We start from the raw sequence: 57,671 nt of genomic DNA, 5'->3' as shown, positions 1-57,671 counted from the left end.
CCCCGACGATCCCGAGCACGCCCGCCTCCACGACGACCATCCGCCACACCTGTCGCCGGGTCATCCCCGTCGCTCGAAGGACGCCGATCTCGCGGACGCGTTCCACCACGTTCATCGTGAGGGTATTGACGATGCCGAGACCCGCCACGATCACCGCGATCGCCGACAGCCCGTCGAACAGGCCGAACACCTGGCCCAGCGCGTCGCCGATGGCACCCCGGATCGTTTCGAGGGTGTTCGGTTCGAGGGCAAGCTGTCGGGCCGCGGCCTCGAGCGCCGGGCGGGTCGTCGCGGCCGTCCCCGGCGCGAACCGGACGGCGAACGAATCTGCGCCGAGCACCCCGAACCGCCCGATCGCATCGCTCCACCCGATGAGGATCGACTCGCCGGCCCGTCCCGGGATGGTCCGCTCCACGATGCCCGTCACCCGCAGATCCACGACGGGCTCCGCACCACCCACGGTGAACGCCATGCGGTCACCGACCCGGAGCCCGAACCGATCGGCCACGCTTCGTGGCAGGATCACCGTTCCGCCGCCGTCGAGACCGGTCAGGGCCGCCCTCCGGTCGCCGGCGACGAACGTGAGCCGCCCGTCGGCGAGCAGATCCGCGCCGGCCATCGCGGTCGCGTCGAGGCGAAGCCCTTCGTACGCCGAGGCGAAGGTCGCGATCGGCGTGACTTGCACGACTCCCGGGACAGCGCCGAGCGTCGCGCCGGGTCCGGTCGCATCGATGGCGGCCGGGACGATCGACGTGACGACTTCGTCGCCGGGCACGACATCCGTGAGCCACGACTCGGCGGCCGACCGCGCATTGAGCGCGACCGCGCCGACGGCGACGATCATCGCGACGCCGACGAGGAGCGCGCCCACGGTGAGCGCCGTGCGGCTCCGATCGCGGACCGCGGCGCCGCGGGCGAGACGCTCCTCGGTGCGCAGGACGAGCGCGAACGGCAGGCCGGCGATCCGTCCGAGCGGCGCGAGGAGGAACGGCGAGGCGATGGTCACCGCGAGGAGGATCGCGTAGACGACGAGCGCGCGGAGCGGTGAGCCCACCGCCCCGCCCGTCGGCCAGACCAGCAGGCCCGCGACGGCGACGACGATGAACACCACGACGAGCCAGCGCAGCCGGGCCCCACCGCCGGTCCGAGCATCCACGGACCGCGCCCGGAGCGCCTCGATCGGGGAGATGCGGCCGGCCCGGATCGCCGGCTCGATCGCCGCAGCGATCGTGACCGCCAGGCCGACGCCGACGGCGAGTGCGACCCCGGAAGGGGGGACGGACAGGCCGTCGAGCGGGACGTTCGCGATGCTCGCGACGTAGCGCGCCATGATCGCCGCGAGGACGAGGCCGACGCCGACACCCACGATCGACCCGCCGATCCCGAGGGCGAGCGCCTGGACGAGGACGAACCGGGCGACCTGCCCGCGCCCCGCGCCCGCCGCACGGAGCAACCCGACCTCACGCGTCCGCTCGGCGACCGTCATCGAGAGGGTGTTGAAGATGAGGAACGCGCTGACGAACAGGGCGACGGCGGCGAGCAGTGCCGTCGTCGCCTGGAAGTCCGACGTCGACGCGCGGATGGACGCCGCGATATCCGCCGGCCGGCTGACGACGTACGGCTCGTTGACGAGGCGCTGGCCGAGGGCCGCCGTGACCCCGTCGACCGTCGCGCCAGGCGCGAGGCGCAGATCCACCTCCGTCGTGCCGAGGGGTCCGAAGACGATCCGGGCCTCGTCGATGGTGATGACCGCCGTTCGGCCGGACGAGCCGAGGACCGGACCACTGCCGGACAGGATGCCGGTCACGGTCACGGTCGAGACGGAGGGATCGGCGATGCCCTGGAGGGTGAACGTGGAGCCGATGTGCAATCCGGCCTCGGCCGCGAGCCGCGCCGAGACGAGCGCCCGTGGCGGCCCTGCCGCGGCCGCGCCCAGGGCGGCGGAACCCGCAAGGTCGTGGATCTGCGGGTCGCTGGCCGGATCGATGGCGAGGACCGTGATCGGCGGCGCCACCGCCGGGCCGGCGCCGAGCGCCGTGGCGATGAAGGTACGACGCTCGATCCGCGGGGCGGCGACGGCGACGCCGGGTGTGGCCCGGATCGCGGCGACCGTCGCGTCGGACAGGCCGCGCTCGGTGAAGGCGGTGACCCGGAGGTCCGCCCGGCCCACGAGCGCGGCCGCCGTCCGGTCCGCGGAGCGTTCGATGCCGTCGTTCGTGGCGAGGGCGGCGAACAGGACTCCCACCCCGAGGGCGATCCCCACGATCGTGAGGACCGCCCGGCCACGCCTCGCCGACAGGCTTCGCCAGGCGAGCCCGGTCAGCCCACGCATCGCCGGCCTCGCATCAGGCCGCTGCCACGCTACAGGCCGAGCTGGGCGAGTCGGGCGATGAGCGGCGTCGCGTCATGGGTCGCCCGCCGCCCGAGGCGGATCTCCTCGAGGATCCGCCCATCCCGCACGACGCACACGCGATCCGCGTAGGCGGCCGCCTTGGAGTCATGCGTGACGAGGACGATCGTCTGTCGCCGCTCGGTGCAGCTGCGCCAGAGTGCATCGAGGATCTCCGAGCCCGTCGTGTAGTCGAGGTTGCCGGTCGGCTCGTCGGCGAAGAGGAGGGCCGGCCTCGTGACGAGCGCCCGGGCGACGGCCACTCGCTGCTGCTCACCCGCCGAGAGCTGATCGGGCCGATGGTGCTCCTTGCCCTGCAGGTCGACGAGCTCGATGGCGTCGCGGACACGGACGGCGAGATCGCCGCTGCGGGGGTCCTGGCCGGCGATCGTGAACGGCAGACCCACGTTCTCGGCCACGTCGAGCAGCGGGATGAGGTTGAAGAACTGAAAGACGAAGCCGGTCCGATCGCGACGGAGACGGGTGGCATCTTCGTCGCGGAGGCGACTGATCGTCTCGCCCTGGAGGATGACGTCGCCGCTCGTCGGCCGGTCGAGACCGCCGAGCAGCTGGAGGAGCGTGCTCTTGCCGGATCCGGAAGGGCCCATCAGAGCGACGAATTCACCCTCGTCCACCGCCAACGAGACACCGCGGAGCGCTTCGACCGTGGTCTCGCCCAGGCGGTACGCCTTCGTGAGGTCGCGAGCCTCGAGGATGGGCGGCATCAGCGGGCAGTGTACCGGTCGGGGTGGCGGCGGGTACCGCTCACCGCGGGACCGTGGCGCTCAGCCGCCGAAGAAGAACCCGGCGACGCCACCGACGATCGTGCCGAAGAGCCCCGCCGGCCCCGGCGCGTCGCGGACCCGGAGCGTCCCGGTCGGCGGCGGGCCAGCGGTGGTCGGGCTTGGCGCGGCCGCCGTCGGGGACGGCGAGGTGGTCGGGCTCGGCGTCGGGGAGAGGCTGGTGGTCGGGCTCGGGGTGGGGGTCGGGGTGGGCGTCGCGGGTATCACGGTCGCGGGCGGCGCAGCCGGGGTCGATACAGGAGTCGGCGTCGGCGGGGAGGTCGGTCGCGTCGTCGCCGCGGGCGCGGGCGTGGCGGCGGGTGTCGGCCTGGGCGTCGGCCTGGGAGTCGGCCTTGGAGTGGGTTTCGGCGCCACCGAGCAGGCATCCGCGAAGAGGACCGTCCAGAGCTTCTTGCCGCTCGCGTCCTCGTACGCACCGACGCCGATGCGGTTCCACGACGCACCCATGATGTTCGCCCGGTGGCCGGGCGAGGCGAGGAACATCGACTCGATCTGCTGGGTCGCGACGTCGTCCGGGTACGTGTTCCAGCCGATGTTCTCTCCGGCGACCGAGTAGCAGTATCCGCGCCGATCCATCTCACCGAAGACCATCCCGCCCGGAGGGCTCGGGATGTCGTGGCCGAAGTAGCCCCGGACCGCCATGTCCTGGCTCCGCCAGCGGGCGATCGAGGTGAGCGCGCCGTCGACCACGAGGGCGGGCAGTCCGGTGCCGACCCGCGCCTGGTTCGTCAGGGCGATGAGCTCCGCCTCGTCCGAGCTGCTGAACGAACTGGGGCCCCAGCCGAGGACGCTCATCGGGGTGAGGAACAGGCCGAGCGTCGCTACGGCGAAGGTGGCGGCCATGAACGCGCCGAATCGCGGCCGCCGACGAAGGCGTCGGGCGGGACGGATCGGCGACAGGGATGGCATAGTGGCGGCGGTTCCTCAGTCGTGCTCGCTCCGGGCCGGCGGTCGGGGTCTGTCACGCGTTCCGGTGCAGTCCTCACCCTACGGGGGGAGTGCGGCATGGTCAGCCGGCGCGATGGTCCCGCGCGGCCGAGCCGGGAGTACTGGCGGGCACGATGTCCCGCGTCGCGCTGATGAGCCGGTGGCGCGACCCGTTCCGCCTGGGCCCCGTTCCCCTTGGGCCCGCTGGAACCGCGGGTATACTGCCGAGGCTCCCGGCGGTGCTCGTCTGCTCCGGGCTTGCACGGTGGCCTTAGCTCAACGGCAGAGCAGCGGATTGTGGATCCGCAGGTTATGGGTTCGAAACCCATAGGCCACCCCAATCCCCCCCTCGCGGAGCGAGTTCCCCGCGAGGCACCGTCGCTCCTTCGTCGGGTTCGCTCTGGCCGCAGGGTTGGACCGCACCCCGGCGCTCGCGACGATCACCGTCCTCGTCACCGGTCGATCGGGTCGAGTGGGCTGACCACGCCCGCGCGGTCCTTCGCTGGACCCCGCGGTTCGTGCGGTTCGTGCGGCTCGTGCGGCTCGTGCGGTTTGCGCGGTTTCTGCCAGATGACCCTGAGGCGCGCACTGGTCACCTGGTCGTTGACAGATGCCCGCCAGGCGACCCCCTGTCACTGCTGGACGAGGGCCTCCTGCACGCGAGCCTGCTCTGGATCGTCGGGGGCGCGGACCAGTGCGCGCCTGAGGATCACGTGACAGCAATGGCCCATCGCGAGTGGCCCATCGCGAGTGGCCCATCGCACCGCCGCCGCCGAGCCGCCGCCGCCCCACGATCCGCCGCCGACGATCCGCCGCCCCGCCGCCACCGCCCCGAGGCGGGGGTCGCATCGGTCGCGGTTTCGTCGCGATACGGCCTCGAGCCGGTGCTAGGATGCCGCCAGCCGAAACCGGCACCTCGTACGGGGACCGTCCGCGCCGCTCCGACGGCCGGATGCAGGGTCCCGCGATGACCCGGACGGCAGGGAGCGTACGTTGGCCACCGTGACGTTCGACCACGTCGTGAAGAAGTACGGCGAGGTCCTTGCCGTCAACGACCTCAGCCTCGAGATCCGCGACGGGGAGTTCATGGTCCTCGTGGGACCGTCCGGCTGCGGCAAGACGACGAGCCTGCGGATGATCGCGGGCCTCGAGGAGATCACGGCCGGCGAGCTCCGGATCGGCGATCGTGTCGTCAACGACGTCGCGCCGAAGGATCGCGACATCGCGATGGTCTTCCAGAGCTACGCTCTCTATCCACACATGACGGTCCGCGACAACCTCGCCTTCGGCCTCAAGCTGCGGAAAGTCCCCAAGGCGGACATCGAGCGGCGGGTGAAGGAGGCCGCGGACATCCTCGACATCGGCCGCTACCTCGACCGCAAGCCGAAGGAGCTCTCCGGCGGCCAGCGCCAGCGGGTCGCGCTCGGTCGGGCGATCGTCCGCGAGCCGGCGGTCTTCCTCATGGACGAGCCGCTGTCCAACCTCGATGCGAAGCTCCGCGTCCAGACGCGGGCCGAGCTCGCCCGACTCCACCAGCGCCTTCGCACGACCACCGTGTACGTCACGCACGACCAGGTCGAGGCGATGACGATGGGCAGCCGCATCGCCGTCATGAGCGAGGGGCTCCTCCAGCAGGTCGGAACCCCGCAGGAGCTGTACGACCACCCGACGAACCGGTTCGTCGCCGGCTTCATCGGGAGCCCCTCGATGAACTTCGTCGACGTGACCGTCTCGGGAAGCGGCGACTCCACGACGCTCGAGGCGCCGGATACGACGATCCCGGTCCCCGACCGCCTCCGCCAGGCCGTGGGTCAGATGGCCGGCCGGAAACTCGTCGCGGGCTTCCGCCCGGATCACCTCGACCTCGGCGGTCCGAGCTCGGGGGTCGCGACGATCCACGGTCGCGCCGATGTCGTCGAGTATCTCGGCGCCCAGGAACTCCTCCACGTGTCGGCGGCCGGAAAGGACCTCGTCGCGATCGTCAACGCGAGCCATCGGGTCATGCCGGGCGACGACCTGACACTCGCCCTGCCGCTCGACAAGCTCCACCTCTTCGACGGCGACACGGGGATGTCCGTCACCCAGCTCAAGGCCGCAGCGGCGGCCGCGGCGGTGTCCGCCTGAGCGCCGATCGAACGACGAACGACCCGCTCGAGGAACGGGTGGTCGGCTCCCGGATCCTCCACCGCGGCCACTATCTGACCTTCCGGATCGACACGATCGAACGGCTGGACGGCACGCGCGCCGAGCGCGACGTGTGCGGCCATCCGGGAGCGGTGGCGATCCTCGCCCTCGACCCGGAGGACCGCGTCCTCATGGTCCGCCAGTGGCGCTCCGCGGCCGGACGGGCGATGCTCGAGATCCCGGCCGGGACGCTCGACATCGTGGACCCGGCGACCGGCGAGGTCGAGGACCATGCACTCGCCGCCCCGCGCGAGCTCGAGGAGGAGACCGGCTATCGGGCCGGCGTGTGGCGCCACCTCGGCAGCTTCTGGACGGCCCCTGGATTCGCCTCCGAGCTCATGCACCTGTACCTCGCCACGGATCTGCGACCCGCGAGCGGAGACCGGCGCGGTCCGGACGAGGACGAGCGGCTCGAGCTCGCGCGGCTCTCCCGCCACGACGCGATGGCGGCCGCGACGGACGGCCGGCTCGCCGACGCGAAGTCCATCCTCGGCCTGCTCTGGCTCGATCGCCTCACCCGCGACGGCGCAGCTGACGAGATCTGACCCGACCGCCGATCAGTCGGCTGGCGCATCGGCCGGCCCGATCCGCTCGAGCGCCCCGAGGTACAGGCGAGACTCGGGGCTGAGGGCGACAGCGAGCCGGAGATGCGTTCGCGCCTCGCGCTCCCTGCCCAGTCCCTTGAGGCTCTGGCCAAGCCCGTAGTGGGCGTAGTGGGCGGACGGGTCGAACTCGAGCAGCGTCGCGAACGTCTCCGCCGCGCGCGCCCGCTGGCCGCTGTTGTAGAAGGCCCGACCGAGCGCCTCGAGGATGGACGCCTTGCCGGGTTCCAGTCGCGCAGCCCGCTCGAGCACGATCGCCGCCTGGGCATGATGGCGATCCGCGAGGAGTCGCTCGCCGCGCCGGAGCAGCTCATAGGCGCTCTCGGCCGGCGGACCGTCCGCCGAGTCCCCCCGATCCTCGCTCGGCGCAGGCAGCGGTTCGCTCATCGGCGGATGGTCGCATGAAACCGCCGGCGTGGCGGGCTCAGCCGCCGGACCGGGCGAGGTTCAGCCGCCGGAGCGCCAGGCCTCGAGGTCCACCGTCCGCAGGCGTGGACTCGGCGTCCGGCCGGGGATCCGGCCGCGCTTGGCGATCGGCCGCCCGTCGATCTCCTTGATGTCGCCGGTGAAGTCGATCGGCGCAGCGCCGCTGATGTACGAGCCCACTGCGTACGAATCGACCGGGGCCTCGGCCTCGCGGAAGTACGTGATCCGATCGGGCGAGAGGCCGCCGGAGACGACGATCTTCACGTGGCCGAATGCCTCGAGGTCGAGCCTCGCCCGGACCTCCTTGACGAGGTCGGCGGTCACCCTGCCTCGCTCCGCGGGTGTGTCGAGGCGGACGCCATAGAGCCGGTCGCCGAGGGCGTGGGCGACGCGGAGCGCCTCTTCGGCCTCGTCCTTGAACGTGTCGATGAGGACGATCCGGGGCACGTCGTCCTCGAGGTCGCGATCGAACGCCTCCGCGGCGCGGACCGTGTCGCCGAAGATGAGGACGAGCGAGTGGGGCATCGTGCCCGTGGGTGCGAGGCCGGCCAGGCGCGCGCCCGCCGGCGTCGAAGCCCCGACGCAGCCGCCGACGATCGCCGCGTAGTCGAGGACGTCCGTGACATCGGGATGGACGTGCCGGGCGCCGAAACTGATGATCGGCGCCGGCGCAGCCGCCTCGACGCATTCCCGGGCCGCGGTCGCCCATCCCGTGGACTGCGCGAGCATGCCGAGGATCGCCGTCTCGTAGAGGCCGAACTGGCGGTACCGGCCGGTGATCCTGAGGACGATCTCCTTCGCCTCGAACGGGTCGCCGTCGTCGAGCGCCTCGACCGTGAGCGAACCCGCCGGGCCGTCGCCGAGGACATGGGCGAGGAGGTTCTTCGCCTCGTCGATGCCGCAGAGGATGCCGGCCTCGCGGCTGAACACCTCCATCGACACGAGCGGGTCGAGCCCTTCACGCTCGAGCACCCGCTCGGCACGCGCGAAGTAGACGTCCGCCGACTCGCCGGACAGGATCTCCCGCGATGGGCTCGTGTGGAGGATGCCTATCGGTCGTCTCCCGGTTCGCGTCCGGAATGCGAGCCCGGGCGCGGATCGTCGGCGAGTGTACCGTACCGGGGGGTCCTCCCCCGATGACGATCGCGTCGTCGTGAGACGAGCAGGACGGCGATCCCGAACGCCGCGAGGAGCAGGCCGAGGACCGCGAGGCGCGTCCGGCCGACATCGACGGCACCCGCCCACGTGGCCCGGGCCGCCTCGCCGCGCTCGACGGCCGTCATGAGATCGCCGGCGGTGAAGGCGCTCCGCGCGGCGGCAATCGCCGCGTCCGGGTCCGAACCGAGGAGTCCGACCCAGCCGATCGGGTCGGACGCGGTCGGCCTGGCGGCGGCATCGGCGGCGAGCGCCGCGATCGCGGCGCGCTCGGCGGTCGCGATCGCGGCCGCCTGACTCGGATCGGGCATCGTCTCGAAGGCGGTCCGCACGGAGGACGGCTCGACGAGTCCCGCCGCAGCCGCCGCGGCCGTCAGGGCCGGCCGGAGCGCGAGGACGGCGCGCGCCGCGGCGATGAGACGCTCCGCGACCGGGAACTGCCAGGCGTCGAGCGCCTCGCGGATCGAGGCGGGGAGTTCCCACGCACCAGCCTCCGCGACGGCAGCCGCGTAGTCGGTTCGCGCGGTCGCCCGGGCATCGAGGAGGGCGACCTCGTCCGGGCGGACGACCCACGCCTTCCACAGGTCCGTGTACGAGCGACCCGTCCGAGTCTCGAGGAGATCGAGGAGCCCTCGCCAGTCGGGCGCGACCGGACCCCCGGCGGTGGACCCGTTCGACCCGCCGTGGACCGGCACGTCGGCGGGCTCGCCGGCGGCCGCTGCCCGCCATACGGCCGCGAGCCCGGCCTGGCCGGCGCGGGCCGCGATGAGCGTTGCGAGCCGGAGCGCGGCCGCTCTCGCGTAGGCGTCCGTCGTCGGCTGCGCGCGGCCGGGCGACCAGCCGTTGAGGGGGATCCGGGCGGCGAGGAGCGCCTTGCTGAGCGTCATCGGCGGGACGGCGATCCTGAGCGGGCCCGCCGCCAGTCCGGCGTAGTACGCCGCGAACCCCTCGGCGGCCCAGCCGTCCGCGACGAGGGAGCCGTTGAACCACGCATGGGCGGCCTCGTGGAGCACGACCCCGGGCGTCGCGTCGTAGGCGATGGCGATCCGGTGGGCCGCCGGATCGAATAGTCCGGCATACCCGCCGGCCGCGCGCGTCACCGCTTCGTCCACGGTGAGCGGGGTCGCGCCGCTGTCCGGGATCGGGATGCCGATGAGTCGGCCGAGCGCCGGCAGGCCGCCGCGCAGGACGGTCGCGACCCTCGTCCCGAACGGCGCATCGTCCAGCCAGGCACGGACGACCACCGAGAGCGGCGCGCCCGCGACCGTGAGCGTGAGCGACGTGTCGCGATACGCTCCGGGAGCCGTGCCGACGACGTACGCCGCGTACGTCATCGGCTGCGCGAGCGGGCCGCTGGCGTACCGCTGGAGCCCGCCGGGATCCGTCGTCGGGCCGGTCAGCGGTCCGCCCACCACCTCGACGGCATATCCCGCCGGCACGGTCACCGCCACCGTCGAGCCCGGTGTGGTCGCGGTCCCGAAGGCCCAGACGGGAAAGGTCACGAGCGACTGTCCCACCCGCAGGGTGCGCGTGGCCTCGCCGCCCCGATCCACGAGGTCGAACGTCAGCCGCAGGGCGATCGTCCGACCGCTCCCGAGCTGCGTCCCGAAGGCGATCGAGACGAGCGTCTGGCTCGCGGTGCGTGAGGTCGTCCGGACGGTCGGATGGACCGTCGAGCCCACGGCCGCGACGGCGAACCCGGACGTGCCCGGTTGGAGCGACAGGATCGCGTGGTCGACGAAGTAGCGACGGATGACCGTATCGGCGTGGCGGTTCGTCGCGCGCAGGGCGACGGTCACATGGACGAGATGTCGATCCGGCCGGACGTCGTACGTCGTCACGGAGACGATCGTGAGGTCGGGCGTCGCCGCGGAGGCGACCGGGACGACCGCGAGGAGCATCCCGGCCGCGCCGACGATCGCCCCGACGAGTGTGGCGATGATGGCGGCCATGAGAACCGGGCGACGACGATCCCGGCGCGACGCCGACGGTCCAGCCTCCCCCGCGGCGGTGCCCCTCACGCCCCGCCGAGCTCGCCGAGCCGCGGCGCGTAGCGATCGAGGAGCGCGGCGCCACGACTTCGTCGCTCGCCCGCCGGCGGGACCTTCCCGTCGAGCCAGATCCAGGCGGCGGATTCGTCGGCGAGCGCGTCGCACACGGCGAGCAGGCGGGCGATCGCGAGCCCGAGCTCGTCGCGATCGAGTCGCTCGATCGGGATTTCGGCGCTGAGGACCGGCCGTTCGTCCGTCGCAACGGCGAACTTCACCATGGGGAACTCGTCATTCCAGCGGAGCAGCTTCCGATACGACCGCCGGAAGCCGTCCGTGATCGGCGGCGCGTAGTGGACCCAGACGATGCCGGCAAGCGAGAGGTCGAGGATCACCGTGATCCGGATGTCGAACCGCCGCCGGCCGTCGAGCGTCACGTCCCAGGCGGCGATCGCGTCCCGCGCGATGCGAGGCTCAGGGGCGACCCCGAGTTCGGCGAACCACCGCTCGACGTCGGCCGCGGTGGCCGCGGACGTGATCAGGACGGTGCGCGACGGGACCGTCCCGACGCCGGCTCGGCGGTCTGCCGCACGAGCCCCGAGACGGCCGCTCCGCCGGTACCGGCGCCGGCGACGCCTGCCGAGCCGATCGCCTGAGGAGCGCGCGCCGCTCCGCCGCGTTCGCGATGCGGGGCGGCCTCCTCGCGCCGTTCGACGGTCGATCCGCTCTTGACGACGCGGGTCGGATAGTCCGTGGAGCGGACGTTGCCCCCGATCTTCACGTTCCGACCGATCCGTACCCCGCGCGGCACGACCGACTGCTTCCCGACCACCGTGATCCCGGTGAACAGGCGGGCGGGCTCCTGGCGGTTCGGGGTCGAGAGATCCGTGCCCTCGCCGACGATCGCTCCCGGCCCCACGACGACCTCCTTGTCGAGGATGGCCCGGTCGACCACGGCACCGGAGCGGATCACCGAGTCGAACATGACGATCGAGTCGCGGACCACCGCCCCGACCTCCACCCGGACGCCGGGCGAGAGCACCGAGTTGACGACCGTCCCGTTGATGACGCAGCCGTGGCTGATGAGGCTCCGGTGGACCTGGCTCGTGGGCCCCACGATGGCCGGCGCGCGCTCCTCGGAGCGGGTGTGGATGAGCCAGCCCTTGTCATAGAGATCGAGCTCCGGCGCATCCTCGAGGAGGGCCATGTTCGCCTCCCAGTAGGACTGGATCGTTCCGACATCCTGCCAGTAGCCGTTGAAGTGATAGCCGAAGACCCGGGCACCGCCGTCGATCATCGCCGGGATGACGTTGCCGCCGAAGTCGGTCCGGGATTCGGACAGCCAGCGGCGAAGGGCGCGCTTGGTGAAGACGTAGACGCCCATGCTCGCGAGGTCGCTCTTCGGCTGCTTCGGCTTCTCCTGCCACTCGGTGACCCGGTTCGTCTCGTCCATCGCGAGGATCCCCATCCGCGTCGCGTCGGCGAGCGGGACCCGCCTGACGGCGATCGTCACGTCCGCGCGGCGCGCCCGATGGGCGGCGATGAACGGCTGGTAGTCCATCTTGTAGATGTGGTCTCCGGCGAGGACGACGACCGTGTCCGCCGGATCGTGCTCGATGACGTTGATGTTCTGGAGGACGGCATCGGCGGTGCCGCGGTACCACTCGGCGAGCCGACCACGGGCGATGTACGGCTGGAGCATCTTCACGCCGCCCTTGTTCCGATCGAGATCCCACGGCCGGCCGAGACCGATGTGATCGTTGAGCGAGCGCGGGTTGTACTGCGTCAGGACCACAACGTTGTCGATCTCCGAGTTCACGCAGTTCGACAGCGAGAAGTCGATGATCCGGTACTTGCCGCCGAACGGCACCGCCGGCTTCGCCCGGACGGACGACAGGATGGAGAGCCGCTCGCCTTCGCCGCCGGCGAGGATGACGGCCATCGTCCGCTTCATCGGGCCCTCCCTGCGCTGTCCTCGGCGCGGCGTCCGGGCCGGCGTTCGGTCTCCCCTGCCCTGGCCCGCCGCTCCGTCGATGCTAGCATCCGGCGCATTCCCGTCGGTGATCGCCGGGTCAACGGACGGTCACAGGAACAGCCGCGGGTTCACCCATGTCCCGTTGAGCTCCACCGCCCAGTGCAGATGCGGTCCCGTGGTGTTCCCGGTCATCCCGACGTAGGCGATGATCTGGCCCTGGGCGACGAGGTCGCCGGCCCGCACGACGGGCGGGGCTCGGCGGTTGTCGACGTGGCCGTACAGCGTCACGAGCGACTGGCTGTGGGCGATGATGACGACCCACGCCCCGTCCGAGAGCGGCCCCTCGTAGACGACCCGACCCGCGCCGGCGGCCCGGATCGGCGTGTACATCGGCGCCGCGATGTCGATCCCGATGTGGAAGTGCGAGCAGTTCCCGAGCGGTGGCTCCTGCGGCACCCCGGTGCAGCCGAACTCCTGGGTGATGATCCCCGCGAGCGGCCACTGGAGCGATCCGTTGTAGACGGACGGGATGTTGCCGTTGGCGAACTGTTGCGCGATGAGGTCGGCGATCTTCTTCCTGACCTCAGCCTGCGCCCTCGCCTCCCGGGCGAGCGCGGCCGCCGCCGCGGCGCGGCTCAGGTGGAGCTTCTGATAGGCCGTCGCCTGGAGGGCGAGCTGCCGCTGCGTCTCGGCCTGCAGCACGGCGAGCTGCTGTTTCGCCTGCTTGAGGTCCCCGAGCTTGGCGTCGAGTTGCAGTTTCTGGGCGGCGGTCTGCGCCTGCAGATCCGCGGTCTGGTTCAGGGTGTCCGTCACGACCTGCTGCAGGCTCACGAGATCGGCCTCATCTGACGCGATCTGAACCGCAAGGGCCTTGTCCTGGCTCCCGATATCGAGGTAGTAGCCCACGTCGGCGAGCGCGTCCGAGAACGACCGTGCCGAGAGGATCGTCTCGAGGAGCGACGTCTGGCCGGCCGTGTACGCGGCCCGCAGCCGTTCGGCGAGGATCCCCTTCCGCTCGGCGAGCTGCTCGTTCTTCACGACGCCCGCCATCGCGATCCGGCTGATCTGGGCGTTGAGATCCGCGATCTGGATGACGAGGCCGTTGTAGGTCTGTTGCACGAGCCCGATCTGGAGGCTGAGATTCGCGACCTGGGCCTTAACCGCCGCGAGATCGGCATTGACGCCCGACAGCGTGCTCTTCGTCTGGGTGATGTCGACCGAGAGGCCGGCCTGGAGGGCCGCGAGCCTGGCGAGCTGCGCCTTCTCGGCGGCGATCTTCGCGGCGAGCGCCTTCTCCCGGGCCTGAGCGTCCGAGAGCTCGTCGCCACGGGTGGCCGGCGGTGTGCCGTACGTCCCGACGCCGCCGACGACGAGTGGGACGGTGAGGATGAGCAGGGCGAGGAGTCGACGGCCGCGGCCCCGCGCAGGAGGCCTCGGGACGCGGATCTGGCGGCTCAGGCGGCTGAACAAGATGGCGTCGTCACTGCGCGAGCAAACTCCGTTGGCGCGCCCCGACGGCGCGGCTGGCGGATACGCCCGCCGGTGATGCGCCGCCCCGACGCGGGCACTGCCCCAGGACGACTCCGGCTGGCGGGCATCGTACCACCGGGACAGCCGCCGGACCGACGGGCGGTTCGGTCGATCCGGCTCAGTACCGCACGAGGACGGCCCAGAACGCACCGACGATGAGGAATGGCCCGAATGGGACGTACGATCGGAGGGTGATCCGACGGGTGACGAGGAGCGCGCCGAGGACGATCCCGGCGAGGAACGCGCCCGCGACGATGCCGCTGATCGTGCGGATCAGCCCGCACAGGAGGCCGACGCTCACGAGGAGCTTGAGGTCGCCCATCCCGATCGCTCCCGGGCCGAACGGGATGGACAGGAGGTAGAACAGGGCGGGGACGGCGATCGCGACCGCGACGGCGGCGGCCATCCCCAGCGGACCCCGGACGAGCGGGTCGACCCCGGCGAGGACGACGACCGCGACCAGCGGGACGAGCGGCAGGGTGATGACGTCCGGGAGGAGGCGCTGGTCGAGATCGGTGGCCAGGAGCAGCGTGAGGACGAGGAACCAGGCGGCGAAGAGGGTGAGCTGGGACGGGTCCGGATAACGGTCGGGCAGCGCCCCGAGCGCCAGACCGCCGAGGACGGCGACGACGAGCGTTCTCCAGCCGATCGGGCGGCCGGCGTGGGATCCCTCGGCCTCGTCGTGCTCCGGCCAGCGCGTCGCGATGCGGTCGGCGGCGAACCCCCACAGGGCCCCGATGAATGCGAAGCCGAGGGCGAGCGAGCTCAGTTCCGACGCGCTCCGGCGAGCGCGAGTTCGACGAGCGTGGCGTGGGTCACGCCGTTCGAACCCCGCGGAGCGTACGGCTTCTCCTTCCGGAAGTAGCCTGTCCCGCCGATGTCGAGGTGGACCCACGGCACGGTGGCGAACTCACGAAGGAAGAGACCGCTCTTGACGAGCCCGCCCTCCCCGGTCGGCGACGAGTTGACGAAATCCGCGTACCAGCTGTCCATGTCCGTCATGTACTCATCGACGAGCGGGATCTGCCAGGAGCGTTCGCCCGCCCGGGCCGCCGCCGCCTGCACCTCCGCGACCCACGTCTGCGGGGTCCCGAAGAGCCCGGTGACGAGCTCGCCGAGTGCCCGGCCCACCGCCCCGGTGAGAGTGGCTACGTCGACGAGATGAGTCGCCCCGAGCCGCTCCGCGTAGGTCATCGCGTCGCCGAGGATGAGCCGGCCCTCGGCGTCCGTGTTGTTGATCTCGACCACCTTGCCGTTGAGCGCCCGGACGACGTCGCCGGGCCGGGTCGAATGCGGTCCCGGCATGTTCTCCACGGCCGGCGCGACGGCCAGGAGCGGCGTCCCCGGCGCGAGACGGGCGACCGTCTCGATCGCCGCGATCACGGTCGCGGCACCGGTCTTGTCCATCTTCATCTCTTCCATCCGGTCGGCGGACTTGATGCTGATGCCACCCGAATCGAAGCAGACGCCCTTGCCGACGATCGCCAGGTGCCGGCCAAGGACATCCTTCTCGCCCTCGCCGCCGGAGCGCATGACGATCATCCGCGGCGGGTTGTCGCTGCCCCGGCCCACCGCGAGGAACATCCCCATCCCGAGCTCGCGCGCCCGGTCCGGCTCGATGACGTCGATCCACAGGCCGTTCCGCTCCGCGATGGCGCGGGCCTTCTCGGCGAGACCGACGGGATCGAGGTCGTTGCTCGCCTGGTTCGCGAGCGTCCGTGCCGTGTTCGCACCCTCGGCCACGATCCGGCCGCGTTCCGCCGCGCGCGCGAGCGCCGATCGATCCGCGCCGGGCGCCACGAGGATGAGCTCCTCGAGGACCGGCGGGGCGGTGTCGACGTGGTCGCGGTAGATCGCCGCCGGTTCGTAGGATCCTTCCACGACGCCGCGGGCGAGGGCCTCCGCGACCGCCGCAGCGCCGCCGTCGACGTGGGCCGGGAGATCGCCGAGCCAGATCGCGAGGCTGCGGACCGTCCGCCCACCGAGCCGGCGCTCGATCGAGGCGCCGACCCGAACGGCGACCTCGAGGTCGATCCCGGCCGCGGGCCCGGCCGCGATCGCGAGGAGCCGCGCGACGGGAAGATCGCCCGGGTTGGCGAGCGTCGAGTCATAGCGCTTCGCGCGGAGCTCGCCGAAGGCAGCGAGTGACCGGAGTTCGCCCCGACTCCGCCGATCGAGTTCGTCGAGCGGTCCGACGAACGCCGGATCCCCGATGAACGGGATCGCGAGCACGTCCGCGGCGACCTCCCACGGCTGGTCCGTGATGACGCGCAGCTTCATCGAGCGGTGATCCTCCGTGTGTTGGCCGATCATCCGATCGATCAGCGGCGACGAACCGGGAGAGTGTATCGTCTCGCCGGCCACGCTCGCGACGGCGGGTGAAGGGTCGGCGGCGCGCGGCGGCGGCGGCGCGGACGGAGCGCGGCGTCGCGGATCGCTCGGTCCGGAGCGGATCGCTCGGTCCGGAGCGGATCGCTCGGTCCGGATCGTTGTCGGCAGCCACATGGCCAGATGCACGTGCGACGAGCCTTCGGTCGGCTGGCCGGTCCGCGGCGGGACGTGCGCGTCGGCAGCCAGCCGACATTCGTGCGTGGCGGATGACATTTTGGGCCGCCACATGCCCCATCCGGCGTCCAGACCGAGCACCGATCCGACCTACCGTTCGCGGGAGGTGCATCTGGCCAGTTCGCGGGCGGATTTGGCGCCACGCTCGCGACGGCGGGCGAAGGGTCGGCGGCGCGCGGCGGCGGCGCGGACGGACCGGGGACCGATCAGGGCGCGGACCCGCCGCCACTCCCACTCCCCGGCGCCCCACCTCCTGGCGCCGCGATCCCGGCCAGGATGAACGCATCGAGCGCATCGATCAGCCGACCCTTGGCCTGCTCGATCGAGACGACGGCCTGGTTGAGTCCGCCCTGGGCGACGTCGGCCATGATCACGATGAGCGCTCGGGTGTCGCCCGGCAGCTGTCGCTTTGCCGCCTCCTCCGCCGCGAACGCGGCCCGGACCGACGTCGTGACCCGGCCCTTCGACGAGGCGAGGAGCTCGTAGAGCCGCTTGAGCGCCGCATCGTACGCGGCGTTCCGATCGATCCATTGGCTGAGCACCGTCGTGTCCACCGACGCCGCCATCGCGTCGCGCTGCGTGCGTGCCGCGGCCAGCGCCGCATCGGAGGCGGCGAACGCCGCGACCGCGTCCGTGTAGCGACCGGCCGAGCCCAGGCGAGCCGCGGCGAGGGTGGCCATGTCGTGGTCGGCGAGGGTCGTCTGGAGCTGGACGGCGGCCAGACTTCCCGCGGTGAGGCGGTCCCACGAGGCGCCGATGACGCCGGTCGCATCCAGCGCGCCGGCCAGCGTCCGATAGCGGGTCAACGCGATCTTCCCGAGTCGCACCTCCATCCCCGGGCCGACGCCGGGCAGTGCCGCGAGGCGGGCCTGGAGCGCCGCGGTCTCGGCGACGATGCGATCGATGAGCGATCGTCCGTCCGCGATCGCCTGCTGGATCGCCGCGGTGTCACCGCCGGCGACCGAGGCGAGGGTGTTCGTCCCGATCGTCCCGAGCGCATCCACATCCGCGGTGAGGGCCCGCAGCTGGCTGGCCGCAGCGTCGAGCCCGGGCGAGATCCGCTGGTCGGCGGCCCAGGTGAGCTCGGCGCGGGCCAGCGTCCCCGGCTGATGCTCCATCCCCGCGGCGATGCCCGCCGCCCCGAGGGCGATGAGGATCGCGCAACCGAGCCACGCGAGCCGGATCGCCATCGAACGGGCCATCCAACGGGCGCTCGAACGGGTCGCGTGCTCCACCGTCGGCATCGTAGCATCGGGCGATGACACTCCCACCCGGGGCCCGGGAACGCCCCTCCATGGACCGATCGCGGTTCGCCGACTGGCCGAAGACGGAGCTGCACCTCCATCTCGACGGGTCGCTCCTCGTCGCCACCGCCCTCGACCTCGCGAGGACGCGTGCCATCGACGCGCCGACGGACCTCGCGGGCATGCGGGCCGTCCTCGTCGCACCCGAGCGATGCGGCTCGCAGGCCGAGCTCCTGCGAGCGTTCGAGCTCCCGATCGCCCTCCTCCAGGATGCCGAGGCCCTCGAGCGGGTGACGCGCGAGCTCGTCGTGGCGAAGGCGCTCGACGGCGTCCGCTATGTCGAGATCCGCTGGGGGCCGCTCCTCCACGAGCGACGCGGCCTCGCGCTCGCCGCCGGGATCGCGGCGGTGTGCGACGGCGCGACGGCCGGTGCCGGGGTGGCGACCGCGGCCGGCCATCCGATCGTCGTGCGGCTCATCGCCACAGCCCTCCGGTCGCACGACCCGGCAGCGAACGTCCGCCTCGCCGAGACCGCCGCGGCGTTCCGCGACCGCGGGCTCGTCGGCTGGGACCTCGCCGGGCCGGAAGCGTCGTTCCCCGATCCCACGATCCATCGCCGCGCCTTCGAAGCCGCTCGCTCGGGCGGCCTCCGGATCACCTGCCACGCCGGCGAGTGGGGCGGCGCGGCGCAGGTCCGGCGAGCCCTCGCGCTCGACCCGGAACGGATCGCCCACGGGCCGGCTGCGATCGATGACCCGGACCTCTGCGCGGAGCTCATCGCGCGCGCGGTGAGCCTCGACCTCTGCCCGACCTCCAACGTGCAGGCGGGGATCGTCCCCTCCCTCGAGGCGCATCCGCTCGCGCACCTCCAGCGGGCCGGGGTGCCCGTGACGCTCTCGACGGACGACCTCACCGTGAGCGATGTCAGCCTGGCCGCGGAGTACGCCCGGGCGGTCGACCGGATCGGACTCGCGCCCTCCGAGCTCTGGGCGATCGATCGGCGCGGGCTGGACGTCGCCTTTGCCGAACCGGCCGCGATCGCGCCGCTCACGGTGGAATTCGACGCCTGGGCGGCCGAACGGCCGGAGCTCCTCGGAAGGTCGGCCGCGCCCGGTCAGTGAGCAGCGAGGCGGTCGAGGGCGGTCGCGAGGCCCGCGGCGTCCTCGGCCACCTCCGTCGGCCGCCCATCCGGCGGCAGTGCATCGAGGGCGGCTCGCGTCGTCACGCCAGTCAGCATGAGGACGGACCGTGCCCCGACCGCGCGCGCCGCGGCGAGATCGGTGAGCAGGCCGTCGCCGATCATGACGCCGTCCCTCGCCCGGGCTCCCACGGCCCGTGCCGCCTCCTCGAGGAGGAGCGCTGCCGGCTTGCCGATCGAAACGTCCGGTTCCCGGCCCGCGGCCGTCGCGATCGCCGCCACGATCGAGCCGGCGCCCGGTCTGAGACGACGCTCGATCGGATAGACGGGATCGCGGTTCGTCGCGATGAATCGGGCTCCCGCCCGGATGCAGTCGGCCGCACAGCCGATGCGGAGCCAGTCGATCTTCGGGTCCACCCCGACCGTCACGGCGTCCGGTCGTCCGGCGGCGATGAAGCCGTCCTCATCGGCCTCCTCCGCCCGCGCCGCCGCGACCGCGGCGGGGACCACCTCGAATCCGAGGTCCTCGAGCTCCCGTTCGAGTCCGCGGGCCCCGACGGTGAGGATCCGCCGGACGGGCGGGTCGAGCTCGCTGAGGTAGAGCGCCGTGGCCCGCGACGAGCTGACGACCCGGTCCGCACCCACCGGCGCGCCCATCGCCGAGAGACGAGCGACGTAGTCGGCCCGGTAGTGCATCGAGTTGTTCGTCACGTAGACGACGTCGTCACCCAGCGCCGCGCGGGCGGCGAGGACCGCGGCGACTCCCGGGACGGCGTCGGCGCCGCGATACACGACGCCGTCGAGGTCGACGAGGAGGAGCATCGAGGCAAGCGTATCCGCTCCGGGCCGCCGGCTGCTCCGGCGAGGGCGGTCGCCCCTGCCAGGCCGGTCGCTCCGGTCGCGGCGGTCGCATATGCGACGATGGACCGATGGTGCGACCACCGTTCGACCCGCTGGTGGGCATCGAGCGCGTCATCGTCGACGGCAACAACCTCCTCCACGCCCTCCGCGAGGGGCCCGGGGCGGCGCCGCCGGCGGCGCTCGTCGGACGACTCCGCGCCATCGTCCCCGGCTCGATCCGGATCGAGATCCTGTTCGACGGTCCCCCGGAACCGGGCCTCGGCGGAACGCGGATCGCCCATGGCGTGACCGTGCGTCATTCGGGGCGCCTCAGTGCCGACGCGCTCGCGGTCCGGCTCGTGACCGAGGCGACCGGCGGCCATCCGGATCCGAGCGGCCGGCCGGCCATCCTCGTCGTCACGGACGACGGGAATCTCGCCCGGGAGCTGCGCGTCCGGGGGGCCGCGACGATCGGTGCATCGTGGCTCATCCGCCGCCTCGCCCGTCCCACGCTCGCCTCGGTGAGCGCCGGGCGACCTCGACCACCGGCGCCGCCGATGCCCGGCCCGGAGGAGCGCGACCACGATGCGGACCGGCCCGGCTGGAAGCCCGGGCGCGGCGCGACGGCGAAGCGCGGCAACCCGAAGCGCGGTCGACCCTGAGCGGCGCCCGCCTGCGCCGGCCGGCGCTAGAATGCCGCCGTGACCGTCATCGACACCCTGAACCAGGCGTGGACCGGGCTCCTCGATCTCCTCTCGAAGATCATCATCCCGGACTGGGGCTCGCTCATCCTGCTCCTCCCGCTCCTGCTCCTCGTCGGGGTCATCGGGCCGCTCATCAGCCTGCTGCTCCTCGGCCAGCTGATCTACCTCATCCGCAAGCCACGGATCGGCGTCCGCTACGCTGAGGGCCCGCGCAAGGCCGGGCTCGACGGCGACGGTCGCCCGATCTTCCCGCCGGGCCACCCACACTGCCTCCGCGACGGACTCATCTATGCGACCGGCACGACGCGCTGCGCATCGGATGGCGACGAGCTGTGGGTTATCTGCCCGATGTGCGGGCTCGGACGCAGCGCCGGCGTCACGACGTGCGGCAACTGCGGGCTCGTCCTGAAGATCCAGGAGCGCGCGCTCATCCTCGGTCCGGTCGCCGGACCTCCCCCCGGCGGCGCGGCCGCCGCCTGAGCATCGAGGCGTCCCCATGGCCAGCGGCTCTCTCATCCTCTACACCACGGGCGGCATCCTCCTCGCCTTCGCCTTCGCTGCGCACGTCGTCCATGCCGTGCTCCTCGCGAACGGCCGGCGGTCGCTGTCGCTCGCCCTGCCGCGGCGCCAGCCGGCCTATGCGGGCGTCGTGACCGGCTCGTTCGTCGACGGGCGGGCGCGAGTCGAGCGGCTCGGCGAACGCCCGACCAGCGCGGCGGCTCCATACGCGTGGGGGCTGAGCCTCGTCGCCTGGCTGTCGATCGGGTTGTCCATGCTCCTGCGGGCGATCATCGTGGGCCGCGGCCCGTGGGGCAACATGTTCGAGTTCACCGTCGCCTTCACGTTCACGATCACCGGCGGCTACCTGTTCCTCGAGCGGCGCTATCCCATCCGTTCGATCGGCTTCCTGCCGATCGGCGTCGCGCTCATGCTGTTCGCCTATTCGGCGACGCTCCCGAAGCAGATCGAACCGCTCGTCCCGGCGCTCCAGAACGCGCCGCTCCTGACGATCCACGTCGGGATGGCCACGATCGCCTATGGCATCTTCGCGACGTCGTTCGCTGCCGGCGTCGGCTACCTCATCCAGGGGACCGGCGACCGCTTCGCATGGCTGCCGTCGCACAAGGTCCTCGACGAGGTCGCCTATCGAGCGGTCATCATCGGCTTCCCGATCTTCGCCACGATGATCATCCTCGGCTCGTGGTGGGCGTCGATCGCCTGGTCGCGCTACTGGGGCTGGGATCCGAAGGAGACGTCGGCGCTCGCCACCTGGCTCACCTACGCGGTCTACCTCCACGCCCGCAACCGCCGGTCGTGGGCCGGCCGACCGGCAGCCCTGCTCCTCGTGGTCGGGTTCGGGATGGTCCTCGTCACGTACTCGGGCTCGCTCTGGTTCAACGGCCTCCACGCGTACTCCGGCCTGAACTGATCGGGGCGCGCAGCGCAGCGCGATCGCGGCGGGTGGCCGGCGGCGGCGGGCGGCGGGCCCCATCGAACGCATCCGGCCAGATGCACGCACCACGAACGTTCGGTCCACCGCTCCGACGGATCCGCGGCGGATCGGGCCGACGCTCGCCCGCCGCTGGCCTCGCAAGCGGCCGGACGCACACGACGCGAGGCGTCAGATCGACGTCGACGGCCTGATCGCCTCCCGGGCGCTCTGCCGCACCCGCCGCGACCCGCCACCGACCGACCGTACGCTCGCCAGGCGTGAACGTGGCCACATGGCGAGGATGCCGATCGACGTTCGCGGATCGTTGAGCCACACCGACAGGCTCCGACCGTCCGACGGGAACGCGGCACGGAGGACGGTCCGATGCTCGGCCACGCGCCTCCGGTTCGTCCGGCTGCCCGTGAGGACGACGAGACTCGACACCGACGCGGCGTTCCATCCGAGATCGGCGGCGATGCGGACCGCCAGGCGTCGGCGCCGGTCCATCGTGGACATCAGGTCCATGACGTCCACGAGCTCGGTCTTGAGCTCGACGACGAGCACGGACCGGCTCGTCTCGTGCCAGGCGAGGACGTCGATGATCCCGCGTTCGCCATACACGGCGAAGGACACCTCCGGCCGCATCGTCCAGCCGGGTCGTGCCGCGAGGAACGTCGCGAATGCCTCGTGGAGCTCGGCGTGCCCGCGCGCGACGAGCCGGTCAAGCTCGCCACCCTGCCAGCGCGGAACCAGGTCGAGCCGCGTCTCGAGGGCGTCCGACACGCGTCGAAGCATCCCGAGCACGACGTCGTCGAGATGGCCTCGCTCGATCCTGGAGATCGTGCCGCGTGAGCACCGGGCAGCGACGGCAAGGTCCACCTGGCGCCAGCCCCGGCGGCGGCGCAGGGCCCGATAGATCGAACCGAGGCGGGTGTCGTCCACGGCCCCATGGTCCGCCCCGGCCCTCTCCCCGGACTCACCGGGGACTCACCGCGGACTCACCGCCGCTGACGAGTCGCAGAACCGCTCATCTGTTCTATTGTGGCGCTCGCCGGGAGCCTCCCGCGGTCCCCTGTGGACGGTGTGGTGGACAACCGAGCGGCCGGTGTGGACGATCAACCCGGGCCCGTGGACGGTCCGACGCGGACTCTCCAACGACGGTGGACCTCCGGCCAAGCGCGATCACTCCCGCGCCGCAGGGAGTGGCCGCATCGCAACATGTAGCGGTCCAGCGAGTCACCGCACCACTACATGTTGTGTTTTGCATCTTGACTCCTCGGCCGGCCCGGCGTATCGTTCGGAGTCTCGCTCGCCCGATCCGCACCCGCTCCCGCGGTCGGCCGCCGGTCCCACCGGAGGCGCCTCTCGACCTCGGGGACCGCGCATCGATCGAGCGAGCCGGTCGAGACCTCGCAGCTACAGAACGAGCCACGTGGTCCCGCCGGCGAGGGTAGGAGGAGCAGGTCACCCGCCGTCCCCCAGGACGGATCGGCCCCCTGCAGCGGATCCCCGGCCCGCGGTCGCGGACGGGAGAAGGCGAAACGAGGAGAGCACGACGATGGCACGAGCCGCTGGCGACGCAGTCCCGGTCATGGCTGGCGAAACGCGGGTGGAGGGTCACCCGGCGAAGTCGCCCGGGCGGACCGCCGCGAGGAGCGGACACCGCCACGCCGGCCCGTACGGAGCGAGCTTCGACGGGACGGACGAGCAGGGTCGACCGGCCAGGGGCCTGACGATCGAGCGGCGCTGGACCCGGCCGGGCGTCCATCCCTACGACGAGATCGCCTGGGAGACGCGGACCGCGAACATCGGCAACGAGAGCGGCAAGACCGTCTTCGAGCAGAAGGACGTCGAGGTCCCGGCGTTCTGGAGCCAGCTTGCGACGAACGTCGTCGTCAGCAAGTACTTCCGCGGCCACGTCGGCACTCCGGAGCGCGAGACGAGCGTCCGCCAGCTCATCGACCGCGTCGTCAACACGATCGCCGCCTGGGCGGAGACCCAGCGCTACTTCGCGACGCCCGCGGACCTCGAGGCCTTCCAGGCCGAGCTCACCCATCTCCTCGTCCACCAGAAGATGGCCTTCAACTCGCCGGTCTGGTTCAACGTCGGCATCGAGCCGAAGCCGCAGTGCTCGGCCTGCTTCATCAACTCCGTCCAGGACACGATGTCCTCGATCATGGACCTCGCCAAGACGGAGGCGATGCTCTTCAAGTTCGGCAGCGGCGCGGGGAGCAACCTCTCCTCCATCCGCTCCTCACGCGAGAAGATGACCGGCGGTGGCACCGCCTCCGGGCCGGTGAGCTTCATGAAGGGCTATGACGCCTTCGCCGGTGTCGTGAAGTCGGGCGGCAAGACCCGACGCGCGGCGAAGATGGTCATCCTCGACGCCGATCATCCGGACGTCCTCGACTTCATCGACTCCAAGCTCAACGAGGAGAAGAAGGCGTGGGCCCTCATCGAGGCCGGCTACGACCCGAGCTTCACCGGTGAGGCCTACGGCAGCGTCGCCTTCCAGAATGCGAACCACAGCGTCCGCGTCACGGACGACTTCATGCGCGCCGTCGTGGACGATCGGGAGTGGACCACCCACGCCGTCGTGGACGGCACGCCGATGGGCACGTACCGGGCGCGCGACATCTTCCGCCGCATGGCGGACGCCGCCCACGTCTGCGGCGACCCGGGCATCCAGTACGACACGACGATCAACGACTGGCACACGAGCGCCAACACGGACAGGATCTACGCGAGCAATCCTTGCTCGGAGTACATGTTCCTGAATGACACGGCCTGCAACCTCGCGAGCCTGAATCTCATGAAGTTCGTCCGCGAGGACGGCGAGTTCGACGTCGAGTCGTTCAACTACGCGGCGCGCCTCACGATCACCGCCCAGGAGATCCTCGTCGACAACGCGAGCTACCCCACGCCAAGGATCGAGGAGAACTCGCACAAGTTCCGTCCGCTCGGCCTCGGCTACGCGAACCTCGGCGCCCTGCTCATGAACCGTGGCCTCGCCTACGACTCGGACGAAGGGCGCGACTACGCGGCGGCGATCACCGCCCTCATGCACGGCCAGGCGTATTCCCAGAGCGCGATCATCGCTCGCGATCACGGCGGCCCGTTCGTCGAGTACCACAGGAACGAGCAGCCGTTCCTTCGGGTCATCGGCAAGCATCGCGACGCGGCCTACGGGATCCCGGATCGCGGGGTCCCGGCGGAGATGCTCCAGGCGGCGAAGGATACCTGGGACGAGACACTCGCCCTCGGCGCGGAGCACGGCTACCGCAACGCCCAGGTGACGGTCCTCGCGCCCACCGGATGCGTGGTCGGTGACAGCCTCGTCCTGACGGACCGCGGCCTCGTCCGGCTCAAGGGCCTCGGCAATCCGGACGGCGAGCAGTGGCAGGAGCTCGACCTCCACGTCGCCACGGATGATGGGCCTCGGCCGGCTACGAAGTTCTACGTCAACGGCGCTGAGCCCGTCGTGTCGGTCGAGACGTCACGCGGTTACCGGATCCAGGGCACGACGACGCACCGGGTCCGCGTCCTCGACGCCGACGGTGACTGGCAGTGGCGCCGCTTCGCCGACGTGCGCGCCGGCGACCGGGTGCCGCTCATGCTCGGCGGGATGGTTGGCGAGCCCCGTGAGGTCCAGCTCCCGCCGCTGCCCGAGGCCTACTGGACGTCCGATCATCGGACCACCGTGCCGCGCACGATGACCGCCGACCTCGCGGAGCTTATCGGCTACTTCATGGGCGACGGTTCCCTCCACGCCCGCGGTCTTCGGTTCTGCGTTGCCGCCGCCGATACGGATGTCGTGGACCGGATCGCCGACCTTGGCCGGCGCCTCTTCCGCCTGGACGCGGCGATCGCCGCGAAGCAGGGCTACACGGAAGTCGCCCTCCATTCCGTCCCGCTCGTGCTCTGGTGGGAGGCATGCGGCTTCGCCAAGCACGTCCCCAGCGGCGACCACCGCGGCAAGGGCTACGAGCCCCACGTGCCGGACGCCGTCCTCTACTCCAACGATCCGGCCGCCTATCGGGCGTTCGTCCGCGGCCTCTTCGAGGCGGACGGCAACGTCAACAATGGGTACGCATCGTTCTCCACGGTTTCGGAGCGGTTCAGCCGCGAGGTCCAGACGCTCCTCCTCACCCTCGGCTTCGTCACGACTCGCAAGACGGATCGGCCGGCCCGCGGCCACTTCGGCGCCAATCCCATCCACGTCCTGCGGCTCCTCAACGCGAGCTCCGGCGGTCGCTTCCTCGCCGAGGTCTCGTTCATCTCGGAGCGCAAGCGGGAAGCCCTCGCCCTCGCGGAGCACCCCCAGGCCGCCCGCTACGATCTGGTGCCGGTGAGCCGCGTGGCCGTCGATCGGCTCGCGCCGCACAACGACCCTCTGCGCAGGACGATGCTCCTCTCCCTCTCGCGAACCGGCCTCGTCTCGCGGCGCTCCGCGACGGTGCTCCTCGAGCGGACCGCCGATCCCGAGGTGGCCGAGAGCCTCGGCTACTTCTACGACGAGATCGCCAGCGCGAAGCTCGGCGAGGAGCAGCTGACCTACGACATCTCCGTGCCGTCGAACGTGACGTACGTGGCGAACGGGTTCGTCAGCCACAACACGATCGCGTTCATGATGGATTGCGACACGACCGGCATCGAGCCGGACATCGCCCTCATCAAGTACAAGAAGCTCGTCGGTGAGGGATTCCTCAAGATCGTCAACCAGACGGTCCCGGCCGCCCTCCGCAAGCTCGGCTACAACCCCGACCAGGTGGAGGAGATCCTCGCCTACGTCAACGAGCGCGAGACGATCGAGGGCGCCCCCGGCCTCAAGCCGGAGCACCTGTCCGTCTTCGACTGCGCGTTCAAGCCGCTCAACGGCGATCGATCCATCCACTACATGGGCCACGTCAGGATGATGGCCGCGGTCCAGCCGTTCCTGTCCGGTGCCATCAGCAAGACCGTCAACATGCCGGAGGCCGCCACCCCGGAGGAGATCGAGCAGGTCTACCTCGAGGGCTGGAAGCGAGGCCTCAAGGCGATCGCGATCTACCGCGACAACAGCAAGCGGAGCCAGCCGCTCAGCACCGGCAAGAAGAAGGACGGCGACGTCGTCGACACCGCGGTCGTCACGGACCTCAAGCGCCAGCTCGCCGCCGCGCAGGCTGAAGCGGGAAGGCCCCACCGCCGCCGGCTGCCGACCGAGCGCGCAGCGATCACCCACAAGTTCGACATCTCGGGCCACGAGGGCTACATCACCGTCGGCCTCTATCCGGACGGCCAGCCGGGCGAGATCTTCCTCAAGATGGCGAAGGAGGGCTCCACCGTCAGCGGCCTCATGGACACCTTCGCGACGACCGTGTCCGTGGCGCTCCAGTACGGCGTGCCGCTGCGCGACCTCGTCAACAAGTTCGCCCACGTGCGCTTCGAACCGAGCGGCTTCACCGGCAACCAGGAGATCCCGATCGCCAAGTCGATCGTCGACTACATCTTCCGCTGGCTCGGATCGCGGTTCCTCTCACCGGATGACCGGGCGATGCTCGGCCTCATCGATCGCTCCGCGGTCGTGTCGGACGCGCCGGCGTTCGGTGGCGCTTCCTCGCTCGGTGCCGTGGCCCACGCCCCGGCTGCCGAGGAGGGCCCGTCCGCCGTGGACGAGGCGATCGGCGGCCACTCGACGGCGTCCACCGCGAAGGTCCATCCGCCTGAGGACGCCCCCACCGAGGCCCCCCGGGCACAGACCACCGTCGCGACCGAGCCGGCGCCCGTCGCCGCGCGGCCGACCGCCGAGCCGCTCAGCGTCATCGCCTCCAACGGTCACGCGACCGGCCATGCGACCAACGGGAACGGGAGCGGCAAGCCTGCGGCGATCACGCTGTCGCTCGGGGCGACGAACGTCGCCTTCAAGATCCAGGAGGACGCGCCCAGCTGCGCCGAATGCGGCTCGATCATGGTCCGCAACGGCAGTTGCTACAAGTGCCTCAACTGCGGCAGCACGAGCGGATGCAGCTGAGCCTACGGTGCGGAGCCCTAAACTCCAGTCGAGGCGGCGGTCTTGGTATCCCTACTACGCCGGGTTCTCCGAGGGGTTCGTCGAAGACGCGCTCAAGACTCTAGCCCTCACCGAAGGCGCGGTAATCCTGGATCCATGGAATGGTTCAGGGACGACAACATCGGTGGCCCATTCGACGGGCTATCGGACGATCGGCTATGACACAAATCCGGCCCTTGTCCTCGTTGCCAAGGGTCGCCTCCTCGGCGAGGACACAACTCCCAGCATCGCCTCGGTCGCCAAGGAGATCCTGCACCGAGCCGCCAGTCGGCGGAGTTCGCCGCTTGGTGACGAGCCATACACGCGCTGGTTCGATACGACGTCCGCACGGCGCCTCAGGTCGATCGAGTGGGCAATCCAGCACATTCTGATCGACCACGAGTCATACGCTCCGATGTCCTCGAGGATCTCCTTGGCCGGCGTGTCGTCGCTCGCCGCGTTCTTTTATGTCTGCCTCTTCTCGGTCGTCCGGGAGCTGACGGAGCCCTTACGGGCCAGCAACCCAACGTGGATTCCTGACCACTCCTCGGCGCCGCTGACGGCGTCTTGGACTTTCCTTAAGCAGGCCTTTGAGTGCGCAACAGCAAGACTGACCCCTGGGCGTGCCGAGCATGATCAAGGGTCCACGATCGACATCGCCAGTTCCAGGCGTCTCCCGTTGGGCGTTGGGACGGTAGATGCTGTGATTACATCGCCGCCGTACCTGACGAGGATCGACTACGTTGTGTCGACTCTTCCCGAACTCGCCACACTCGGTTTCTCGGCCACACAGATTCGGTCTCTGCGCGACGCAATGCTCGGAACACCAACCATCACGACGGACGCCACGTTGTCTGTTGCAGAATCCTCTGGAGCGGCCGCGAACCTTCTCGAGCGAGTCGCCAGCCATCCCTCAAAGGCATCGAGCACCTACTACCTTCGCTACTACGGTCAGTACGTGACTGGGATGCACGATTCGTTCGTTGAACTTGGCCGGGTGGCCTCTGCCTCGGCACCATTGGTCATCGTGGTCCAGGATTCCTATTACAAGGATGTTCATGTCGACCTAGCGAGCGTCGTCAGCGAGTTTGCCGCGCAAAACGGATGGGGCCTGATGGGTCACTACAAGTTCGACTCGCGCACGTTCGCCGCGATCAATCGAGGAAGTCGAGCGTACAAACGCACGTTTCGGGCGACAGAATCGGTGCTCGTGTTTGAGAGATCACTCGCACATCAGGTCAACAGCAAGCCTCAGATCGGAAATCCACTGCCTTACTAGCGACGGTCCGGATCCGTACGGCAGTTCCAACAATGCTTCTGCTGGTGTGAGGAGGGCCGAGACACCGTTTCGCGGGGCAGCAGCCCGGGCGACGCGGATCGAGTTCTCGTTTCGGTGAGCGAAGAAGTTCCTCATCTGTGGGAGGTCTGCGAAGACGTTCGACGTCAGGTCGAGACCGAGTTCGATTGCATCGAGATTCGTGGCTCGCACCTTTTTGGCAAGCCGTCGAATGGTCGCCGGATCGTGCCAAGCCGGCTCTTCGCGTCGTTTCCAGCTCCGATTTGCAGGGATCTTCAGGCGTGGCGGCTTGCGGATCAGCACGATTGCGAGATGGATCGCATCCGACTGCGGACGTCCGTGCACACCCCGGCGCACGGACACGGCGCGTCCACTCGTCGTCTTGGCTCCCGCAACAGACGACAACCACAGCGAGCGATTGAAGTTCGCCCACGTGTTCAGCGATTCCATGACAACGGTCGCGACAACTACGTCGCGGTCAGTCCTGCGTGTGCTCGCTTGGAGCGACGCAATGCGACGATCGAGGCGCCCGAGATATCGATCGGTCGCGCGCTCCAGACGAAAGAGCGACTTGGCCGGTCTCACGGCAAGACAGGCGGCTCCAAGGCCCGCGAGAGCCATCTGAACCGGATCACCCGGTTCCGTTCTGTGTTCGTCCCAGTCGCCTGGGCGTCGATGAACTCCCTGAGCCAGTCGTTCTCCAACGGACTCTCCACACCTTCCACGATCGCAGTGAGGTTGGTCAGGGCGACGTCCTCGGCAATCGCGCCAGCCTCGGGTCGCTCCACCACGCCCTGGAGCACAGCGATCGGCCTGAGCTCATGCGCAACAGCGAGGAAGAGTGCGTAGAAATTGGAGGGCCGAACCACGGCGGTAGCGTGGATAGCTCGCCAACGCATGAGCATGCCAAACGTTTCGTCGAAGATTCGGTCCAGCCGGGGACCGTCGTCGAACGCGTCATCCCGCTGTCGATAGAACAGGTTGATCTTCGGTTGGCTAGTCGTCTGGATGCCCGACTCGATAGCCATGATGAGTTCCGAGAAAAGTTCAGCATCCGCCATCCTAGCGAGCTGCTGCTCTCGGAACACACCCATCATCTTGAGACTCTGTGAGTATCGGTCGACAAGCGACACGATGAACCATTTGAACTGTCCCTGAAAGATCGCGTTCCGAATTTCCTGGCGGTTGAGGGGCACCGTGAAACTGTTGATCCGACGGAACAACTGTCTGATTTGGTCCTCGTTCGCGTTTACCAATACATCGACCGACAACATGTACGACAGGAGCTTGTGCTGGTCGTCTTCATCCAACTGACTGAAGTAACGTCCCCGATATGCCGTATTTGATCCGAGCCTGAAGCCGTCGTTCACGAAGTCGAATATGGTCTGACTCCGTTGCTGACCATCGACTATTTCCTTGGCCGTAGAACGCGTTCGCAGGTCCGTGCGTTGAAATATGGTCAGTTTTGGGATTGGATAGCCGAGCAACATGGTCTCAATTAGGTACGAACGTGCTGCTGTCGGCCATACCTTTGGAGAACGTTGGTATTCTCGGTTGACGCGGATTTCGTTCCTACCCATCTGGGCAACGTATTCCGCGACGGTGAAGCTGTTTGTTCCGACGTCCATGGCCACTCCGCGATGGGGGTATCCGCAGAGCGTAATCGTCACGCGAGCGGCTTGCCTGGCAGTTGCGCCGGCCCGCGCAAGACTCTGACCTCAACGATCGCCGCGGTGAGCCCTGAGTACGCCGAGAATCCTGCGTTAGGGACGGCGCGTCGGCCGCTCATCTGGCTCCAGCAGCACACAGCAGGCGTGCGGTCCAATCCGATCGGCCGGCGTCGCTCAAGGGCATCGCCGAGCCGGTTCTGCTCTGGCGCGCGGTCACCGTCGCCGAAGCGGATGACGAGGACCCAGCAGGCGACCTTTGAACCTAACGAGATCCGCGAGACGCACGCGATCCGCCGATCGCCCCGACCGCTAGACTGCGGGCGGCGGTGGCACGGGAAGCTCGGAGGGAACTTGGGCCTCAACGAAGCTGAGACGCGACTGAGGCTCATCGACCCGGCGATCCACGCGCGCGGCTGGACCGAGGACCTCATCAGGCGTGAGGAGACCCTCGGCACGATCGAGATCGTCGATGGGCAGCCGCGGCGGCGGACGCATGGCCGGACGGACTACACCATGCGGGTGAAGGCGACGCCCACGGCCCATCCGGTCGCGGTCGCGATCCTCGAGGCGAAAGACGAGGAGAAGCATCCGGCGTACGGACTCGACCAGGCGAAGGTCTACCAGGCGAAGGCGAAGCGGCTCAATGTGCCGTTCGTCATCGCGACGAATGGACACCAGTGGGTCCTCTTCGATCGGCGGTCGGCCACGACGACACCCCTCCCCCGCCCGATGGCCGAGTTCCCGACGCCGGACGACCTCCGCGCCGCCTACGAGGAGGCCACGGAGATCAGCCTCACCGCCCCGGCCGCCAAACCGCTCATCACCCCGTACCGCGGCGGCGAGGCCGCTCGCCGCTACTACCAGGACGCCGCCATCCGGGCCGTCCTCGAAAAGCTCGCCCGCGGCGAGAACCGCGCCCTGCTGAGCCTCGCGACCGGATCGGGCAAGACGTTCATCGCGGTGAACCTTCTCCGCCGGATCGCGGACGCGGGGCAGCTCCGACGGGCCCTCTTCCTCTGCGACCGGGACGAACTTCGAAAGCAGGGCCTGACGGCGTTCCACAACGCCTTCGGCAACGACGCGGCTGCCGTCTCCGGCTCCGACCCACAGCCGAACGCCCGGATCCTCATCGCCACGTACCAGACCCTCGACATCGACACCGACGATGCCGGCGCCGACTTCCTCGAGGCAAACTACCCACCCAACTACTTCAGCCACATCGTCATCGACGAGTGCCATCGTTCGGCCTGGGGCGAATGGTCGAAGGTCCTCACCCGCAACCCGAACGCCGTCCAGATCGGCCTGACCGCCACCCCGCGCGAGCTCGACTACCCGCGCACCCACGACGCCGCGGCGGACGAAGAGATCAGCGCCGACAACATCCGCCATTTCGGCGAGCCGGTCTACGAGTACGACATCGGCCAGGGCATCGAGGACGGCTACCTCGCCGCCTGCGAGATCGTCCGTCGCGATGTCTTCCTCGAGGACAGCCCGTTCCCGGAGCGCGAGACCGGGCTCGGCCGGGACGACCTGTGGAGCGCGACGATCGCCGACGCTCGGACCGGTGAGCTCCTCACCGCGGCGGAGACGCGGGAGCGCTACCAGGCCGGCCAGTTCGAGGCGCGCCTGCTCCTGCCCGAGCGAGTGCAGGCGATGACGAACGACCTGTTCGATCGCCTCCTCGAGACCGGCGGTCCCGAGCAGAAGACGATCGTCTTCTGCGCCCGCGACCAGCACGCCGATGCGGTCGCGATCGCCCTCAACAACCGCTATGCGCGTTGGTGCGCCGAGACGACCCGCAAACCCGCCGATCCGTACGCCTTCAAGTGCACGGCCGCGAGCCACGGCTCCGACTACCTCGCCGACCTCCGGGGCGCGTCGCGGAGCTACTTCATCGCGACCACGGTGGACCTGCTGACGACCGGTGTCGACGTGCCGAACATCCGCAACATCGTGTTCTTCAAGTACGTGCGCTCGCCGATCGCGTTCTACCAGATGATCGGCCGTGGGACGCGCCTCGACCCCGCGACCGGCAAGCTCATGTTCCGGGTCTACGACTACACCGCTGCTACCCGTCTCTTCGGCGAGGCGTTCCGGACGAAGGCGACCATCGAACGCGAGCCGGGCGAGCCACCGACCCCGGCCGAGGCGCCAGAGAAGGTCATCCAGGTCGAGGGGATCGACGTCCACGTGGCCGACGCCGGAATAGCGATCGTCACGAGCGTCGACGGCGCGACCAAGCTCGTCACGCTCGAGGAATACAAGGAGCGCATCGCGACCTCGCTGCTGGGGCGAGCCTCGACGCTCGACGCGTTCCGCGCGCTGTGGATCGCCCCGCCCGCCCGCGGCGAGCTCATCGCCGGTTTGCCCGATGCCGGCCGATCGGCCTCGGTCGTCCGGGCGGTCGAGGAGATGGCCGACTTCGACCTCTACGACGTCCTCGCCGAGCTCGGCTACGGCCTCGAGCCGAAGACCCGCATCGCCCGCGCCGACGCCTTCGACTACAAGGCCGCCGATTGGCTGGCCGACCTGCCGCCCTCGACCGCCGCGACCCTCCGCGCTCTCGCCCGCCAGTTTGCCCGCGCGGGCACCGACGAGCTCGAGGACCGCGGCATCTTCGAGACGCCGGATGTCCGGCAGGCGGGTGGCCTCGCCGCGCTCAAGCTCCTGGGCTCGGCGGCCGACATCCTGCGGGCGACGAAAGAACGGCTGTTCGCGGCGTGACTGTCGCGCTTCGGTCCATCCTCGAACCGCGCAATGAGATCGTGCACCCGAGAGACCGTCCGGTCGGAGAGGCGACGTTCGTCGGGTTGGAGCACATCGAGCCCGGCACCGGCCGTCGCATGGGATCCGTTCCCATTCGCCTCGAGGAGCTGACCGGCCGGAAGGCGCGGTTCCACCCAGGCGACATCGTCTACGGCTACCTCCGCCCGTATCTCAATAAGGTCTGGGTGGCCGACTTCGAGGGTTACTGCTCAGTGGACCAATACGTCTTCCGGGTCGGCGACGCCATCGTGCCGGAGTATGTGGCGGCGTTCATGCGTAGTCCGACCTTCCTCGCGAAAGCCCCGATCGACGAGACTCCGGGCCAGTTGCCGCGCATTCGCCTTGACGAGATCCTTGATGTCCGGATCGATCTTCCAGTCGATGCGGAGGAGCAGCATCGCGTCGCCGTTCAGGTGGCCGAGCAACTCGCCGTCGTCGATAGCGCCCGGGCCGCGAGCGCATCGCGTCGCGACACCGCCCACGGCCTCGTTCAAGGATGCCTCGCTCAGGCGCTAGAGGGATCGCTCGTCGGCTGGCAGGAAGTCCAGCTTCGCGATGCTGTGAAGATCCAGCTGGGAAAGATGCTGTCGCCAGCGAGCAGGACCGGTCTTCGACCGGTTCCGTATCTTCGCAACGCCAACGTGCAGTGGGACCGGTTCGAGCTAACGGAAGTCCACGAGATGGACTTTGCCGAAGAGGAGGAGCGCAAGTTCCTGCTCCAACCAGGCGACCTCCTCGTGTGCGAGGGCGGAGAGCCGGGTCGCGCCGCGATATGGTCGGGCGAGATTAACCGCTGCTGCTATCAGAAGGCCCTGCATCGCTTGAGGCCCATCGCCGACCACGCCGATCCTCGGTTCCTCATGTATCGACTCTGGTTGGGCGCTCTTCGGGGAGAGTTCACCGGAGACCATGCGGCAACCACCATCGCGCATCTCCCGGCCATTCGCCTCGCGGGCCTGACAGTTCGGTTGCCTCTCATCGACGAGCAGCGTCGGATCGCAGCCGAACTTCGCGACCGACTCGCTGCGATCGACTCGATGACGCAGGCGATCGAAGCCGAGCTCGAAACGATCGAGGCGCTGCCAGCTGCGATGCTCCGACGGGCCTTCGCCGACGTTGCCCCATGATCGGGCGCCTCAGTCGGTCGACCGAAGACTCCAATCGATCGGTGACGCGCCGCGCTCCCTGAGAGCAGTGTTGGCCCCGCTGAAGGGGCGACTCCCGATGAACGGCGGGGTCCCGGAGGAGGACCGTCGCGCCGATAGCGGCGACGGATGCGTCGACTCGACAACGATGTGCCATTCGCCGATGAGGCCTCGCTTGCGCTGGGCGCTTCTGCTCCAGAGGAGGAACGCCACCGGCTCGCGCTTCGCGGCGATGACGCGGACGATCTCGTTCGTGAGGTCCTCCCAGCCCTGGCCGTGATGGCTGTTCGCCTTGCCTCGGCGGACCGTGAGCGTCGCGTTGAGGAGCAATACTCCGTGCGATCCCAGGGCTCGAGGGAGCCGCGGGCGGGCATCGGAAGACCAAGATCCGCGTGCCACTCATCGAGGATATTGCGAAGCGACGGCGGCGGAGCTTTCCCGATGGGCACCGAGAACGCGAGGCCGTGCGCCTGACCCTCGCCGTGGTACGGGTCCTGCCCGAGGATCACTGCCCGGACCGAGGCGAGCGGAGTGAGCCGGAGAGCCGCGAAGACGGCGGTCTCAGCCGGGTAGATCGCCGTGTCCGTCCGGGCGCGTTCACCGGCGACGAAGGTCGACAGTCGCTCGAACGACGGGGTCGTCAGCGCGGCGCCGAGGGCGTTACGCCAGTCCGGCGGAACGCCCTCGGTCAGCACGAGCTTCAGGCACATCCGGGGAGGTATCGGCTCAGGACGGAGGCAGCGAAGGAAGGTCAGGCTCCGACCCCGATTCAAAATAGACCCCGTGGGTCTGGCGCAGCGTCTCGAGGGAGTCGGAGCCAAGGAGCACCACCTCGACCTCGGCCCGGCCTCGGTACTCGCCTTCTGCGGCTGTATACGCGGCGATGGCGCGCTCTTCGTCGTGAAAGACCTCGCGTCGTTCGATCCGCCGCTCCCGTCCGTTGTAGACGACCAGGAAGTGGACGAGCGCTAGCGGCGCGGGCTTTGCTGCGAGAGCCATCGCTGCGCCTCCTGACCCAATCGTGCGAGTTCTCTGACGACATTCGGCTCGACCGGCTGACGCTCCACGGTCACTGATCCAACGATGATGATGCTGGCATCGGGATCGCGTCGCCCACGTCGTAACGAGCGGAAATGTCAGGGTCGGCCGCACGTTTCTTCGAAGTCATGGCGTTCCCGCCGATCGGCGGTTCTGCAGCTAATGCGGGCATTCGAACCTCGAGGTTAAAGCTCGATGGATCGACCCCCAGAGCCTCACTGACGATCGCCCTCGCGTGCTCGGTCAGCCTGCCTCGAGCGACGCGGGTGTCGCGGATCGGTAGTTCCGGGAATCCGATCCACCACCTGCGTCCCCGCCGTGTGGCGATCACGAGGTGGGTCCGACTCATCGGGTCGTCCGAAACGACGCTGATCGTGGTGCCGTTTCGGCCGAGTTCGGCGAACGGGTTGGGGATCGTTCGCGAGGAGTCGAGCTCCCGCATCGGGAGTCCGTCGTCGTCAACGGCCTCGTCGTCGATTGCATGGCGGTTTATCGAGCCCTCACCTCGTCTGCGTCGACGGTCTGGCTGCTCCCGCCACGTGATGGTGAGCCGGGGATGACCCGAGGGCCCTCCACCCGTGGTCCAGTGACGTGGTGGGACAGTGCGACTGTTCCGCCAACGAGCCGCTCTGCGCCATCCCGTATGACTTCGGAGACCGTCATGCCACGCAGTACCGCATAGTCCGTGATCCGCGCGAGCAAGTCACGAGGGACGCGGACCGCGATGACCGCCCCGGCGGTCGGGCGGGTGCGTGCTTCGACCTGAGCGCCCAATTCGACGTCTTCTTCGGGATCGACCGGGTGACTCATAGCGACCTCCTGTATCTCATGATCTGCCCGCTGTTCGCTTCGAATGCAGTGACCGGACGCCAGACTGCGCGACCCCAATCTTCGATCGGCACGACGAGCAAACGCCCCGACGCGGTGGGGCCGACCATCACATGCGAGGCTCGGCGGCCGCGCCTGTTGACGAAGAAGCGAGGCTCCCCGTCGAGCACTTCGAGCGTTTCCTCGAGGGAGACCCGATGTTGAGCGAGCTTTGCCTCGCTCACAGGGTCAAAGACGAGCGCGATGACGTCAAGCCACATCGCTGTTGTCCTCTGTCGTGATTGACAACTGTAATACGATGTGTATTACACGGTCAAGGCAGAGCAGGTGGTGCAGAGAGGACGAGGAGAGATGCAACAGGAGTTCCTGATCCTGGCCGATGGGGCCGAAGCTGTGAACGGCAAGATCTTCATCCTTGGGGGTGGGGTGGAGCGTCACACGGCTCCGGCCTTTGAGCCGTTCGCCGTTCTCAACGCCGACATCGCCTGTTCGGTGTTGGTCGCGTGGGGAGAAGCGAACCGGACGTTCGCAGTTACGCTCAAGATCGTCGATGAGGATGAGAAAGCGGCGGTTGCCCTTGAGTTCACCATGGAGACAGGCCGACCGCCGGGCGCAAAGCCGGGCCAGGACCTCCGGACCCTCATGGCGGTCCGAGGCCCATTCCCGATTCCACACCCAGGCGGGTTCAAGCTCGCAATGGAGCTCAACGGCGTGGCGCAGGCGCCACCATTCCGATTTTGGGTCGATCACGTTCCAGTCGCCGCGGCAGCACCTTGAAGCGAATGCTCAAGCACATCGTGACCCATCGTCCTTCGCCGGCGATTGCCCGACGATAATCTGAACAGAATGACGATTGCGACTCGACGCCTCGCCACGCCCTCGTCCGTCAACGCCGCGATCAAGCAGATCGCGGACGTCATGCGGCGGTCGAACTACGCGGGCGCCCTCCAGTACGTGCCGGAGCTCTCGTGGCTGCTCTTCCTGCGCATCCTCGACGAGCGGGAGGAGCTCGAGGCGGAGGAGGCGGCGGCGCTCGACGTGAGCTTCGGGCCATCGCTGGCCGCGCCGTTCCGCTGGCGGGACTGGGCCGCGCCGGACGGCGCGAAACGGATAGAACTGGGCCAGGGCGCGATGGGTGCGTTCCTGCCGTTCGTCAACGGAGAGCTGCTGCCGTACCTGCGCGGGTTGGGCGAACGGGCCGGCGCGAGCGCGCGACAGCGCGTCATCAGCCAGGTCGTCTCTGCCGTCGACAAGGTCGGCGTCGACACGGAGCGCAACCTCCTCGACATCCTCGATCGGGTGGATGCGATCCGCCTCGAGGCCGTGGACCAGACGCACCTCTTCACCCTGAGCCAGGCCTACGAGGGCCTGCTCCTCAAGATGGGCGAGAAGAACAACGACGGCGGCCAGTTCTTCACCCCGCGGCAGGTCATCCGGGCGATGGTCCGGGCGATCGACCCGAAGGCCGGCGAGACGGTCTACGACCCCGGCTGCGGGACCGGCGGCTTCCTCGCCCAGGCGTTCGAGTGGATGCGCGAGCGGCTCGGCCCGGGCGCGACCGCGGACCAACTCCGGACGTTGCGCGAGGGCGCGTTCTGGGGTCGGGAGAAGGCGGACCTCGTCTACCCGATCGCGCTCGCCAACCTCGTCCTCCACGGCATCGACCAGCCGCATATCTGGCACGGCAACACGCTCACCGGCCAGGAGGTCTACGGCGGGCTGTTCAGCGGTGCACCGGCGCTGTTCGATGTGGTGCTCATGAACCCGCCGTTCGGTGGCAAGGAGGGCAAGGAAGCCCAGACGAACTTCGCCTACAAGACCGGCGCTACCCAGGTGCTCTTCCTCCAGCACGTCATCGGCGCGCTCAAGCCGGGAGGCCGCTGCGGGATGGTCATCGACGAGGGCGTCCTGTTCCGGACGACCGAGACGGCGTTCGTCCAGACCAAGCGCAAGCTCCTCGACGACTGCGACCTGTGGTGCATCCTCTCGCTGCCGCCGGGCGTCTTCTCCTCCGCTGGTGCGGGCGTGAAGACGAACCTCCTCTTCTTCACGCGGGGCGGCCCGACCGAGCGGGTCTGGTACTACGACCTCTCCGACGTCAAGGTGACGAAGAAGCAGCCGCTGACGGTTGACCGGTTCGACGAGTTCTTCGCTTTGCTCCCGTCGAGGGCCGGGTCGGACCACTCGTGGACGCTATCGCGCGAGGAGATCGAGCGGCGCGGCTACGACCTCAAGGCCGTCAACCCGAACGCCCGGACGGAGGTGGACACCCGGACGCCGGAGGAGCTGCTCGACATCATCGAGGCTCGCGGCCGCGAGGTGGACGCGGCGATCGCCGAGTTGCGCTCGCTGCTTCGCGAAGTCTGACCCCATGCACACCCGGATCGGCGTCGTCTTCACCCTCAAGGTCTCGCTCAAGGAGATCGATCCGCCTGTCTGGCGACTGATCGAGGTGCCGGCCTGATCGGATCATCTGGCCAGATTCACGTGGAGGGAACGCAGTGACACTCGCGGAGCCGGATCCGGTGCGATCGAGCGAGCGCGGCCGGTCCGATCCGTGCTCACCCACGCTTGGGTCGGCTCTCGAACGTGTCCAATCTGGAGCCTGACGAGCTGGCGGTCCGCCGAGGTGCGGCCCTGCGTTCGCCTGGCGAGAGATTGGCCATATACCCCCCTTGCGCGGGCTCGTGGCGCCGGGTCACGACTGCGCGGGCTCCTGGTGACGGGTCTCGGACCGCGCGGGCTCACGCCGCCCGCCACCCATCGCCGGCCCCCATCGTCAGCCGGGTCAGGCCAGCGCTTCCCCCGCTGCCGGGACGGCGAACTCGAACGTCGTGCGCATCGGTTCTTCGCGGAGGAACACGACGATGACAGCGGCCGCGAGCGCCCCGGCGATGCCCACCCAGAAGGTGGAGGCGAGGGCGATCGAGAACGCCTCGTGGATCCCGTTCACGATGGCCGGGATGAGCGGCTCGATCGTCGGCCGCACGGCAGCGGGCAGGCTCGCGAGGATCCGCAGACCGAGATCGCCGGTGCCCGTCAGGTCGAGGGCAGCCCCTCCCCCACCGCCACCGCCGGCGGCGAACTGCGCGACGAGCGGCTGGGGAACGCCGGCGGCGATGAGCTGGGCGGGGATCTCCGTCGTCAGACGGCCGGCGAAGATCGTGCCGGCGACTGTCAGGCCCACCGTCCCGCCGATCTGCTGGAAGAAGGTGAGGCTGCTCGTCGCGACCCCGATCCGATCCGGCGAGACGGTGTTCTGAACGATGAGGGTGAAGACCGCGAACGACGGACCGATCCCGATCCCGGCCAGGACCATCCACAGCCAGAGGATGGGCCGGTCCGTCTCGGACCGCAGGCCCGTGAGGAGCCAGAGTCCCAGGCTGAGGAGGAGCAGCGACCCGAACATGAGGACCTTGTACCGACCGGTCCGGGCGACGATCTGGCCCGAGGCGATCGCACTGACGATGAGGCCGGCGAGCAGCGGCAGGAGGTTGTAGCCGGACTCGGTGGCGCTCGCTCCGGCTACGGTCTGGAACCAGCGCGGCAGGAAGATGACCGCGGTGAAGAAGCCGAACGCAGCGAGGAACATCGCGATCACGGAGATCGTGAACGCCCGGATCCGGAACAGGTCGAGCGGGACGATCGGCTCCGGGACGCGCGATTCGATAAAGACGAACAGCGCACCGAAGGCAAGGCCGACGGCCATGAGCCCGCCGACCGCGGGATCCGTCCACTGGCCGCTCTGCTTGTTCGTCAGGCCGATGAGGAACGGCGCGATCGCCAGGGCGAAGACCAGCGCCCCGACGTAGTCGATGTGGCGAGCCGCCTCGGGTCGACGGATCGGCGGCAGGAGGCGCCAGAGGATGATGAGCGAGACGAGGCCGATCGGGACGTTGACGAAGAAGATCCAGTGCCAGCTGAACTGGTCCGTGATGAAGCCGCCGATCCCCGGTCCGACGAGCGACGCGACACCGAACACGGCCCCGAAGAGGCCGAGGTATTTGCCGCGCTCGGCCGGCGTGTAGAGGTCGGCGACCACGGCGAGCGCGATCGGGAAGACCGCGCCGCCGCCGAGGCCCTGAAGGCCGCGGAAGAGGATGAGCTGCCACATCTGCTGGCTGAGCCCGGCGAGGACGGAACTGACGAGGAAGAGTCCCACCGCCCAGATCACGATCGGCCGCCGACCGAAGAGGTCGGACAGCTTGCCGTAGATCGGCCCGCTGATCGTCGCGGTGAGGAGGTAGACGGTGACGGCCCACGTGTACAGGTCATTGCCGTTGAGATCGGTGACGATCCTCGGCAGCGCGGTCCCCACGACCGTCTGGTCCAGAGCGAAGAGGAACAGGGCGAGCAGAATCGCCCCGAGGATCTCGAGCTTCGCCCGAGGCGTCAGGTTGAACGCGGCGTCGTCCGCGACCGCGGAGTGGGTCATTCGTGGTTCCTCGCGTGGGGGACGCAGGAGCGGGCGATCGCGGGAAGGGGCGCATCGCGCGTTCCGGAGACCTGGGCCGGCCTCGACCCCAATGCTCCGGGATGGGCCGGACCCGCGTCAACCCCTCCCCGAGCGGATCGCCGACGGGCGCTCAGAACGATCCGCTGGCGAGGGAGGGCCGGTCGCGCCGGACGGCGTCCCATCCGAGCGCGATCCAGCCGGCGGAGAAGGTGAGCGCGAAGAGGCCGATGAACAGGCCTTCGAGCACGAGCCCGCCGGCGAAGCCGAAGCCGGCGATCGCGACGCAGAGGGTCGACCCGACGCCAAGGAGGGCGGCGGCCGAGCGCGAGAGGGCGGCCGTTCGCCACGTCGCGATCGCGAAGAGGATGGAGCCGATCATGAGGCCGACGAGCCCGAGCGCCCAGATCGCCCATCCCGAGAACCCGGCGATGACCGGCGCGTCCCCGGCGGTCGCCATGAGAACGATGCCGACGATCGAGGCGACCGCGCCGACGGCAGGCACGGCGAACCCCGCCCACACGATCGCGGGATCGCTGCGAGCCTGGAACGCCGACAGGCCGACGAGTCCGACGAGCAAGGCGATCGAAGCGAGCAGGAGCATGGTCATCCCCGGGACCGCCCAGCTCTCGCCCAGCACGGAGGCCGTTCCGAGGCCGACGAACCAGAGGAGCCCGCCGACCATCGCAGCGGCGCCACCGAGACGGATTGACATCGAGAGTCCCTTTCTGTCATTCGAGGCGGAGGCGACCCCGCCTCGACGAAGGTGAGCGTCGATCGCGCCGAGGAGCACGTCCGCGACGTCGAAGGGACCGAGCCGCCGCTCACCGAGGAGCGCCTCGAACTCATCGCCATAGCGGGCGCGCCAGCGGGCCGGATAGAGCCGGACGAGAAGCCCGATCATCGGGCCGCCGCTCCGAGCCGGCGGAGGCCGAGCGCGGCGAAGTCGGCGAGCTGCTGGAGCTGGTCGGCGAGACTCGTCTCCCCGACCGCCGTGAGCCGATACGGGCGCCGCCGGTCGACCGCGGGGAGAGCCTCGACGAGGCCGCGGTCCTCGAGCCGGGCAAGCGCGGCATAGAGAGTCCCCGGGCCCAGCGGGCGGCCCGTCGCGGCCTCCACGTCCGTCATGATCGCGTAGCCGTGGTTCGGACCGGCGCTCAGGCTGACGAGGATGAGAAGCGCCGGCTCGGCGAACCGGCCGAGCTCGGGGAGCGTCGGCGCCATCGGTGACCGTCCTCCTTCTGTAGCGGTGTACGATATATCGCAGCACGATATATACGCCCGGCGCGCGACCCTGTCAAGCCCCGCGACCGAAGGTGTTCCCGCGACCGAATGAACGCGGATTCGCGAGCGACCGATGCCCGACCGGGTCGGGCGACCGGCGAACGGCGACCCGATATCCTGTGGGGGTGGCCCTGTACCGCCTCCTCGATCACCCGGACCTCATCGCACCGACGGTCGTGGCGGCGTTCGACGGCTGGATCGACGCCGGGAGCGCCGCGACGACCGCGGCGAGCCAGATCGCCGAGCGGGGCTCGATCCTCGCTGAATTCGACGGCGACGCGCTCTTCGACTTCCGGTCCCGTCGTCCCACGCTCGAGATCTCCGACGGACGTCTGGCCGAGCTCACCTGGCCGGAGCTGACGCTGCGGCGGGTCCGGCTCGGGGAACGGGATGTCCTGGTCCTCAGCGGTGCCGAACCCGATTTCCGCTGGCACGAGTTTTCTGAGGCGGTCCTCGAGCTCGTCGAGCGGCTGGGCGTCGAGGGCTGGGTGAGTCTCGGTGCGATCCCGGCGGCCGTGCCGCACACCCGACCGGTCCCGATCCTCGGCACGACCTCCCGCCCGGGACTGCTTCGCGGCGAGGTCCAGCCTGGACCGGACGGTCTCCTCCGCGTCCCGGCCGCGGCGCTCTCCGTGCTCGAGATGTCCGTCGCCCGGTCCGGCGCGGCGGCGGTGGGCTACTTCGCCCAGATCCCCCACTACGTCTCGGGTCCCTATCCGGTCGCGGCGCTCGCCCTGCTTCGCGCGGTCGAGCGACACCTCGAGGTGGACATCCCGGCGCCGGTGCTCCGCAAGGAGGCACGTCTGCTCCGGACGCGCCTCGACGCGGCCGCCGCGTCGGACGACTCAACGAAGTCGTACGTCGAACGGCTCCAGGCGATGGTGGACGAGCAGCGCCTGCCCGCCGGTGACGAGCTGATCTCCGAGATCGAGCGGTTCCTCCTCGACCGCGGCAACGAGGGTTCGACCCGTCCCTGAGGGGACCTCAACCTCGGCCGGCCGCGCGGAGCCCTCGACCGGTTCTCGCTTCGCTCAGCGGGCGAGCCCGTGGAGGTACTCCGCCGGGATGATCCCCATCCGGCCGGCCTGGTAGTCGCGGACGGCCTGGAGGATCTCCTCGCGGGTGTTCATGACGAACGGGCCGTAGCTCACGACCGGCTCCCGGATCGGCCGTCCGCCGAGCAGGAGGATCTCGAGATCCGGCGTGCGGCGGTCCTGGGAGGCGTCCGCGGCGACGCTCACGGCGTCCCCATCGCCGAAGACCGCGAGCTGGCCCTCGCGGATCGGGCGAGCATCCGGCCCGACGGACCCGCGACCCGACAGGACGTAGACGAGTGCGTTGAACTCCACGGGCCAGGCCGTCTCGAGACGCGCGCCCGGCGTGATCGTCGCGTGGGCGTACGCGATCGGGGTGTACGTGACGCCCGGACCGGCGTGGCCGGCGACCTCGCCGGCGATCACCCGGATGAGGGCGCCTCCGTCGTCGGAGGCGAGGAGCGCGACCCGATCCGGACCGATGTCCTGGTAGCGCGGCGGCGCGAACTTCTGCGCAGCCGGCAGGTTCACCCAGAGCTGGATGCCGTGGAAGAGGCCGCCCGAGACGATGAGCTCCTCGGTCGGCATCTCGTCGTGGAGGATGCCGGCGCCGGCGGTCATCCATTGGGTGGCCCCGTCCGTGATGAGGCCGCCGCCGCCGTTCGAATCCTTGTGGCGGAATGCCCCGTCGATGATGTAGGTGACCGTTTCGAACCCACGGTGTGGGTGCCAGGGAGCGCCCTTCGCCTCGTACGGAGCGTATTCCACGGCCCCCATGTGATCGAGGAGGAGGAACGGATCGGCGAGGTTGCCGTACGGGCCCGGGAACGGGCGGCGGACCGGGAATCCCTCGCCCTCCAGGAGCGACGGCGCCGTGATGACCTGGATCACCGGGCGGTACCGGGTGTGAGCCGGATCGGGCCGCGGGACGCGGGGCAGGACGAGCAGGTTGGAGACAGTGGCGGCGGGCATCAGTGGGCGGTCCGTTGCAGGATGGTCATCTGCACCATAGTAGTTGCACTGTCAACTACCGTGGCCACACCGGGCACGGGCGGTGGCGCCGCCCGGCGACCGCTCAACGGCCCCGGCGCAGCGCCTGGAGGGCAGAGAACCGGTCCGCGAATTCGGCTCGAAGGGCCGTCGCCGCGACCGCGTCCACGCCGAGCTCGTTCGCGATCTCGTTGAGGACCGACGATTCGCTCGCCGTGATGGACTCATCCGCCGCACCGACGACGAAGCAGGCGCGCAATAGGCCAAGGCGCTCCTCCGGCGTGGATCGCTCGGCGAAGTCGCGCGTTACGAGGTAGTCCTCCGTGCCGCCGACGAGTCGCGCCATGCTCTTCGCGATCTCCGCGACGACGACGGCCTGCGACTCGTTCACGTCGCCATGCTCGACGAGGAGCCGCTCGATCGTCCGTGTCTCCGCGTCGCTGATGTCGAACTCGGCCGCAGCCGCCCGGGCGAGGATGTACGCGTACGACGCGAGGTGGCGCGCGTGGTCCGGCGGCATCGCCTCGAGCCGGGCGACGATCCGGCGCACGGCGGCGGCCTCTGGATCGTCGGGACGGAGCCCCTCGAGCCCGGATGTGGCGTCGGGGCCGGCGGCAACGTCGGATAGATCCGAGGAGGTGGTCGGCGGCGGCAAGGCGAGGAAGCGACGGAGGTTCATCGGCGGAGGATATGCCCCCTCGCGCCATCGCGCCCCGGGCGGCCGCCGGACTACGCGGCGAGGTCCGGGAACGTCACCTCGATGAGCGGCGACGAGGCGACCATCGCCTCGAGATCCTGGTTCGTCCACGTCTTGACGATCTCGCGGAAGATCGTCCGCCGTTCCGCCTCGTCCGTGATCGGACGGGCGAGGGCCGGAACGTCCGCCGCCACTGCGCGCTTCAGGTGGAACGTGATGCGCGGGTCCGCCTCGATGTTGGCGAGCCAGGCTCGCGCACGACCGACCATCCCGGAGATGTACCAGTGGCCATCGATGACGTGGAAGACGATCTCGATCCGGCGCGGCTCACCGCTGCGACGACCGATGGTCGTGATGTCGATGACCTGCGGCTGATGGAGGGCGGCGGAGACGGTGGTGTCCATGGGAGCGCTGCGGGACCTCTTCGGCGACCAGGGCCGGTCTGGCCCTTTGTGGTTGACGACGCAACCATCATACGCCAGTTCCGCGCAGGTGGGTCATGCACGCGGTTGATCGATCGCTCGACGCGACCTCAGCCCTCGCCCGCCTCCATCGCGGCGATCCCGGCGTCCCGTGCGGAACCACCCGCCCGGAGCGCGGCCTTGTGGGCGCGCTTGCCCGCCTGATACCGGGCGAGCGCCTCCGCCGAGTCCACGTCGCCGAGGGTCGGGTGCTCCGGCGCCACCTCGGCCCAACCGGCGGGCTTGATCCCGAACCGCTTGCCGAGCACGGCGAGGATCGTCTTCGCCTTCATCGGACCGATCCCCGGCAGCGCGAGGAGGCGCCGCTCGAGGTCCCGGGCATCGTGGGCGTCGCGCCAGATGCTGGCAGCGTCGTTGCCGTGCTCGTGGGCGACGGCGGCGCAGAGCGCCTGCACCTTGCCCGCCATCGAACCCGGGAAGCGGTGGATCGCGGGCCGCTGGCGGAAGATCTCGGCGAACGCCTCCGGATCCATGTTCGCGAGCGTCGCCGCATCGAGCGTGCCGGTCCGGCGCTGGATCTCCAGCGGTCCGCTGAACGCCTTCTGCACCGTGACCTGCTGGTCGAGGACGAAGCCGACGAGGAGGGCGAGCGGATTCGCCGCGATGAGACGATCGGCCTCATCGTTGCCGCTGAACGGCAGGCTGATCGGAGCGGTCGTCGACATGGCTGGGATGGTACCGCAGCGAAGCCCCGTCGACCGCCGGACCGCGAGCGGATGGCGCGAGTGGAGCGGCGGCGGCGGCTGGCGGATGCCCCCGCCGACTGCGGCTGCGCCAGCCGGCTGCGGCGGCGGCGGCTGGCGGCGTCTGCCTCGAGACCGGCTGAAACTGTCAGATGTGCGTCAGGCGGGCGTTGGTCGACCACCGAACGACCCGCTTCTGCGGCGGGCGACGACTTCGTGCGTGGTCGGTCTCGTCTTCCGGTCCCGGAACCCGGCATCTGTTCGGGTGGTGACCACTCGCCCGGAACCGACTGACGAACGACCCCTTGAGGAGCATTCGGCGGGAACGAGGGGGCGCGGGCAGGACATCGTCGGTCAGCTCAGCTGCTCCGGGGTCTGTCGGTCGGGGTCTCACCCTGACGGACCGTCGCACACCCGCGCCCCGTGCTCGTGCGCCGTTCCGGTAGACTCCGCGGTGGTCGATCCGGCGCGCCCGGCGACCCGCGCCCACGCCGCCCGGAGCCCGCTGCTTGTCCTTCGATACCCTCGGCCTCTCATCCGACCTCCTCCGCGCCGTAGCCGAGGAGGGGTACACTGCCCCGACGCCGATCCAGACCCAGGCGATCCCGCTCATCCTCGAAGGTCGCGACCTGCTCGCCGCGGCGCAGACGGGGACGGGCAAGACCGCGGCGTTCGTCCTGCCGATCTTCGAGCGGCTGCGCTTCCACGCGAACACGAGCTTCTCACCCGCCAGGCACCCGGTCCGGGCACTCGTCCTCACCCCGACCCGTGAGCTGTGCATGCAGGTGGAGACGATGGCGGCCGACTACGGCCGCTACGTCCCGCTCCGCGTGGCGAGCGTCTACGGAGGAGTACCGATCGAGCCGCAGCTCAAGGAGCTTCGGGCCGGTGTCGAACTCCTCGTGGCCACGCCTGGCCGGCTGCTCGACCATGTCGGCCAGCGGACGGCGAACCTCGGCCAGGTGGAGATCCTCGTCCTCGACGAGGCGGACCGGATGCTCGACATGGGGTTCATCCCGGACATCCGGAGGATCCTCGCCCTCCTCCCGGAACGGCGGCAGAACCTCCTTTTCTCGGCGACCTTCAACGACGAGGTCCGCTCGCTCTCGGCGACCTTCATGCACCATCCGGCGACCGTCGAGGTCGCGCCGCGGAACACGACGCTCGAGGCCATCCGCCAGATCGTCTACCCGGTGGACCGCGACCGGAAGGAAGCGCTCCTTGCACATCTCATCCGCCGCGACGACATGCGTCAGGTGCTCGTCTTCACCCGGACGAAGATCGCCGCATCGCGGCTTGCCGGCCGACTGGACCGAGAGGGGATCCAGGCCGTCGCGATCCACAGCGATCGTACGCAGCCGGAACGGACACGGGCGCTCGAAGGGTTCAAGAACGGCGAGATCCGGGTTCTCGTCGCGACCGACGTCGCGGCGCGCGGCCTCGACATCGAGGACCTCCCACACGTCGTGAACTTCGAGCTGCCACCGCATCCGCAGGACTACATCCACCGCATCGGACGGACCGGCCGGGCGGGCGCGAGCGGGGAGGCGATCTCCCTCGTGTCGCTCGACGAGGCGGAGTACCTTCGCGGCATCCAGCGGCTCCTCCGACATGCGATCCCATGGATGGTCGAGGACGGCTTCATCCCCGTCCGCGATCGCGATGACCCGCCGCCGGCCCGAGGCGCGCGGCGATCGGGCAGCGAGGGCACCGGCGCCGGTTCTCGTCCGCGCCGAGGCGGCGCAGCGACGCGAGGCTGACGGCCGTCACGACGGACCGGAGGACGGATCGCGTCGGGGCCTGGTCGGATCGCGTCGGCGCCTGGTCGGCGGCGCTGCGATCAGGGCACCGGCAACGCGCGCACGAATCGGGCGACCTGGTCGAGGGCGACGTCGAGGACGGGCAGGAGCGAATGGCCGAGCCGCGGATACGTGACGAGCTCGGCCTGCGGCAGCAGCCCGACCACCGCTCGCAGCAGGTCGATCCGCGCGAAGGGGTCGGACTCACCCGAGAGGAGGAGCACCGGACACGAGATCGCCGGCCAATGCGCGGTCCGGAGCACGTCCGGCGATCCCGGCCGGTGCAGCGGATAGGAGAAGCAGACGAGGCCGCGGTAGGACGCCTCGGCCGCGGCGAGGCTGGCCACTCGCCCCCCGTACGAATGTCCGGCCACGACGACTCCCGGACCGGGCGGCGCCAGCGCCATCAGGGCAGCAACAGCGTCCTCGGCGCGCCGCTTCGGCAGGTCGATCGCGCGGGCCGTGATGCCCCGCATCCGGAGGCCGGCAGCGAACGGTTCCATCGTCGCGGCCGAGCCGGACGCACCGTGGCCGATGACGAGCTGGACAGGGGGATGCATCATCGCAGCGTAACCGAGCACCCGGCCGTGCAGTGGTCCGTTCGGATGGGGTGCGGTTGGGAGGGTTGGGCCATGGCCGGGGCGCCGTCCGGTGGCGCACGCTCCCGGCCCCGGCCATATCGAGGTTGAACACATGCACCGACGCGGGACCCGCTCCGGCGATCCCATCGCGCCACTCTTCATCGCCATCGCCGTCGCGCTCACCGCCATCGCTGCTGCACCCTCGCGCGTCGCGGCGGTCCCGGGCGCGATGCCGCAGCCGGGGGCGACCGTCACGTTCTACGGCCGTGGATACGGACACGGCCTGGGTCTCTCGCAGTACGGGGCGCGCGGACGGGCTCTCGCCGGCCAGACCGCCCCGCAGATCCTCGCCCAGTACTACCAGAACACGACGCTCGGGGCGATCGATCCCACGACCCCGATCCGAATCCTCGTCGTCGACGGCTTCACCCCGACCGCCGCGCGTCCCGCGAAGGTCGTGGCTCACGGCGGCACGTGGACCGTCGACGGGCTGCCGGGAACGTGGCCCGCCGAGGCTTCGGCGACGATGACCCCGTCCGCCGGTCCCACGGTCACGTGGCAGCTGACGATCGCCGCGGCGGACGGCACCGTCCTTGCAACGGCTCCGGTCGGTCCGAGCGTCCGGATCCAGCCCTCGGCGACGACGACGGTTCTCCAGGTCTGGTTCAAGCCGAGCTACTACGACACGTATCGCGGCGCCATCCTGCTCATCGGATCGACCGGCGGCAGCGTCACCGCGATCGACGAGACCACGCTCGACACGTATCTCCTCGGCGTCGTGACCTGCGAGATGCCGGCTTCCTGGCCGTCCGAGGCGCTCAACGCCCAGGCGATCGCCGCCCGGAGCTTCGCCGCGGCGCACCTCCACCCGGCGAGCGGGACGTGGGACGTCTACGACGACACGCGCTCGCAGGTCTACCGCGGGGTGTTCGGCGAGTCGGCTCAGGCACAGGCTGCCGTCACGGCGACCGCGGGACAGGTCCTCATGTCCGGCTCGACGGTCGTCATGGCGCTATTCCATTCCTCCGACGGCGGGGCGACGGAGAACAACGAGAACGTCTACGTGAGTGACGCCGGGACGGTGTACGGCCAGCCGATCAGCTATCTCCGCGGCTCCCCGGATCGGGCCCCCGATGGCTCGGCCTACGACGCGACGTCGCCCCAGGCGTCGTGGCAGACCGCGACGTACACGAACGACCAGCTCTCGGCCGTCTTCGGCGCGGATCCACGGACCAACGTCGGTACGCTCGCCTCCCTCGACCTCTCGAACCGCGGTGTCTCCGGGCGGCTCATCAGCGTGACGCTCAGCGGCTCCCTCGGGATGCAGACCGTCTCCGGCGAGATCTTCCGGACCGTCTTCAATCGGTACACCCCGGCCACGGATCCATATATGTGGAGCACGCTCGTCGCGACCTCGCCGCTGCCGGACGTCTGCCCGCCCGGACCGCAGCCGGCGGTGGGGATGCCGACGCTCGCCGGTTGCGCGATCGTCGCCGGGGCCCCCGGCACGACGCCGACGCCGACTCCGACTCCGACCACGTCCCCCGGCCAGCCGACCCCGACTCCGACCACGTCCCCCGGCCAGCCCCCGCTCGGACAGGAACCGCCGGCGGTCGTCACCGTGTCGTCCCCCTCGACCGCCATCGCACTCACCACCTCCGCGCCGGTCATCACCTGGTCGAGCGGCATCACCCTCACGGTGCAGTTCGTCGGCAGCGGTGCGAACCGCGCGTTCGCCCTCCAGGGGACACGCGACGGCGTCGCCTGGTCGACCATCGCGAACCTCGTCACGGATGCGTCGGGACGCGCCTCCCTCGCCTATCGCCCGGCGACGAACCTCTACTACCGGGTCGTCTTCGGCGGTGCCGCGGATCTGCCCGCGGCTGTCAGCGCGACCGTCCGGACCGTCGTCCGCCAGATCGCGCTGCTGCGGCCGACGACGTACGGAAGGGTGAGCTCGGCCGTGCGGAATGCCCCAGTGTCATTCACGACGACCGTCCGGCCGGCCCGACCGGAGCTCGCTCCGGCCACGATCAGCTATCGGATCGAGCGGTTCCTCGGCGGTCGCTGGAGCCTCTACGCGACGCGGAGCGTCGTCGCCGATGCGGCCGGGCTCGCGCGACTCACGTGGCAGTTCAATCTGCCCGGCCTGTGGGCTGTCTCATCAGCCGCCAACCCGACGCCGTACAACGCGAACAGCTTCCCCACGCCCCGCGAGCTCTACCAGGTGCGCTGACCGACTGCACTGACCGACCAGCGATCCGGGCGGTTGCGGTAGGCTCCCCGGGGACCGAGCGGGAGTGAGACGGTGGCAGCAACATCGGCGCTGGATCCGACGCGGCCGGCCCGGACCCGGTGTCCGTGGGCCGAGCCCGACGCGACCCGCCCGGACCAGGCGATGACGGCATACCACGACACCGAGTGGGGCGTCCCCGTCCACGACGACATCGCCCTCTTCGAGCGGCTCGCCCTTGAATCGTTCCAGGCCGGCCTCTCGTGGTCGACGATCCTCCACAAGCGAGCCGCCTTCCGCGCCGCGTTCCGCGACTTCGATCCAGCCACGGTGGCGGCCTTCGGGCGGCTTGATCGCGATCGGCTGATTGCCGACGCCGGCATCGTCCGCAATCGGGCCAAGATCGAGGCGACGATCGCGAACGCAGCGGCCTTCCTCGCGGTGGCCGCGACGGACGGGTCGTTCGACGGGTACCTCGCCGCGCGGGTGCCCGCGGCCCCGCAGCGGCGAGCGCCCGGCTCCACGACGGCCGACATCCCGGCCACGACCACGGTGGCGCGGGCGCTCTCGGCGGATCTCCAGCGGCGTGGCTTCCGCTTCGTCGGACCGACGATCGTGTACGCCTTCATGCAGAGCGTCGGCCTCGTGGACGACCACCTTCCGGGCTGCTTCCGCTACCTCGGTCCCGGCTGACCTGCGCAGCCCCGACTCGCGCGGCTCAGATCTCGCGGCGGCGGAACGAGAGGATCGCGAGGCCGAGGACGACGGCGACCCACAGAACGGCGTAGAAGAGGAACGACGGCTCCGGGCCGGACGCCGCGAAGAACGGGTTGCTCGTGGCGACCCGCCCGACGCCCCTCCCCGCCCCGCCGAGGGCGAGGATCGCGGCCGGCGGTTCGAGCGCGAAGACCGTGCCCCGCCACAGGCCGTCGAGCGGAAGGAGGAACCGGCTCGACTGGGCCGTCGCGGCGAGCGAGTCGAGGCCGAGGACGGATGCGACATTCGCCATCACCCCGGCCATCCATGACAGGCCGAAGAGGACGACGGCGACGGCCCCACCGGCGATGGCCGGGAGTCGGGTGGACAGGAGGATCGCGACGCTGAGGAGGACGATCGCCTGGGCGCCGAGGAAGAGCGATGCCCCCAGTGGGTCCGGTGGCGCGTAGCCGCTGACGAGACGGACCACCGCCACCTCCGACAGGCCGGCGAGGACGGCGTAGCCGAGTGCGATCGCCGCCAGTCCGAGCCACTTGCCCAGGATGATGTCCGCCCGCCGGAGCGGCCGCGCCGCGATCGCGAGGAGGACCCCCGTGTCGAGGTCCGAGGCGATGGCCGGCGCGCCGAGGAACGCCGCCGTCATGGCGAGGACGAAGCTGAACATGAACGCCACGAGGATGAGCACCTGACTCACGCCGACGATGAGCTCGAGTTCGCTCACGCCGTGACTGTGGGCGTTGTCCACGAGCAGCCCGAAGGCGATGCCGGTGAGCACGACGACCACGACCGTGAGGGTGATGAGCGCCCAGAGAAGCCGCCGCCGGAGTGCCTCGAGGAGCGTGAGCCGGGCGATGAGGAGGACGTTCATCGAGCCGCCCCACCGGCGGCCGCCGTGGACTCGGGGTCCGCGGCCCCGGGAGACCCCGGTCCGGCGGTCGCGCCGTGGCCGAGGAGCTCGAGGAACCGCTCCTCGAGTGTCTCGCGACCGGCCTCCACGCCGTAGATCGGCGCGCCGACGGCGACGAGCGCCGCCACGAGCTCCGGCACCCGTTCGATCGGACAGCCGCGGACGACCGTCCACGGCGGATCTTCGGCGATCGCGCCGAACCCCTCGAGGGCGGTCCGCACGACGGACCGATCGCCGCTGGTCCGGATCCGGACGGTCGCGTCGCCGAGCAGATCGGCGAGCGGACCGGCGGCGATGACCCGCCCGCGGTCGACGATCGCGACCTCGTCGCAGACCCGCTCCACCTCCGTGAGGAGGTGGGAGTTGAGGAAGACGGTCGTGCCTCGCTCGCGGAGAGCGTGGATGATCGCCCGTACGTCCTGACGCCCGACCGGATCGAGGGCCGACGTCGGCTCGTCGAGGAAGACGATCGCCGGCCGGCCGAGGAGCGCGACGCCGAGCCCGAGTCGCTGCTGCATCCCCTTCGAGAACGTCCCGACCCGGTCCGTGCCGCGATCGGCGAGGCCGACGGTGCCGAGGGCGTCGTCGATGGCGTGCAGCCGTTCCGACGATGCGAGGCCGGCGAGATCGGCGTGGAGGCCGAGGACGTCGCGCGCCGTGAGCCACGACTGGTAGCGGAAGAGCTCGGGCAGGTAGCCAACCCGGGCGCGCGTCCTCCGATCGCCGATCGGCGCCCCGAGGAGCCGCCCGGAGCCGCCCGAGGGACGCGCCAGACCGAGCAGGAGCTTGACCGCGGTGGTCTTGCCGGCGCCGTTCGGGCCGAGGAACCCGAACACCTGGCCGCGGCGCACGCGCATCGTCAGGCCGGCGAGGGCGACCGTCCGACCGTATCGCTTCGCCAGGCCGTCGGTCTCGATGGCGGGTCCATCGGCGGTCGGGATCGCACTCGCGGCGGCGATCGAGGCAGCGGACATCGTGCATCGTCCTCGGCTGGATGGCCGGGGCGACAGCCGCCCCGCGGATGGATGCTAGACGACGGATCGAGGCGGCGGTGTGCGACGATGCCCCGCATGGATCCATATGCCGCCCACCGGTCCGCCCTCGTCGCCGCGGGCGCACGGCTCGGCGCTCGCGGACTGATCGTGGCGAGCGAGGGCAATCTCTCCGTGCGGACGAAGGACGGGATCCTCATCACTCCGTCGGGCCGCCGGAAGGACGCCCTCGACCCGACGGATGCCATCGTCGTGCCCTTCGCCGCCCAGGTCGGGCCGCCGGTCGCAGGTGGGCGCGGAGCGGCGCGGCCGAGCTCGGACATCGCGATCCACCGGGCGATCTATGCCGCCCGGCCGGACGTCCGCGCGATCGTCCACGCTCACCTCGCGGCTTCGCTGGCCCTCACGATCGTCGGCCTCCTGCCGGACCCGGCGGACCTGCCGGAGACGGCACGGTTCCTCGGCCGGCTGCCGTTCGTTCCATTGGAGGTACCGGGCAGCGACCGACTCGCCGCCAGGGTGGTCGCTGCGCTCACCGATCGGGGCCCGGATGGCCGACTCGAGCCGCCGAACGCGGTGCTCCTCGAGCGTCACGGGGCGATCGCGGTCGGGTCCGATCCGGTGATCGCGGGCGACCGGATCGAGCTCGTCGACCTCCTCTGCCGCGTCCACCGTGACGTCGTGCTCCTGCGGGCCGCCGGCCGGCCCTGAACGCGGTCAACCGAACGCGATGCCACGGGCGATGTTCGCGGCGAAGGCGAGGACGATGAGGTTCCCGACGAGGCTCGTCGCGAGACGGGCCCGCGGCGAGAGCCGGCCATGGGCGAACGAGCCGATCGAGGCGAGGAGCGTCTGCCAGGACAGCGATGCGAGCGCCGCGCCCACGACGAACGCCGCCCGCTCGGACGCCGTAGCGCCGATCGTCGGCAGGCCCACGATGAGCGCCGCGAAGTAGACAACCGTGGTCGGGTTCACGATCGTCAGGCCGAGGAAACGCAGATATGTCCGGCGCCCGCCTGATGGCGTCTGCGGACCGCCAGGGGAGGCGGCGCCGCCCGATCGGACCGCCAGCAGGCCGCGTGCGGCGATCAGGACGAGGATGACGACCGCGAGCACCCGAAGCTCGGTCTGCACCGGATCGATGAGCGCCGCGATCGCCGCACCCGCAAGCGCGGCGAGGGCCGCATACACGGCGTCGGCCGTCGCCGCCCCGGCCCCGGCGGCTGCCCCGATCCGGAAGCCGTGCCGGATCGCCGCGTCGAGGATCAGGACGGCGATCGCGCCGACCGGGATCGCGACGCCGTAGCCGGCGAAGACGCGGGCGATGAACGCGCCGCTCACCGTTCGGCCCCGCTCGGGACCCGGACGCCGGTCCCTCCGGGGGTGCGCTCAGGCCGGGCGGTGACGGGCGAGCGGTCCGTCGAGGAACGCAGATACGGGATCCGGCGACACCGTGGGGCATGTGGCGTCGAGTTCGCTCTGGTGCATCGGTGAACCGTACACGGATGCACCACCGCGTGCATCGCCGGCACGTCCGGGCGGTCGCGGCGCGATGTCGGCGTCGTCCGAGCGGTCGCCCATCGCCGTGGGCGCCGGCGCGACGCTACCGGATGCCGAGGCTCGCAAGGCTGTCGGACAGCGCCCGTCGATGCTCGATCGTCGTGAAGTCGAGGAGCGGATGCGGCGCCAATCGATGCTCGACGACATCGCCGGAGCGACGCACGTAACACACCGGATAGATCGCTCCGCTGCCATCCGCCTCGATCGTCAGGGCGAGTCCGTCCGGCCCCGGACCGTCGAGGAACGTGGTGAGCGGCACGATCCCCTCATCGCGGATCCCGTCCTCGGGTGCGGCGCTGAGGACGCGGGCGAGATACGCCCGCTGATGGAACAGCTCCGGACCGCCGCTCAGCTCGTCCAGGCAGAACGCGAGCGCATCCCGCGGCGCCACCGTCGGCCGCGGCACCGAGCGGCCGAACCGCGTCTCGGCGAGGTGCCGGGCGAGGACCCGGGCGTTGTAGCGGTGTCCGTGCACCGCCCCGGAGTTCGCCGGGATGCCGTGCTTCCGGAGGCCGGCGGCTCCCTGGCTGATGGTGCCGGCGAAGGAGATGCCGGGCACCGTCGCACTCTCCCAGTACGGCGTCTGGGCGGGCAGGCGGCTCTGGCCGAACGTCGCCACGCCGAGCTCCGGAAGGTCGCCGAGCGGAGTGACGAAGCCGGTCGCGGCGATCACCTCGTCCGTGTCCACGACAAGTGCCGAGCCGCCGTCTGTCCGTCGCAGCCGGACGCGGAATCCATCACCGGCGCACTCGATCGACTCGATCGCCGCGTCGAGGATCGAGACACCCCCGCCGAGGTTGTGGTCCTCGAACGGCTGGACGTAGCGGGCTCGCACACCGACGAGCGAGCGGGTGTTGACGGAGAGCCTGGCCGGCGACGGCGAGGCGAGGACGATCCGACGCGCCCACTGGAGGAGCCCAGAGGCGAGCTCGAACCCGCTGTTCTGCTTGCCGACGATGAAGATCCGGCGGTCCGCGTAGGTCGCCGCCGGCCGCGTGTCCGCGTAGTGGGCGACGAGCTCCATCCCCGGCGTGGACGGCCGCCACGGTTCGGCGACCCCGACGGCGAAGACGGCGACCCGGCAGCGATACTCGCCGTCCGACGTCGCGAGGACGAACCGGACTCCGTCCGCATCCTCCTCCCGGCGGGTCGATTCCCAGCGGCAGCCGTATCGGACGCGGACCCGCGAACGCTCGGCGAACGTGGCGAGATTCGCCTCCATCTCCGGTCGCGACGGGAACTCGGACGAGCCGTCCATGAGGTCCACCTGGAGGGCGCGAAGCGCCGGGTCGTCCGAGACGAGCGAGTTCCAGTCGTATCGCTCGAACGCCCGATCCGAGCGTCTCGCGGGCGAGTACGGCTTCGTCCACGAGAGGAGGCGCTGGAAGAACGGCCAGCGGCGGAACATCCCGCCGGGCGCCGGATCGGCCGAGATGACCGCGTGGTCGATGCCGTATCCGGTGAGTGCCGCGGAGACCTGAAGGCCGCCCGGGCCGCTCCCCACGACGACGACCGGATAGTCGCCGGGTGCGAACGGCCGCTCGATCAGCTGCGCCACCGGTTCGCGTTCCGCAACCGGCGCGCCTGCGCCTGGAGCATCCGGTACATGACCCGCGGCTGGCTGACGAGGAACGCCTCGACCGCCGGGCCGGCGAGGACGAGGCAGCGCATCGGCCGGAGGGCGACGACGTCCGCCACCGGTGGCTCGCCGAGGAGGATCGACACCTCGCCGAAGAATTCTCCACGCCCCAGGGTCGCCCGCCGCGAGCCGTCGACGACGATCGCCGCCTCGCCCTCGAGGATGACGAAGAACGCCGAACCCGTGAGGCCCTGGCGGAGGATCCGCTCACCCTCCGGGTACCACGTCTCCTCGAACGTGTGGGCCACCGCCTCGAGCGCAGCCGAGGAGAGGTCGGCGAAGAGGGCGAATCCCGCGAGCGTATCGGCGATCTCGTCGCTGCTGGCCATGCCGCCTCCGTGCGACGTCGGGTCGGGGCTACCCGGCGGACCCTCGGTCTGCCATCGTATACGGAGCGCGTCCGCGCGACGCGGCCGCTGAGCGGACCGGACGAGAGGATCGGCCGATGACGGAGCTGTCCAGGGCGGATCGGATCCGCCTCCTGCGGAGCGTGGCACTCTTCGAGGGCGTCCCGGACGCCGGGCTCGCCGCGATCGCCGATGCGGCCTCGACCGTGAGGTTCGAGGCCGACCGCACGATCGCCCGGCAGGGAGAGGTCGGGACCGGGTTCTTCCTCGTCGTCAACGGTCGGGTGCGGGTGGTTCGAGACGGCCGGCTCCTCGCGACGATCGAGCCCGGCGGCTTCTTCGGCGAGCTGTCGCTCCTCGATCGCGGTCCGCGGGTCGCCGCCGTCGTCGCGGACGAGCCGAGCGACCTCCTCGCCCTCGCGTCATGGGATCTCGAGACGATCCTCGCCGAGCAGCCGGGCGTCGCACTGGCGATCCTGCGGGGGGTCGCGACGCGGCTCCGGGCGGTGACCGAGGATGCGAGCCATTGAGCTGTGCCGACGCGTCACACGCGCCTGGACAGCCTTCCATGCGGCGGCAGCCGCGCACCGTCGACCCGG

Annotated in this window: 47 protein-coding genes, 1 tRNA gene and 2 pseudogenes (1 of these 50 only partly in view); 19 read left to right on the top strand and 31 right to left on the bottom strand. The window is 70.3% G+C overall.

What is annotated here, in order from left to right; translation table 11 throughout:
* The 3 genes in view from IVW53_04735 to IVW53_04725 are tightly spaced (at most 60 nt apart) and all read right to left on the bottom strand, a layout consistent with a single transcriptional unit that may run on beyond the window.
* Positions 1-2,332, bottom strand: the 5' portion of a protein-coding gene (locus IVW53_04735; protein ID MBF6604870.1) for an FtsX-like permease family protein. 209 nt of this gene lie to the left of the window's left edge; only the first 2,332 of its 2,541 coding nucleotides appear in the window; its start codon is at positions 2,330-2,332; the stop codon falls past the left edge of the window.
* Between the two features lie 29 nt (positions 2,333-2,361).
* Entirely contained in the window at positions 2,362-3,114 is a 753-nt protein-coding gene (locus IVW53_04730; protein MBF6604869.1) for an ABC transporter ATP-binding protein, read from the bottom strand.
* 60 nt (positions 3,115-3,174) lie between these two features.
* Positions 3,175-4,035 (bottom strand): hypothetical protein, encoded by an 861-nt coding sequence (locus tag IVW53_04725; GenBank protein ID MBF6604868.1) that lies wholly within the window; start codon positions 4,033-4,035, stop codon positions 3,175-3,177.
* Positions 4,036-4,384: 349 nt separating this feature from the next.
* On the opposite strand from IVW53_04725, the gene IVW53_04720 reads away from it, so the two are divergent.
* The 3 genes from IVW53_04720 (at position 4,385) to IVW53_04710 (ending at position 6,848) form a co-directional block, all read left to right on the top strand.
* Positions 4,385-4,459 (top strand) — tRNA-His (locus tag IVW53_04720).
* Positions 4,460-5,112: 653 nt separating this feature from the next.
* Positions 5,113-6,243 (top strand): sn-glycerol-3-phosphate ABC transporter ATP-binding protein UgpC, encoded by a 1,131-nt coding sequence (ugpC, locus tag IVW53_04715; protein MBF6604867.1) that lies wholly within the window; start codon positions 5,113-5,115, stop codon positions 6,241-6,243.
* 38 nt (positions 6,244-6,281) lie between these two features.
* Complete coding sequence (locus tag IVW53_04710) at positions 6,282-6,848, top strand: NUDIX hydrolase (GenBank protein MBF6604866.1); 567 nt, start codon at positions 6,282-6,284, stop codon at positions 6,846-6,848.
* A 12-nt stretch (positions 6,849-6,860) separates the two neighbouring features.
* Here IVW53_04710 and IVW53_04705 read toward each other — a convergent pair whose 3' ends face one another.
* The 7 genes and pseudogenes from IVW53_04705 to IVW53_04675 form a co-directional block, all read right to left on the bottom strand.
* A complete protein-coding gene (locus tag IVW53_04705) occupies positions 6,861-7,292 on the bottom strand; it encodes a tetratricopeptide repeat protein (GenBank protein MBF6604865.1) in 432 nt (143 codons plus the stop codon).
* A gap of 60 nt (positions 7,293-7,352) precedes the next feature.
* Entirely contained in the window at positions 7,353-9,215 is a 1,863-nt protein-coding gene (locus tag IVW53_04700) for a nicotinate phosphoribosyltransferase (GenBank protein MBF6604864.1), read from the bottom strand.
* 1,288 nt (positions 9,216-10,503) lie between these two features.
* Entirely contained in the window at positions 10,504-11,016 is a 513-nt protein-coding gene (locus IVW53_04695) for a YbjN domain-containing protein (GenBank protein MBF6604863.1), read from the bottom strand.
* A gap of 170 nt (positions 11,017-11,186) precedes the next feature.
* Positions 11,187-12,428: pseudogene (locus IVW53_04690) on the bottom strand (glucose-1-phosphate adenylyltransferase).
* Between the two features lie 129 nt (positions 12,429-12,557).
* Positions 12,558-13,919 (bottom strand): peptidoglycan DD-metalloendopeptidase family protein, encoded by a 1,362-nt coding sequence (locus tag IVW53_04685; protein ID MBF6604862.1) that lies wholly within the window; start codon positions 13,917-13,919, stop codon positions 12,558-12,560.
* 825 nt (positions 13,920-14,744) lie between these two features.
* Positions 14,745-16,259 carry a leucyl aminopeptidase family protein gene (locus tag IVW53_04680; protein MBF6604861.1) on the bottom strand — a complete coding sequence of 505 codons (1,515 nt, stop codon included), beginning with the start codon at positions 16,257-16,259 and terminating at the stop codon, positions 14,745-14,747.
* A 491-nt stretch (positions 16,260-16,750) separates the two neighbouring features.
* A complete protein-coding gene (locus IVW53_04675; GenBank protein MBF6604860.1) occupies positions 16,751-17,779 on the bottom strand; it encodes a hypothetical protein in 1,029 nt (342 codons plus the stop codon).
* A 23-nt stretch (positions 17,780-17,802) separates the two neighbouring features.
* Between IVW53_04675 and add the strand changes: the two genes are divergently transcribed.
* Complete coding sequence (gene add, locus IVW53_04670) at positions 17,803-18,909, top strand: adenosine deaminase (GenBank protein ID MBF6604859.1); 1,107 nt, start codon at positions 17,803-17,805, stop codon at positions 18,907-18,909.
* Here the strand turns inward: add and IVW53_04665 are convergent.
* Positions 18,903-19,748 carry an HAD-IIA family hydrolase gene (locus IVW53_04665; GenBank protein MBF6604858.1) on the bottom strand — a complete coding sequence of 282 codons (846 nt, stop codon included), beginning with the start codon at positions 19,746-19,748 and terminating at the stop codon, positions 18,903-18,905. The two genes, add and IVW53_04665, sit on opposite strands and share 7 nt — an antisense overlap.
* A 107-nt stretch (positions 19,749-19,855) precedes the next feature.
* On the opposite strand from IVW53_04665, the gene IVW53_04660 reads away from it, so the two are divergent.
* The 3 genes from IVW53_04660 to ccsA are packed head-to-tail and all read left to right on the top strand — an operon-like array spanning position 19,856 to position 21,899.
* Positions 19,856-20,428 (top strand): hypothetical protein, encoded by a 573-nt coding sequence (locus tag IVW53_04660; protein MBF6604857.1) that lies wholly within the window; start codon positions 19,856-19,858, stop codon positions 20,426-20,428.
* Positions 20,429-20,467: 39 nt separating this feature from the next.
* Positions 20,468-20,950 carry a hypothetical protein gene (locus IVW53_04655; protein MBF6604856.1) on the top strand — a complete coding sequence of 161 codons (483 nt, stop codon included), beginning with the start codon at positions 20,468-20,470 and terminating at the stop codon, positions 20,948-20,950.
* Positions 20,951-20,966: 16 nt separating this feature from the next.
* A complete protein-coding gene (gene ccsA, locus IVW53_04650; protein MBF6604855.1) occupies positions 20,967-21,899 on the top strand; it encodes a cytochrome c biogenesis protein CcsA in 933 nt (310 codons plus the stop codon).
* A gap of 192 nt (positions 21,900-22,091) precedes the next feature.
* On the opposite strand, the gene IVW53_04645 is transcribed toward ccsA, so the two are convergent.
* Positions 22,092-22,844, bottom strand: a complete 753-nt coding sequence (locus tag IVW53_04645) for a helix-turn-helix transcriptional regulator (GenBank protein MBF6604854.1) — start codon at positions 22,842-22,844, stop codon at positions 22,092-22,094.
* A 649-nt stretch (positions 22,845-23,493) separates the two neighbouring features.
* Here IVW53_04645 and IVW53_04640 point away from each other — a divergent pair.
* Positions 23,494-27,912, top strand: coding sequence for a vitamin B12-dependent ribonucleotide reductase (locus IVW53_04640; GenBank protein ID MBF6604853.1), 4,419 nt, complete (start codon positions 23,494-23,496; stop codon positions 27,910-27,912).
* Between the two features lie 7 nt (positions 27,913-27,919).
* Positions 27,920-29,209: a site-specific DNA-methyltransferase gene (locus IVW53_04635; GenBank protein ID MBF6604852.1), complete on the top strand. Its 1,290-nt coding sequence runs from the start codon at positions 27,920-27,922 to the stop codon at positions 29,207-29,209.
* Here IVW53_04635 and IVW53_04630 read toward each other — a convergent pair.
* Positions 29,153-29,677 carry a hypothetical protein gene (locus tag IVW53_04630; protein ID MBF6604851.1) on the bottom strand — a complete coding sequence of 175 codons (525 nt, stop codon included), beginning with the start codon at positions 29,675-29,677 and terminating at the stop codon, positions 29,153-29,155. The genes IVW53_04635 and IVW53_04630 overlap by 57 nt on opposite strands.
* A gap of 131 nt (positions 29,678-29,808) precedes the next feature.
* Positions 29,809-30,861: a DUF262 domain-containing protein gene (locus tag IVW53_04625; GenBank protein ID MBF6604850.1), complete on the bottom strand. Its 1,053-nt coding sequence runs from the start codon at positions 30,859-30,861 to the stop codon at positions 29,809-29,811.
* Positions 30,862-31,248: 387 nt separating this feature from the next.
* Here IVW53_04625 and IVW53_04620 point away from each other — a divergent pair, with 387 nt between their 5' ends.
* Together IVW53_04620 and IVW53_04615 are read left to right on the top strand one after the other, a co-directional pair.
* The gene (locus IVW53_04620) at positions 31,249-33,621 is read left to right on the top strand and encodes a DEAD/DEAH box helicase family protein (GenBank protein MBF6604849.1); all 2,373 of its coding nucleotides are present in this window, start codon (positions 31,249-31,251) and stop codon (positions 33,619-33,621) included.
* A 227-nt stretch (positions 33,622-33,848) separates the two neighbouring features.
* Entirely contained in the window at positions 33,849-34,790 is a 942-nt protein-coding gene (locus IVW53_04615) for a restriction endonuclease subunit S (protein ID MBF6604848.1), read from the top strand.
* A gap of 9 nt (positions 34,791-34,799) precedes the next feature.
* On the opposite strand, the pseudogene ung reads toward IVW53_04615, so the two are convergent.
* From ung to IVW53_04595, 4 genes and pseudogenes are all read right to left on the bottom strand, one after another.
* Positions 34,800-35,518, bottom strand: a pseudogene (gene ung, locus IVW53_04610) (uracil-DNA glycosylase).
* 16 nt (positions 35,519-35,534) lie between these two features.
* Positions 35,535-35,807: a hypothetical protein gene (locus tag IVW53_04605; protein MBF6604847.1), complete on the bottom strand. Its 273-nt coding sequence runs from the start codon at positions 35,805-35,807 to the stop codon at positions 35,535-35,537.
* A gap of 70 nt (positions 35,808-35,877) precedes the next feature.
* Positions 35,878-36,288: a hypothetical protein gene (locus IVW53_04600; protein MBF6604846.1), complete on the bottom strand. Its 411-nt coding sequence runs from the start codon at positions 36,286-36,288 to the stop codon at positions 35,878-35,880.
* A gap of 364 nt (positions 36,289-36,652) precedes the next feature.
* A complete protein-coding gene (locus IVW53_04595; GenBank protein MBF6604845.1) occupies positions 36,653-36,934 on the bottom strand; it encodes a hypothetical protein in 282 nt (93 codons plus the stop codon).
* Between the two features lie 91 nt (positions 36,935-37,025).
* On the opposite strand from IVW53_04595, the gene IVW53_04590 reads away from it, so the two are divergent.
* The gene (locus IVW53_04590; protein MBF6604844.1) at positions 37,026-37,451 is read left to right on the top strand and encodes a hypothetical protein; all 426 of its coding nucleotides are present in this window, start codon (positions 37,026-37,028) and stop codon (positions 37,449-37,451) included.
* 69 nt (positions 37,452-37,520) lie between these two features.
* Complete coding sequence (locus tag IVW53_04585; protein ID MBF6604843.1) at positions 37,521-39,041, top strand: N-6 DNA methylase; 1,521 nt, start codon at positions 37,521-37,523, stop codon at positions 39,039-39,041.
* Between the two features lie 421 nt (positions 39,042-39,462).
* Here IVW53_04585 and IVW53_04580 read toward each other — a convergent pair whose 3' ends face one another.
* The 3 genes from IVW53_04580 to IVW53_04570 form a co-directional block, all read right to left on the bottom strand.
* Positions 39,463-41,109: an MFS transporter gene (locus IVW53_04580; protein MBF6604842.1), complete on the bottom strand. Its 1,647-nt coding sequence runs from the start codon at positions 41,107-41,109 to the stop codon at positions 39,463-39,465.
* A gap of 151 nt (positions 41,110-41,260) precedes the next feature.
* Complete coding sequence (locus IVW53_04575; GenBank protein MBF6604841.1) at positions 41,261-42,031, bottom strand: hypothetical protein; 771 nt, start codon at positions 42,029-42,031, stop codon at positions 41,261-41,263.
* Entirely contained in the window at positions 42,028-42,351 is a 324-nt protein-coding gene (locus tag IVW53_04570; GenBank protein ID MBF6604840.1) for a PadR family transcriptional regulator, read from the bottom strand. Before IVW53_04570 ends, IVW53_04575 begins: the two co-directional genes overlap by 4 nt.
* Before the next feature lie 185 nt (positions 42,352-42,536).
* On the opposite strand from IVW53_04570, the gene IVW53_04565 reads away from it, so the two are divergent.
* The gene (locus tag IVW53_04565; protein ID MBF6604839.1) at positions 42,537-43,388 is read left to right on the top strand and encodes a PAC2 family protein; all 852 of its coding nucleotides are present in this window, start codon (positions 42,537-42,539) and stop codon (positions 43,386-43,388) included.
* Positions 43,389-43,442: 54 nt separating this feature from the next.
* Here the strand turns inward: IVW53_04565 and IVW53_04560 are convergent, their stop codons facing one another.
* The 4 genes from IVW53_04560 to IVW53_04545 form a co-directional block, all read right to left on the bottom strand.
* The gene (locus IVW53_04560) at positions 43,443-44,417 is read right to left on the bottom strand and encodes a pirin family protein (protein ID MBF6604838.1); all 975 of its coding nucleotides are present in this window, start codon (positions 44,415-44,417) and stop codon (positions 43,443-43,445) included.
* Between the two features lie 103 nt (positions 44,418-44,520).
* Positions 44,521-45,114 carry a TerB family tellurite resistance protein gene (locus tag IVW53_04555; GenBank protein ID MBF6604837.1) on the bottom strand — a complete coding sequence of 198 codons (594 nt, stop codon included), beginning with the start codon at positions 45,112-45,114 and terminating at the stop codon, positions 44,521-44,523.
* A 50-nt stretch (positions 45,115-45,164) separates the two neighbouring features.
* Positions 45,165-45,536, bottom strand: coding sequence for a nitroreductase family deazaflavin-dependent oxidoreductase (locus IVW53_04550; protein ID MBF6604836.1), 372 nt, complete (start codon positions 45,534-45,536; stop codon positions 45,165-45,167).
* A 128-nt stretch (positions 45,537-45,664) separates the two neighbouring features.
* Positions 45,665-46,279: a DNA repair protein gene (locus IVW53_04545; protein MBF6604835.1), complete on the bottom strand. Its 615-nt coding sequence runs from the start codon at positions 46,277-46,279 to the stop codon at positions 45,665-45,667.
* A 527-nt stretch (positions 46,280-46,806) separates the two neighbouring features.
* Between IVW53_04545 and IVW53_04540 the strand changes: the two genes are divergently transcribed.
* The gene (locus IVW53_04540) at positions 46,807-48,057 is read left to right on the top strand and encodes a DEAD/DEAH box helicase (GenBank protein ID MBF6604834.1); all 1,251 of its coding nucleotides are present in this window, start codon (positions 46,807-46,809) and stop codon (positions 48,055-48,057) included.
* Between the two features lie 80 nt (positions 48,058-48,137).
* Here IVW53_04540 and IVW53_04535 read toward each other — a convergent pair whose 3' ends face one another.
* Positions 48,138-48,659 carry an alpha/beta hydrolase gene (locus IVW53_04535; GenBank protein ID MBF6604833.1) on the bottom strand — a complete coding sequence of 174 codons (522 nt, stop codon included), beginning with the start codon at positions 48,657-48,659 and terminating at the stop codon, positions 48,138-48,140.
* 130 nt (positions 48,660-48,789) lie between these two features.
* Here IVW53_04535 and IVW53_04530 point away from each other — a divergent pair, with 130 nt between their 5' ends.
* Together IVW53_04530 and IVW53_04525 are read left to right on the top strand one after the other, a co-directional pair.
* A complete protein-coding gene (locus IVW53_04530; protein ID MBF6604832.1) occupies positions 48,790-50,913 on the top strand; it encodes a SpoIID/LytB domain-containing protein in 2,124 nt (707 codons plus the stop codon).
* 162 nt (positions 50,914-51,075) lie between these two features.
* Complete coding sequence (locus IVW53_04525; protein ID MBF6604831.1) at positions 51,076-51,603, top strand: DNA-3-methyladenine glycosylase I; 528 nt, start codon at positions 51,076-51,078, stop codon at positions 51,601-51,603.
* Positions 51,604-51,628: 25 nt separating this feature from the next.
* On the opposite strand, the gene IVW53_04520 is transcribed toward IVW53_04525, so the two are convergent.
* Both IVW53_04520 and IVW53_04515 read right to left on the bottom strand, forming a co-directional pair.
* Positions 51,629-52,495 carry an ABC transporter permease subunit gene (locus IVW53_04520; GenBank protein ID MBF6604830.1) on the bottom strand — a complete coding sequence of 289 codons (867 nt, stop codon included), beginning with the start codon at positions 52,493-52,495 and terminating at the stop codon, positions 51,629-51,631.
* Complete coding sequence (locus IVW53_04515) at positions 52,492-53,508, bottom strand: ABC transporter ATP-binding protein (GenBank protein ID MBF6604829.1); 1,017 nt, start codon at positions 53,506-53,508, stop codon at positions 52,492-52,494. The genes IVW53_04520 and IVW53_04515 overlap by 4 nt, the downstream gene beginning before the upstream one ends.
* A gap of 96 nt (positions 53,509-53,604) precedes the next feature.
* On the opposite strand from IVW53_04515, the gene IVW53_04510 reads away from it, so the two are divergent.
* Complete coding sequence (locus IVW53_04510; GenBank protein ID MBF6604828.1) at positions 53,605-54,237, top strand: class II aldolase/adducin family protein; 633 nt, start codon at positions 53,605-53,607, stop codon at positions 54,235-54,237.
* Positions 54,238-54,243: 6 nt separating this feature from the next.
* Here IVW53_04510 and IVW53_04505 read toward each other — a convergent pair whose 3' ends face one another.
* The 3 genes from IVW53_04505 to IVW53_04495 all read right to left on the bottom strand — a co-directional run bounded on the left by IVW53_04505 (position 54,244) and on the right by IVW53_04495 (position 57,054).
* Positions 54,244-54,867 carry a LysE family transporter gene (locus IVW53_04505; protein MBF6604827.1) on the bottom strand — a complete coding sequence of 208 codons (624 nt, stop codon included), beginning with the start codon at positions 54,865-54,867 and terminating at the stop codon, positions 54,244-54,246.
* Positions 54,868-55,129: 262 nt separating this feature from the next.
* A complete protein-coding gene (locus tag IVW53_04500) occupies positions 55,130-56,644 on the bottom strand; it encodes an NAD(P)-binding domain-containing protein (protein MBF6604826.1) in 1,515 nt (504 codons plus the stop codon).
* Positions 56,632-57,054: a cyclic nucleotide-binding domain-containing protein gene (locus IVW53_04495; GenBank protein ID MBF6604825.1), complete on the bottom strand. Its 423-nt coding sequence runs from the start codon at positions 57,052-57,054 to the stop codon at positions 56,632-56,634. The genes IVW53_04500 and IVW53_04495 overlap by 13 nt, the downstream gene beginning before the upstream one ends.
* A gap of 116 nt (positions 57,055-57,170) precedes the next feature.
* Here IVW53_04495 and IVW53_04490 point away from each other — a divergent pair, with 116 nt between their 5' ends.
* Positions 57,171-57,602, top strand: coding sequence for a cyclic nucleotide-binding domain-containing protein (locus tag IVW53_04490; protein MBF6604824.1), 432 nt, complete (start codon positions 57,171-57,173; stop codon positions 57,600-57,602).
* Positions 57,603-57,671 lie beyond the last annotated feature (69 nt).

This window comes from Chloroflexota bacterium, assembly GCA_015478725.1.
Lineage (GTDB): Bacteria > Chloroflexota > Limnocylindria > Limnocylindrales > CSP1-4 > C-114.
The sequence above is the reverse complement of the archived record's forward strand: the minus strand, read 5'-3'. Positions and strand labels throughout refer to the sequence as shown.

Bases quoted from the DNA above. Each gene is read 5' to 3' on its own strand.
- IVW53_04640 (MBF6604853.1), top strand. From the start codon at position 23,494: ATGGCTGGCGAAACGCGGGTGGAGGGTCACCCGGCGAAGTCGCCCGGG.
- ccsA (MBF6604855.1), top strand. From the start codon at position 20,967: ATGGCCAGCGGCTCTCTCATCCTCTACACCACGGGCGGCATCCTCCTC.
- IVW53_04555 (MBF6604837.1), bottom strand. From the start codon at position 45,114: ATGAACCTCCGTCGCTTCCTCGCCTTGCCGCCGCCGACCACCTCCTCG.
- IVW53_04495 (MBF6604825.1), bottom strand. From the start codon at position 57,054: ATGGCCAGCAGCGACGAGATCGCCGATACGCTCGCGGGATTCGCCCTC.
- IVW53_04590 (MBF6604844.1), top strand. From the start codon at position 37,026: ATGCAACAGGAGTTCCTGATCCTGGCCGATGGGGCCGAAGCTGTGAAC.
- IVW53_04510 (MBF6604828.1), top strand. From the start codon at position 53,605: ATGGATCCATATGCCGCCCACCGGTCCGCCCTCGTCGCCGCGGGCGCA.
- IVW53_04600 (MBF6604846.1), bottom strand. From the start codon at position 36,288: ATGCGGGAGCTCGACTCCTCGCGAACGATCCCCAACCCGTTCGCCGAA.
- IVW53_04665 (MBF6604858.1), bottom strand. From the start codon at position 19,748: ATGCTCCTCCTCGTCGACCTCGACGGCGTCGTGTATCGCGGCGCCGAC.
- IVW53_04550 (MBF6604836.1), bottom strand. From the start codon at position 45,536: ATGGACACCACCGTCTCCGCCGCCCTCCATCAGCCGCAGGTCATCGAC.
- IVW53_04515 (MBF6604829.1), bottom strand. From the start codon at position 53,508: ATGTCCGCTGCCTCGATCGCCGCCGCGAGTGCGATCCCGACCGCCGAT.
- IVW53_04605 (MBF6604847.1), bottom strand. From the start codon at position 35,807: ATGGCTCTCGCAGCAAAGCCCGCGCCGCTAGCGCTCGTCCACTTCCTG.
- IVW53_04585 (MBF6604843.1), top strand. From the start codon at position 37,521: ATGACGATTGCGACTCGACGCCTCGCCACGCCCTCGTCCGTCAACGCC.
- IVW53_04595 (MBF6604845.1), bottom strand. From the start codon at position 36,934: ATGTGGCTTGACGTCATCGCGCTCGTCTTTGACCCTGTGAGCGAGGCA.
- IVW53_04660 (MBF6604857.1), top strand. From the start codon at position 19,856: ATGGTGCGACCACCGTTCGACCCGCTGGTGGGCATCGAGCGCGTCATC.
- IVW53_04520 (MBF6604830.1), bottom strand. From the start codon at position 52,495: ATGAACGTCCTCCTCATCGCCCGGCTCACGCTCCTCGAGGCACTCCGG.
- IVW53_04680 (MBF6604861.1), bottom strand. From the start codon at position 16,259: ATGAAGCTGCGCGTCATCACGGACCAGCCGTGGGAGGTCGCCGCGGAC.
- IVW53_04725 (MBF6604868.1), bottom strand. From the start codon at position 4,035: ATGGCCGCCACCTTCGCCGTAGCGACGCTCGGCCTGTTCCTCACCCCG.
- add (MBF6604859.1), top strand. From the start codon at position 17,803: ATGACACTCCCACCCGGGGCCCGGGAACGCCCCTCCATGGACCGATCG.
- IVW53_04560 (MBF6604838.1), bottom strand. From the start codon at position 44,417: ATGCCCGCCGCCACTGTCTCCAACCTGCTCGTCCTGCCCCGCGTCCCG.
- IVW53_04700 (MBF6604864.1), bottom strand. From the start codon at position 9,215: ATGGCGGGCAGCGGCCGCCGGCGAGCCCGCCGACGTGCCGGTCCACGG.
- IVW53_04630 (MBF6604851.1), bottom strand. From the start codon at position 29,677: ATGGAATCGCTGAACACGTGGGCGAACTTCAATCGCTCGCTGTGGTTG.
- IVW53_04535 (MBF6604833.1), bottom strand. From the start codon at position 48,659: ATGATGCATCCCCCTGTCCAGCTCGTCATCGGCCACGGTGCGTCCGGC.
- IVW53_04730 (MBF6604869.1), bottom strand. From the start codon at position 3,114: ATGCCGCCCATCCTCGAGGCTCGCGACCTCACGAAGGCGTACCGCCTG.
- IVW53_04545 (MBF6604835.1), bottom strand. From the start codon at position 46,279: ATGTCGACGACCGCTCCGATCAGCCTGCCGTTCAGCGGCAACGATGAG.
- IVW53_04490 (MBF6604824.1), top strand. From the start codon at position 57,171: ATGACGGAGCTGTCCAGGGCGGATCGGATCCGCCTCCTGCGGAGCGTG.
- IVW53_04575 (MBF6604841.1), bottom strand. From the start codon at position 42,031: ATGATCGGGCTTCTCGTCCGGCTCTATCCGGCCCGCTGGCGCGCCCGC.
- IVW53_04530 (MBF6604832.1), top strand. From the start codon at position 48,790: ATGCACCGACGCGGGACCCGCTCCGGCGATCCCATCGCGCCACTCTTC.
- IVW53_04525 (MBF6604831.1), top strand. From the start codon at position 51,076: ATGACGGCATACCACGACACCGAGTGGGGCGTCCCCGTCCACGACGAC.
- IVW53_04705 (MBF6604865.1), bottom strand. From the start codon at position 7,292: ATGAGCGAACCGCTGCCTGCGCCGAGCGAGGATCGGGGGGACTCGGCG.
- IVW53_04580 (MBF6604842.1), bottom strand. From the start codon at position 41,109: ATGACCCACTCCGCGGTCGCGGACGACGCCGCGTTCAACCTGACGCCT.
- IVW53_04570 (MBF6604840.1), bottom strand. From the start codon at position 42,351: ATGGCGCCGACGCTCCCCGAGCTCGGCCGGTTCGCCGAGCCGGCGCTT.